The organism is Lentzea sp. NPDC102401 (genome assembly GCF_044765805.1).
GTDB lineage: Bacteria > Actinomycetota > Actinomycetes > Mycobacteriales > Pseudonocardiaceae > Lentzea > Lentzea sokolovensis.
In genome coordinates, this window is the sequence record NZ_JBIWKS010000014.1 from 215,527 (window position 1) to 272,259 (window position 56,733).

Consider the following 56,733-nt stretch of genomic DNA (forward strand, 5'->3'; position numbering starts at 1 on the left):
GAGGTCGCGCAGAGGCTCGTGGTGGAACTGACGAACACGACGCAGGCCACCCCCGGTGATGCCACGTGAGCACCCCCGCCGAGCTGCCCGCCGCGCCGGAGTTCACCGAGCCGCTGCAGGAATGGCACCGCCTGCACGTGCGGATGCTGGTCGTGCGGCCGCTCAACGAGGGCATCGCGATGCTGGTGCCGATCCTCGTGCTGCTGTTCACCGGCAACGGCGAGAAGTGGCGGCTCATCGCCAGCGGCGCGACGGTCGCGGCGATCCTCGCGTTCAGCTATCTCCTCTGGCGCACCACGAAGTACCGCATCACCGGCGACCAGGTCGAGCTGCACACGGGTCTGCTGACCCGCAAGCAGCTCGCGGTGCCGCGTGATCGCATCAGGACGGTCGACCTCACCTCCAAGCCGGGGCACCGGATCTTCGGGCTGTCGGCGGTGCGGATCGGCACGGGACAGCAGGACGTCCCCGGCACGGACGGCCTCACCCTCGACGCCGTGACGCAGCAGGAGGCCGAACGGCTGCGGTTGTTGTTGCTGCGGAAGGGAGTCGCGCCCAGGGCGACTCCGGAGGGCGAGGACGCGGAACCGGTTCCGCTGCCCGAGTCCGAGGTCATCTCGCAGCTCGACCTGAAGTGGCTGAAGTTCGCGCCGCTGTCGTTGTCGGGTCTCGTCGCGATCGGCGCCGTGTTCGGCGTGCTGTCCAACTACGCGGACGACCTCGGCCTGCACCCCGTGCAGGACCTGTGGGAGTGGCTGTTCGAGAACCCCAGCCTCGCGCTCTTCGCCGGGTTCCTGATCGTGCTGGCCGTGCTCGGGCTGGTGCTGTCGATCCCGCTGTACATCCTCCAGTTCTGGAACTACCGCCTGACCCGTGAGCCGGACGGAACCCTGCGCGTGCAACGGGGTCTGCTCACCACCCGCTCGGTTTCGGTGGAGGAGCAACGGCTTCGCGGCGTCGACATCCAGGAACCGCTGCTGGTGCGCGCCGGCAAGGGCGCGAAGCTCGCCGCCGTGACGACGGGTCTGGGCTCGAAGGGCGAGAGCAACCTGCTGCTGCCGCCCGCGCCGCTGTCCGTGGCGCACCAGGTGTCGCGGGACGTGCTGAAGGTCGGCAACGACCCGACGACCTTGCGGCTGCGCAAGCACCCGTTCGCCGCGTTGCGTCGCAGCATGATCCGGCACGTGATGCCGTGGATCGTGATCGCGGTGGGCCTCGCGATCTTCGCGCCGTCGTGGGCGTGGCCGATCCCGGTGGCGATCATCCCGTTCGCCGCGCTGGTCGGCTGGGACAACTACCGCTCGCTCGGCAACGCCCTGGACGAGCGCTATCTGGTGACGCGCAACAACTCTCTCGTGCGCAGCACCGTCGCGTTGCAGCGCACCGGCATCATCGGATGGCGCATCCACCGGTCGTTCTTCCAGCGCCGCAGCGGTCTGGTGACGATCGGCGCGACGACCGCGGCGGGTGCGGGCGTCTACCACGTCACGGACGTCGGCGAGTCCGACGGACTGGCGCTGGCCGATGAGGCCGTGCCCGATCTGCTGCGCCCGTTCCTGATCGACGAGTAGGTCCTTTGTGGACTGGGGTCACGCCGAGCGGAACGTCTGACGGTAGGCGCTCGGCGAGACCCCGACCGACGCCGCCAGCTGCTGACGCAACGCCGCGCCGGTTCCGAAGCCCGCGTGATTCGCGACCTGGTCGATCGGCAGGTCGGTGGACTCCAGCAGGTGCCGGGCGCGGTCGACGCGCTGCTGCGTCAGCCACTGGCCCGGCGACATCCCCGTCTCGGCGCGGAACCGGCGGGTGAACGTGCGCACGCTCATCCGCACCTGCGCGGCCATCGCGGCGAGGTCGAGCGGTTCTTGGAGGCGCTCCAAGGCCCACTCGCGGGCGAGCGCGGTGGACGTGTCCGGGTAGCTCGGCACCGGCCGGTCGACGAACTGGGACTGACCGCCCTGCCGCCACGCGGGGACGACGCAGTAGCGGGCGATCCAGTTCGCGACCTCGCTGCCGTGGTCGGACCTGATGACGTGCAGGCACAGGTCGATGCCCGCGGCGACGCCCGCCGACGTGAGGATGTCGCCGTCGTCGATGAACAGCACGTCCGGGTTGAGGCGCACCTTCGGGTAGAGCGCGCGGAACTCGTCGGTGGTGCCCCAGTGCGTGGTGGCGGGCCTGCCGTCGAGCAGCCCGGCCGCCGCGAGCACGAACGCGCCCGTGCAGATCGACATGATCCGGCGCGCGTTCGTCGTCGTGAGCGCCTCCAGCACGGCCGGTTCGAGCCAGCCCTCACGTGCCGGCTTGTAGTGGGTGCCTGGCACGAGCACCGTGTCCGCGTCTTGGAGCGCCTCCAAGCCGTGCTCGGGCGCGATGGTGAAGCCGCCGGTGGTGGGGATGGGGCGGCGGTCCGGCGAGCAGACGACCACCTCGTAGCGGTCCGCGAGCCGGGCGAACATGTGCGTCGAGCTGCCGATGTCGAACGCCACCGACTGCTCGAGCGCGAGAACGGCGATCCGGTGCATGGCCTGATTCTTTCACATGTTGGCCATCGGGCCACTGGTCGCCGCGTCGGTCATCGCTGAACCTTGTCGGCGTGAGACTCCATTGGGCCTGGGTTGTCGCGGGCGTGTCCTTCATCGCCCTGGTCGGTGCCGCGTCGTTCCGCGCGGCGCCGGGTGCGTTGATCGAGCCGTTGCAAGCGGAGTTCGGCTGGACGACCGGCACGATCTCCCTCGCCATCTCGATCAACCTGTTGCTGTTCGGGCTGACCGCGCCGTTCGCGGCCGCGCTGATGGACAAGTTCGGCGTGCGGGTCGTGGTGACCTGCGCGTTGACGCTGGTCGCGATCGGCAGCGGGCTGACGGTGTTCATGACCGCGTCGTGGCAGCTGGTCCTGCTGTGGGGTGTCGTGGTCGGGCTCGGCACCGGCTCGATGGCGCTGGCGTTCGTCGCCACGATCACCGGACGCTGGTTCGTGAAGCACCGCGGCCTGGTCACGGGCGTGCTGACGGCGGGTGGTGCGGCCGGTCAGCTCGTGTTCCTGCCGACCGTGGCCTGGCTGTCCGAGTCCTACGGCTGGCGGTACGCGTCGCTGGTGATCTGCATCGCCGCGCTGGCCGTGGTGCCGCTGGCGGCGTTCTTCCTGCGCGAGTACCCGCGTGACGTCGGGCTGTTGCCGCTCGGCGCGACCGAGGACACTCCCCCGCCGCCGTCCGGTGGCGCGGCCAAGCGTGCTCTGGGCGCGCTGGCCACCGCTGCCAGGACCCGGCCGTTCTGGTTGCTGGCCGGGGGGTTCGCGATCTGCGGAGCGTCCACGAACGGCCTGGTGGGCACGCACTTCATCCCCGCCGCGCACGACCACGGCATGCCGACGACGACCGCCGCCGGGCTGCTGGCGCTGGTGGGCGTGTTCGACATCGTGGGCACGATCGCGTCCGGCTGGCTGACCGACCTGGCCAATTCAGCGTTACTGCTCGCGTCCTATTACGCGTTGCGCGGCCTCTCGCTGATGCTGCTGCCGCAGCTGTTCGGCGAGTCGGCGCACCCGTCGATGCTGGTGTTCATCATCTTCTACGGCCTGGACTGGGTCGCGACCGTGCCGCCGACCGTGGCGTTGTGCCGCCAGTACTTCGGCATGTCCGGGCCGGTCGTGTTCGGCTGGGTGTTCGCGTCGCACCAGCTCGGCGCGGCCGTCGCGGCGTCCGCGGCCGGGCTCACCCGCGACCACCTGGGCAGCTACGACCTGGCCTGGTACGTCGCGGGCGCCCTCTGCATCGGCGCGGCGGTGCTGTCAGCGTCGCTTGCGCGAAGTCCCGAACAGACCTCGCGTGATCTCGCGCGCCAGGGCACTGCCGGCTGACCGCAGGAACGACTTCACGGCGCTGTTGCCCAGCACCTTCTCGACCATCCCCGGTTCCTCCTTCTCCCGGCGAGGAGGTTCCGGGGATCGTTCCTGCTGTTCTTCCTGTGGCGGCGCGACCTTCTGCATGAGCTGCTCGTAGGCCGACTCGCGGTCGATCGTCTCCGAGTACTTGCCGTGCAGGTCCGACGCCTGGGAAGCCTGTTTGATCGCGTCGTTGCCGATGGTGTCCATCAACGACCGCGGCGCCCGCAGGCGAGTCCACGCGACCGGCGTCGGCGCGCCCTTCTCACTGAGCACGGTGATGATCGCCTCGCCGATGCCGAGCGACGTGAGCGCCTTCTCCAGGTCGTAGTGCGGCGTCGTCGGATATGTCTTCACCGTGCGCGCCAACGCCTTCTGGTCGTCCGGCGTGAACGCGCGCAATGCGTGCTGGACGCGCGCGCCGAGCTGCGACAGCACGTCGTTCGGGATGTCGGTCGGCAGCTGCGTGCAGAAGAAGACGCCGATCCCCTTGGACCGGATGAGCTTCACGGTCTGGGTGATCTGGTCGAGGAACGCCTTGGAGGCGTTGGAGAACAGCAGGTGCGCCTCGTCGAAGAAGAAGACGAGCTTGGGCTTCTCGACGTCGCCTTCCTCGGGCAGCGTCTCGAACAACTCCGCCAGCAGCCACATCAGGAACGTGGAGAACAGCGCCGGATTGCCTTGCAGTTCCGCGAGTTCGAGCAGGCTCACGACGCCCTTGCCGTCGTGCTGCCGCATCAGGTCGGCCGGGTCGAGCTCCGGTTCACCGAAGAACTTGTCGCCGCCCTGTGCCTCCAGGTTGACCACCGCCCGCAGGATCACGCCCGCCGTGGAAGTGGAGACGCCGCCGATGCCCTTGAGGTCGGCCTTGCCCTCGTCGCTGGTGAGGTGCTGGATGACGCTGCGCAGGTCCTTGGTGTCGAGCAGCGGGAGGCCTTTCGAGTCCGCCCAGTGGAAGATCAGGCCGAGCGTCGACTCCTGGGTGTCGTTCAGGCCCAGCACCTTCGACAACAGGATCGGGCCGAAGCTCGTGATCGTCGCCCGCAGCGGCACCCCGAGACCGCCGGTGCCGATCGACAGGAACTGCGTCGGGTACGACTGCGGCTGCCAGTCGTCGCCGGTGTCCTTGGCGCGGGCCGTGGTCCGATCACTGACGCCGCCCTGCTGCGACAGACCGGACAAGTCGCCCTTCACGTCCGCCATCAGCACGGGAACGCCGTTGTTGGACAGCTGTTCGGCGAGCAACTGGAGGGTCTTCGTCTTGCCGGTTCCCGTTGCGCCCGCGACGAGTCCGTGGCGGTTGACCATGGCCAACGGGATGCGGACGTGGGCGGTCGGCTCCACGGTGCCGTCGACCAGCACGGCGCCGAGTTCGATGGCCGCGCCCTCGGACGCGTATCCAGCAGCGATCTCAGCTTGGGCCGTCATGCAGGAGGAGCGTAATCAGGTTGCCGCACGCCGCCACTCGAAGTTGACGCCTCGCGCAGTAATGTTTCCGGCGTGATGGATCGTCTGGTGTGGATCGACTGCGAGATGACCGGACTCGACCTGGGCAAGGACGCTCTGATCGAGATCGCGGCACTGGTCACGGACGCCGAGCTCAACGTGCTCGGCGACGGCGTGGACATCGTGATCCACGCGGATGACGACGTGCTCGCCTCGATGCCGGACGTCGTCATGGAGATGCATGCCAAGTCGGGCCTGACCGAGGAGGTGCGCGCGTCCGCCGTCTCCATGGAGGAGGCAGAGGCCGCCGTGCTGGCCTACATCAAGGAGTGGGTCCCCGACCCGCGGACCGCTCCCCTGGCCGGCAACTCCATCGCCACCGACCGCGGCTTCATCGCCCGCGACATGCCGGCGCTGGACGCCCACCTGCACTACCGCATGGTCGACGTGTCGTCGATCAAGGAGCTGTGCCGGCGCTGGTACCCGCGCATCTACTACGCGCAGCCGGGCAAGGGTCTCGCGCACCGGGCGCTCGCCGACATCGTCGAGTCGATCCGGGAGCTCGCGTACTACCGGCGGACGGCGTTCGTGCCGCAGCCGGGCCCGTCGTCGGAGCAGGCCCAGGCCGTGGCCGCTGACCTGCTGAAGAACGCCGACTGACCCCCGATTTCAATATCGGTAGCTCTCGTTGCTATGCTTTCCTCGCCGGTCAACGACTGGCAATGGTGGGTGTAGCTCAGCCGGTAGAGCACTGGGTTGTGATCCCAGGTGTCGCGGGTTCAAGTCCCGTCACTCACCCTTTGTCGAAAGGCCTCCGCACTCGCGGGGGCCTTTCTTCACGTTCAGGGAGTCTTCATGACCACGCTCGTCGCCAAGGATCTCGCCGCGGGTCACGGTGACCGCGTCCTGTTCTCCGACCTGGACCTGGTGGTCGCCCCCGGCGACGTCATCGGGCTCGTCGGCGTGAACGGCGCGGGCAAGTCGACGCTGCTGAAGACCCTGGCCGGGTTGATCCCCGCCGAGTCGGGTCGCGTCTCGCTCAGCCCGCCGTCCGCCAACGTCGGCCACCTCGCTCAGGAGCCCGAACGTCTCGAAGGCGAGACCGTGCGCGACTTCCTGGCCCGCCGCACCGGAGTCGCTGCCGCTCAGGCCGCTCTGGACGTGGCCACCGAGGCGTTGACCGCCGGCAACGACGAGGGCTACTCGGACGCGCTCGACCAGTGGCTCGTACTGGGCGGCGCGGATCTGGAGGAACGGTCCCTGGAGGTCGTGTCGGACCTCGGGCTGACCGTGGGCCTCGACGCGTTGATGACCTCGCTGTCCGGTGGCCAGGCCGCCCGCGCGGGCATGGCGTCGTTGCTGCTGAGCCGCTACGACATCTTCCTGCTCGACGAGCCGACCAACGACCTGGACCTCGACGGCCTGGAACGGCTGGAGAAGTTCGTCACGGGCCTGCGCGCCGGAACCGTGGTGGTCTCACACGACCGCGAGTTCCTGGCGCGCACGGTCACCAGCGTGCTGGAGCTCGACCTGCACCAGAACTCCGTGCGCCTGTACGGCGGCGGCTACGAGTCGTACCTCGAAGAACGCGCGCGGGCCCGTCAGCACGCCCGTGACGACTACGAGGAGTTCGCGGACACCAAGGCCTCGCTGGAGGCCCGCGGACGCATGCAGCGCGCGTGGATGGACAAGGGCGTGAAGAACGCCCGGCGCAAGGCGACGGACAACGACAAGAACGCCCGCAAGTTCCGTGCCGACGCCACCGAGAAGCAGGCGTCGAAGGCCCGCCAGACCGACCGCATGATCGAACGCCTGGAGGTCGTCGAGGAGCCCCGCAAGGAGTGGGAGCTGCGGATGGAGATCGCCGCGGCCCCGCGTTCCGGTGCCATCGTGGCGTCCCTGCGGGCAGCGGTGGTCGAACGCGGCGGCTTCCGGCTCGGCCCGGTGGACCTGCAGATCGACTGGGCGGACCGGGTCGCGATCACCGGCGCGAACGGCGCGGGCAAGTCGACGCTGCTGGGCGCGCTGCTCGGCCGGGTCGAGCTGACCTCGGGCTACGCGACGCTGGGTTCCGGCGTCGTGGTCGGCGAGGTGGACCAGGCGCGGGGGCTGTTCCTGGGCGACCTGCCGCTGGTGGACGCGTTCGAGGAAGCGGTGCCGGAGATGAACCCGGCCGACGTGCGCACGTTGCTGGCGAAGTTCGGGCTGAAGGCGGTGCACGTGAAGCGTCCGGCGGCGTCGCTGTCACCGGGTGAGCGGACGCGGGCGGCGCTGGCGTTGCTGCAGGGCCGCGGGGTGAACCTGCTGGTGCTGGACGAACCGACGAACCACCTCGACCTGGCCGCGATCGAGCAGCTGGAGTCGGCGCTGGAGAACTACCCCGGCACGTTGCTGCTGGTGACGCACGACCGGCGGATGCTGGAAGCGGTGCAGGTGAACCGTCACCTGGCCGTGTCGGGCGGCCAGGTGACGGTCTCCTAGAGCGTCAGCGGTTGCCCTGGACCCACTGGGCCCACGGCACCTGCCAGTCGCCGAAGCCGTCCCACGACTCCAGGGGCGGGCCGCCGGAGTTGGTGACGATGACGACGTCGCCCTGCTTGCTGTTGTCGATGACCCACTTGGCGTTCTCCGGCGACAGGTTGAGGCAGCCGTGACTCACGTTCCGGTTGCCCTGGTCGCCGATGGACCACGGCGCGCTGTGGAAGAAGATGCCGCTGTTGGACATGCGGTAGGCCCAGTCGACCGGCGTCTTGTAGCCGCCGTTCTCCAGTGCGAGGCCGTACGTGGTCGAGTCCATGATCATGTGGTCGTGCTTCTCCATCAGCACGTACGTGCCGTGGGGGGTGGTGTTGGCCGCGTTGCCCATCGAGGTCGGCATGGTGCGCACGACGTTGCCGTTGACCTTGACGTTGACCTGGTGCGTCTGGCCGTCGGCCTCGTAGATGACCTCGTCGCCCACGGTCGTGGTGATCGTGCGGTCTTCCTGGCCGTAGATGCCGTCACCGATGTGCTTGCCGTAGACCTTGATGTTCATCGTGATCTTGGTGCCCGACTTCCAGAACTTCTCCGGACGCCAGTGCACCTCCTTCTTGTTGAACCAGTAGAAGGCGCCCTCGACCTTGGGCTCGGTGGTGATCTCCAGCATCTTCTCGGCCGCGACCTTGTCGGCCACCGGCTCGTCGAAGTAGAAGGCCAGCGGCTGGCCGACACCGATGGTGGTGCCGTCCTGCGGGTTCGTCGACACGTACGTGAGCGTGCGCGGCTTCACCGTGGTGAAGGACGACTCCTTGGTCTGCGGCTTGCCGTCCTCGCCCGTCGCCGTGGCGGACAGCTTGTACGTCTTCGAGTACCCGAGCGGCTCGGTGTTCGTCCACTGCGTCGACTCGGGGTTCATCTTGCCCTCGACGACCTTGCCGTCGGGGTTCGTCAGCTTGACGTCGGTCAGCTTCCCGTCCGCCGCGGTCGCGATGACCGGCAGACCGGGCGACACGTCCGCCGCACCGTCGTTCAGCGCCAGTGTCAGCGTGACGGGCTTCGGCGGAGGAGGAGCAGCGCTCGACTCCCCGCCGGCGCCGCCTGTCCCGCTGTCACCGCCCCCTGAACAGCCTGCGATCAGCATCACAGCGACACCCGCTGCGACGACCCCACGACCGCGCCTGCCCCACATCCCCATCGACGTACTTCCGATCTGCTTGTCGCCACTCCCGAGACTGCCTGCACGAAGTCGCTTTGGCGTCCCCCGATTAGGTGACGACAGGGAGTGCACCGAAGTTGCGCAAGTGGCCGGATCGTTACGTGGCAGATGCACCCCAAACCCGCGCTGACCAGCCGATTGGGAGCGCGTGGAGGCGCTGTGCTAACGTTCTTCCCGTCGGAACGAGCAAGCCTCCGGCACACAAACAAGCGCCGCTAGCTCAGTTGGTTAGAGCAGCTGACTCTTAATCAGCGGGTCCGGGGTTCGAGTCCCTGGCGGCGTACTCCAGAGAAGCAGGTCACAGTTTCTGTGACCTGCTTCTCTGCTTTTCCCGGTTCTTCTGTGGCGACCGGATTCGATCATGCCCCGAGCAGGCTCAACAGACTTCTGCAAACGGTGCCATTTTCCTAATTCACATATCTGATTTTTCACATGCTCGAACATTTCGCGAATTGAGCGCGAATCATTGACGAGACCTCAGGAACTATTCACAATTCGACTCCACGATGTGAGCCGCCCCACATACGTGGTCGAACTGTTCCTTGGAGGCATGCGTGTCCCGAAGTCATGGCCTACGACGAGCCGCCACGCTCGCAATCGTGAGCACTCTCGCCGCGGCGGGCGTCGCCGTGCTGGTCAACGCCGCGGGCGCGGCTCCCGGCGCGGGCGCGCTCACCGGGCTGGACACCTCGGCCGGCAATCGCCGGGCGCCCGTGAGCGGGCTGTACGACTGGAGCAAAGCCGGTTATCGGGGTGGCCAGAACCTCCCCGGCGCGAGTGAGATCAACTCCGCTGCGGAGTGCCAGATCACCGCTGCCGAATTGGCGAGCCAGTTCAACGTGAAGCCGAATGACGGCCTGGACGATTCCGCGGGTCTGCAATCAGCCATCGATTCGATCAAGACGTCCTGTTCGCCGTCCGCGAGCTACACGAAGCTGAGTCTGATCACGCTGCCGGCCGGTGGGCTGGCCGTGTCGCGCGAACTGCACGTGGACGCGGACTACCTGATTCTTCGAGGGGCGGGCAAGGACGCCACGAAGATCACCTACCGGCCGGACGCGAACACCCTCTACGACGCCCTCACCCCGGACGGCTCCGACTGGGACGAGGACGGCATGACGTCCGGCGCGGGCAAGGGCGGCTGGCTGTGGCCGGGCCGCGGCCTGTTCCGGGTCCAGTCGCGCGGTGTCGACCCGAGCTACGCGAGCGACTACGCCGCGGCTCCCGCCAACCGCAAGGACATCTTCGAGGGCACGGTGAACGTGCACTGGAAGGTCGGCGCGAAGGTGGCCACTGCCGCCAGGACCGGTGACCGCACGATCACCGTGCAGTCGGCCACCAGGATCAAGGCCGGCATGTTCGTGAACGTCCGTGCCGCCAACTCGGTCAAGTTCTACGAGCAGCAGCAGGCGACCGGCGCCGGGTTCCCGATGCTGAACATGCACATGCGGCAGCAGATCTTCACCGTCACCTCGGTCTCCGGCAACACCGTGACGCTGGACCGGCCGCTCGAGTACGACGTCCCGGTCAACTCCACTTCGGACGGTTCGGCGCCGATCGACGGGACGACGTACGACTCGAAGGTGTCCCCGCTCGTCGACCCGGTCGAGGGCGTCGGCTTCGAGGACTTCGGCTTCACGCAGGCGATGCCCGGTCTCGACCAGGCCGACGCGATCAACAACTACGGCAACATGGCGCCCGCCGCCGAGATGCACGGCATCGTCTTCAAGTGGGCGGCCAACTCCTGGGTGCGCGGCATCAGGGCGGAGATGACGGGCTCGCACCCGATCGTCACCGAGGAGGCCAAGAACCTCCAGATCATGAACAACGAGCTCGACGGCTCGTGGAACAAGGGCAAGGGCGGCAACGGTTACTTCCGCGGCTCGCGCGTGTGGGACTCGCTGTACACCGGCAACACCTCCCGCAACCTGCGCCACTTCACGTTCCAGTGGTCCGCCTCGGGCAACGTCGTGATCGGCAACGACTTCGACTCCGACCTGAACCTGCACGGCGGCTGGGAGCGCAACAACCTGTTCGAGCTGAACACGGTCCGGGTGCCCTACGCGCACCGCTCGGCCAACTGCCGCGCCAACTGCGGTGAGGAGGGCGGCGGCGGTCCCGACAACTCCAACTGGTTCCCGATCTGGTGGGGCGCGGGCAAGAAAGCCGTGAAGTGGTCCGGCGCGTCCGGTCCCCGCAACGTCTTCTTCAACAACACGATGACCAAGCAGACCGCGACCGGCGGGCCGTTCAACGACTACTACGCCGACCACTCGCGGATCTACCAGTTCGGCTGGAACGGCACGGCCTACCAGCACCTGGACATCGGCGGCACGCCCATCACCGACTGGGCCACCAACGAGCAGCGCGACTTCACCGGCGGCCACGGCGTGGACGCCACGAAGACGGACTCGGCGGCGTCGCTGTTCCTGACCTCGGTCAACGGCACTCCGCCGACCAGCGCCACCACCACGTCCACGACCACTACGACCACCACAACCACGACAACGCCGCCTGCGGGTTCGTGCGTCTCCGCCAAGGTCACCCAGACCTCGGTGTGGAACGGCGGCTACGGCGCCGACGTGACGATCACCAACGGCTGCACCACCGCGACGACGTCGTGGACGGTCGAGTTCGACCTGCCGCCGGGCACCACGGTCAGCAGCTCCTGGAGCTCCGTGCGGACGTCGACGGGCCAGCACCACAAGTTCACCAACGCGAGCTTCAACGGCGCCGTCAAACCCGGCGCCAGCACCAAGTTCGGCTTCAACGCCTCGGGTGCCGGTCTTCCCACCGGCTGCACCGTCAACGGCAAGTCCTGCGGAGGCAACTGATGGGCACACGAGCACTCGCGCTCGCCGCGGTGACGGCAACGGTCGCGGCGTTGCTGAGCAGCGGGTCCGCGCAGGCCGCGGCACCCGCGCTGAAGGCGGCGGTCACCCAGACGTCGGTGTGGAACGGCGGCTACGGCGCGGACGTGACGATCACCAACTCCGGTGACGCCGCCAGCACGTCGTGGACGATCGAGTTCGACCTGCCGTCCGGCACCACGATCACGAGTTCCTGGAGCTCCGTCCGCACGTCCACGGGCCAGCACCACAAGTTCACCAACGCGAGCTTCAACGGCGCCGTCAAACCCGGCGCCAGCACGAAGTTCGGCTTCAACGCCTCCGGCGGCAGCCTGCCCACGAACTGCACGATCAACGGCGTCGCATGTGGCGGCGGTACTCCTCCCGCAGACACGCAGGCGCCCTCTGTGCCGGCGGGTCTGCGGTCCACGGGCGTGACGTCCGGCTCGGTGTCGCTGGCGTGGACGGCGTCCACGGACAACGTCGGCGTCACCGGTTACGAGGTGCTGCTCGGCAACACGGTCAACGCGACCGTCACCGGCACGTCGGCCACGGTCACCGGCCTGTCCGCCGCCACCGCGTACTCGTTCTCGGTGCGTGCCAAGGACGCGGCGGGCAACACGTCGGCGACGAGCACGGCGGTCAGCGCCACGACCAGTCCGGGCACCGGCGGCGGCACCACGGTCGACGTCTCCACGGCGGCGCAGCTCCAGGCTGCACTGGCCGCGGCCACCGCGGGCCAGACGATCAAGCTCGCGCCGGGCACCTACCGCGGCTCGTTCGTCGTCAACGGCCGCGCGGGCACCGCGTCCCAGCCGATCACCCTGAGCGGCCCGCGGGACGCCGTCCTCATCAACGACGGCCCCACCGGCGAGGCCCCGTCCTGCCCCGCGCCCACCGCGGGCTGGGACTCCGGCTACGGCCTGTGGGTCTTCGGCTCCCCGTACTGGAACCTCACCGGGTTCACCGTCCAGGAGTCGAAGAAGGGCATCGTCCTCGACAACTCGCACCACACCACGATCGACTCGGTCTCGGTGCACCACGTCGACGAGGAAGCCGTCCACTTCCGCCGTTCCTCGGCCGACGGCATCATCCGCGACTCCACGATCACGGACACCGGCCTGGTCCAGCCCGGCTACGGCGAAGGCGTGTACCTCGGTTCGGCCAACTCCAACTGGGCCTGCCACGGCAACACCGGCGGCATCGACCGCAGCGACCGCGTCCAGGTGCTGAACAACAGGATCGGCCCGAACATCGCGGCCGAGCCGATCGACGTCAAGGAAGGCACCTACGAGGGGATCATCCGCGGCAACACCTTCGACGGTCAGGGCATCAGCGGCCAGAACTCAGCCGACTCCTGGATCGACGTCAAGGGCATCGGGTACCTCATCGAGGGCAACACCGGCACGTTCCGCAGCCCTGGCACCTTCGCCAACGGCTACGAGACGCACAACACCAGCACCACCCCCAGCCTGCCCAACGGCTGCGGCAACGTCTGGCGCGACAACCGTTCCGACCTCGGCGGCGTGGGCCAGTACGCCATCAACATCACCTCGGTGTCGAAGTGCACGGCGATGCCCAACGTCGTCTACGCCTCCAACACCGTGACGGGGGCGGTGAAGGGCCTGACCAACGCACCGGTCACCCCGTAACGCCGCCTTGAGTGGCCCGGCGTCAGCCGGGCCACTTTCGTTACTCTCGAAAGCCGGGGGGACGTATGGGCGGAACGGATCTGTACGACGAGATCGGCACCGGGTACTCGTGGGGACGGCGCACCGATCCGCGCTGGATGGCCAAGATTCTCGCCGCGCTCGGCACGGCCGGTTCCATCGCCGACGTCGGCGCGGGCACCGGCTCCTACGAACCGCGCGACCGCACGGTGCTCGCCCTCGAACCGTCCGTCGAGATGATCCGGCAACGACCACCCGGCGCGAGCCCCGCCGTGCGCGCCGTCGCCGAAGCCCTGCCGCTCCGCGACCACGCCGTCGACGCCGCGCTGGCCGTGCTCACCGTCCACCACTGGACCGACTGGCGCGCCGGTCTCGCCGAACTCCGCCGCACAGCGCCACTTCAGGTCGTCCTCGCCTACGACACACGCCGGCACGCCGACTTCTGGTTCGTCCGCGAGTACGTGCCGGAGATCGCTGATCTGGAACTCACCAGGCCTTCAGCGGACGACATCGCGCACGAACTCGGTGCCCACAGCGTCACCGTTCTGCCGCTGCCGTGGGACTTCACCGACGGCGTGTTCCCGGCCTACTGGCGACGCCCGGCCGCCTACCTCGCTCCCCGCGTCCGCCGCGCCTGTTCCGCCCTCGCCCAAACGGATCCCGGTGCGGTCGATCGGGGTGTCCGACGGCTGCGCACCGACCTGGACAGTGGCCGATGGCACGAACGCCATCAGGACCTGATCGACCTCGCCGAGTGGGACGCGGGCTTCCGCCTCATCGTGTCGCACAGCTGAAGGCCTCACCACTTCGGCGAACGCCCCAAGGCGGTGAGGACGCGGTTCAACGGATCGTCGTCGTCCGCGACCAGCGCGGGCCCGAAAGGCGCGCCAGGCTTCAGCCTGGCTTCACCGTCCGGCACCGCCAGCGCGATCCGCAGCGCGGGCTCGGCCAGTTCCGGGGCCAGGTGGTAGTCGAGTCCGAGCGAACGCGCGACGTCCCAGCCGTGTACGACGTAGTCGATCAGGTGGAAGCCGATCGCCTGCATCGCGGGGAACCGCGCCCCGAACTCCGGCAGCTCGAACTCCCGTTGCGGCACTTCGGGTTCCGCGAAGGCCGCGAGCACGTCCTCTGCGGCTTCGGCGTAGTCGACGACGGGCCGCGAGCTGACGGAGACCTCCCAGGCCGCGAGATCCCCGCCCTTACCTCTGGCAGCGGCGGCGAACCCGTGATGCTGGGCGGTCATGTGAGCGAGGAGCTCGGCGAGTGTCCACTCGGAACACGGCGTGGGCTTTCCCAAGTCGTCGGCGGACACCTTGGACACGATCTCAACGCTGGTCCCTACCGCTGTGTGATGCAGAGTCAGCAGGTCATTGATAAGCATATGCCTACGATAGGCAGATGCTTACTATCAGTGCAAGGTAGCTATCATCCTGTTCGTGAATGGTCGGCGACGTGACCTGGCGGCGATGATCGCGCCGCTGCAACGAGCGCTGGTCGCCGCCGAGCAGCCGGTGCTGCGCGCGCACGGTCTGAGCATGTGGGGCTACGTCGTGCTCGACACCGTCGAAGGCCAGCCGGTGCGCACCCAGGCCGCCCTCGCGGAGTTCATCGGCGCGGACAAGAGCCGGATCATCGGCGTCCTCGACGAACTGGAGAACGACGGCCTGCTGGAACGCACCCGCGACCCGGCGGACCGGCGCGCCCGGCTCGTCACGATCACCGAAGAGGGCCGCCGCCGGCACAGCGCGGCGCAGGCCGAGATCCAGCGGGGCGAGGAACGCTTGCTCGCGCAGTTGCCCACCGCGGACCGCGAGGCGTTGCTGCGCTCGCTGGCCGTGCTGATCGACCAACTGCCGAAACTCGGCCAGGACTGAGGAAGTCCGCACACGTGCGGCAACAAGAGCGCGGAACTCCGCGCACCTCCTCCATCGCTCTCCGTGTCGCGGATGTTTCACATAGCGCACAAATAGGTTGTGACCTGCGCTAACTACCGCCACGATGGGCGGCGTCAAACAACGACTGATTGTCATGGGGGCAGTCGAACAATGCGATTCAAGCGTGTAATGGCAGCTGTGCTCGGCATCGCGGCGATGGTCACCGTCGTCGCGGCCACCCCGAGCGTGGCGCAGGGGGACAAGAACTCGATCTCGGGCAAGGGCCTCCCGCGTGACCGTGGCGCGACCACGCTCACGACCAACGGGCAGACCTTCCTCGAGATCAACGCCGCCAACGAGCTCGTCCACTGGTCGCGCTCCGGCGAGAGCTACGCCAAGCAGCTCCGCGGCTGGGGCTGGGGTGGCACGCGCACCATCACGACCCTCGACGAGCAGAACTTCCTCGAGATCAAGAACGACGGTCGCCTGTCCAAGTGGTCGTGGAACGGTTCCTGGTACACCGAGGCCGTCATCGGCACGGGCTGGAACAACGCTCGCCTGATCACGGGCACCAGCCTGGGTCAGTTCATCGAGATCAACAACCAGGGCGAGCTCGTCTACTGGACGATCGACGGCTCCAACGGCATGAGCAGGGTCGTTCGCGGCTCGGGCTGGGGCGCGACGCGCAGCATCACGGGTCTCGACCCCTACCTCTTCCTTGAGGTCAAGGGCGACGAGAACCACTCGGTCTCCTACTGGGTCAACGAGGCGGGCGGCGTCACGGAGTACCCCGCCACGGGCAGCAGCTTCACCGGGGTCCGCCTGATCGCGGGTGGCGACATCGATCACTTCACGGTCGTCGCGACCGACGGCAACCTGGTGGAGTTCGCCTGGGTCGATGCCGGCGAGGAGAGCGGCTACCGCGGCACCGTTCGCGGCTGGGGCTGGGGCGGCACGCGCATGATCGGCTGATCAACCTGCTGTGATGAAGGGCCCCGACCGGTTCGTCGGGGCCCTTTTTGCATTGTCCGCCCGCAGTGGTCAGGATCTGGTGATGACCGACCTGCACGAGCTCTACCGCGATCTGCACAGTCACCCCGAACTGTCGCTGCACGAGTTCCGCACCGCGGGCGTGCTCGCCGACGCCTTGCAGCCGCTGGGTTTCGACGTCACGACGGAGGTCGGCGGCACCGGCGTGGTGGGCGTGCTGCGCAACGGCGACGGCCCGATCGTGATGCTCAGGGCGGACATCGACGCGTTGCCCGTCAAGGAGACGACCGGACTTCTCTACGCGTCAACGGCTCGTGCAACGAACACCGACGGCGAAGACGTACCGGTGGCTCACGCGTGCGGGCACGACATGCACGCCACGTGTTTGATCGGGGCGGCCGAGCGGTTGACGCAGACCCGTGAGGAGTGGTCGGGAACGCTGCTCGTGGTGTTCCAGCCCGCCGAGGAACTGGGTCGCGGCGCACGGGACATGGTCGCCGACGGACTGTTCGAACGGTTCGGCAAGCCGGAAGTCGTGCTGGCGCAACACGTCAGCCCGCTACCCGCCGGGATGATCGCGTACGGCAGCGGGCCGCTGATGGCGGCGTCCGACTCGGTGCGGGTCACGTTGTTCGGCCGGGGCGGGCACGGTTCGGCGCCGGAGACCGCGGTGGATCCGGTGCTGATGGCCGCGCATGTCGTGGTGCGGCTTCAAGGAATCGTCGCGCGCGAGATCGCACCGTCCGAACGCGCCGTCGTCACGGTCGGGCGGTTGCAGGCCGGCACCAAGGAGAACGTCATCCCGGAGACCGCCGAGATCGGCGTCAACATCCGGACGTTCAACGAGCACGTCCGCGGCATCGTCCGTGCCGCCGTCGAACGGATCGCCCGCGCCGAGGCCGCCGCGTCCGGAGCACCGCGCGAGCCCGAGTTCGACTGGTACGACGGCACTCCCGTGCTCGTGTCCGATCCGGACGCGACCACGACGACCATGACCGCGTTCGCCGAGCACTTCGGCAAGCAGAACCTGATCCCCGGCGCGGTGGTCAACGCCAGCGAGGACGTCGGCGTTTTCGGCACGGCCGCAGGGGTTCCGACGGTGTTCTGGTTCCTCGGTGGCACGGACTTCAGCACCCGCGAACCCGGTCAGCCGGTCGCGATGAACCACTCCCCCGAGTACGCGCCGGACATCGAGCCGACGCTGACCACCGGAGTCGACGCGCTGGTCGTCGCCGCACGGACGTGGCTCGGCTAGCCTCTTGCCGCGATGCCGTCGTACATCACGCGCCGCAGTGCTTCGCTTTGCGCCGCTTGCGCTTCCGGCGTGCGCAGCGACGAGATCGCGGTGCCGAGGATCATGCCGTTGATCGCCCTGGCCGTGTTCTCGACGTCGAGGTCGGCGCGCAGGTAGCCCAGTTCGACGCCGTGTGAGAGGTACGCGGACGTGAGCGCGGCGGCCAGGTCGAACAGGTCGAGGATCCGTTCGGCCATGGCGCGGTCGATGCCGGGCGCCTCGAACAGCAGCAGGCGCGGCACTCGGGGGTCCTCGCCGAAGATGCGGGCCAGCGACTCGCCGATGCGCGCGGACTGCTCGCGGTACTCGGCGAGCGTCGACACCGCGTCCGGCGCGTTCTCGGCCGTCAGGGCGCCGGTGATGCGGCCGACGAGGTCGTCGACGACGTGGTCGACGATGTCCCGCTTGTTCTGGAAGTAGCGGTAGAACGTGCCGTGCCCGATGCCCAGGCGCGTGGCCACGTCGGCGATTCCGGTGGCGTGGTAGCCGCGTTCGGCGAAGCAGTCGAAGGCCGCGTCGATGATCTCGCGGCGCAGCTCCTGCTTCTTGCGCTCGGCGCGGCTGACGGGCTCGGCACTGGACGTCATGCGCCTGAGTCTATGACCTGCGGAGTCTTGCGATCACCTCGGAACTGACATACGGTTCCGAAACTGACATGCGATTCCGTTTCAGCAGGAGGTCGGGATGGCCCCGCAGTACGACGCGATCGTGGTCGGCGCCGGATTCGGCGGCATGGGCGCGGCGATCGAACTCAAACGGCTCGGGCTGCACGGCCTGCTGATCCTGGAGCGGGAGGACGACCTCGGCGGCACCTGGCACGTGAACAGGTATCCGGGGCTGGCCGTCGACATCCCGTCCCCGACCTACTCGTACTCGTTCGAGCCGAATCCGCACTGGTCACGGTTGTTCGCGCCAGGTTCCGAACTCAAGCGTTACTCCGAGCATGTGGCCGTGAAGTACGGGTTGCGGCCGTTGATGCGCTTCGGCGTGACGGTGACCGGCGCACGCTGGCGGGACGATCGCTGGGAGGTCGTCGCGGGTGAGGAGACCTTCACCGCGCGGTACCTCGTGACCGCCACGGGGTTCCTGTCGATGCCGAAGACGCCGGACATCGCGGGCGTCGAGTCGTTCCAGGGCAAGGTGCTCCACACCGCCGCGTGGCAGCCCGCCGACCTGACCGGCGAGCGGGTGGCGGTGATCGGCACCGGGGCCACCGCTGTGCAACTGATCCCCGAACTGGCGAAGCAGGCGTCCGCGCTGACCATCTTCCAGCGCACGCCGATCTGGGTCAGCCCGAAGCCCGACCACCCGATCCCGTCGCCGGTCAGGAAGTTGTTCGCGCGGCTGCCGTTCGCGCAACGGACCGTGCGGTGGATCGGCAGTTCGGTCCTCGAACTGATGATGATCTCGGGAGTGGTGCGCTACAGGCAGTTGCGGGTCGTGAACCGGCTGGCGGAGCGGTGGTGCCGGGCGCACCTGCACCGTCAGGTCCGCGATCCGGAGCTACGTCGCAAGCTCACGCCGGACTACTCGTTCGGCTGCAAGCGGCCCACGTTCTCCAACGACTACTTCCGCACGTTCGCGCGACCGCACGTGCGGCTGGAGACGTCGCCGATCGAACGAATCGACGCCACCGGTGTCGAGACGGCGCAGGGCCGCACCGAGATCGATGTCCTCGTGCTGGCAACGGGATTCAACCTGTGGGACACCAACTTCCCGGCGTTCGAGGTGATCGGGCGCGACGGCAGGGATCTCGGCGCGTGGTGGCGGCAGAACCGGTTCCAGGCCTACGAAGGCGTGACGGTGCCGGGGTTCCCGAACTACCTGTCACTCAACAGTCCCTACTCCTACAGCGGACTCTCGTACTTCACGACGATCGAGTGCCAGATGGCGCACGTTCGACGGCTGTTCACGGCGATGCGCTCCCGTGGTTCGTCGGTCTTCGAGATCACGCAACGGGCCAACGACGAGTTCCTCGAACGCATGCGCGCCAAGGTCACGCAGAACTCGGTGTTCTCCCTCGGCCAGTGCTCCACCGCGCACAGCTACTACTTCAACCAGCACGGTGAAGCCACCCTGCTACGGCCGACCTCCACGGTCAGCGCACATCGTGCGGCGAGCCGCTTTCCGTTGTCGCACTACGACTTCTCGAACGTCCGCTTGACGACCTCGAGTCCGCGCGACATCGAGTCGGCCATGGGCGCGGCCAGCCGGTCGGGCAGCACGTCACGCGTCCACACCAGTCGGCAACGCCGTTCGCCGTAGGGGAAAACCTGCATGGACGCGTTGTCGTGGATCGGTTCCACGGAGCCGCCGACGATCGAGTACGCGATCCGGCGCGCTTGGTCGTCGACGCCGATCCGCCGTTCCGTGACCACGGTGCCGTCGGCGAACGTGACGGTGCGGAAGTCGGCTTCGGACCGGGTGTCCACCACGAACCCCGGGGCCATCCGGGACGGGCCGGTGGCGAACTCGCCGATGACCTTCCACACGTCGTCGGCGCTGGACTCGATCATGATTTCCAGGCTGATGGAGGCCATGACGCGTCACGCCGCCAGACAGAACAGGTGGCCCTGCGGGTCGGCCAGCACGGTCCACTGGCCCTCACCGGGCTGGAAATCCGGTTTGGTGGCACCGAGTTCGAGCAGTTGCTCGACCGCGAGCGCGACGTCCTCGACGTGGAAGTCCAGGTGCGCCTGCTTGTCCGAGCCCGGCCACGACGGAGGCCGGTGGTCCGGCACGCGGACGAACGCGAGCTGGACGCCGTTCTCGCCCAGATAGACGGAATCGTCGTCGCTGGAGGTGATCTTCCACCCGGTGACGGCGCGGTAGAACTCGGCCAGCGGGCCGGGGTCGGCGCAGTCGAGGACGATCGTGGTGAGCTGGGCGGGCATGTTCTTCTCCTTCTGGATCGACGGGCACCAGCCTGCTCCGCGACCGCCTCTCCGGTCTTGAACATCCTTGCGCGCGAAAAATGTCAGACCCCGTCCCTAGCCTGAAGGGGTGCTCTCCTTCATCGCTCTCGCGGCCCGCCCGGAGTTCACCGTGTCCGCGGTGGACTGCCGCGACGACCACCGCGGCTGGTCGGCCGAGAGGCCGCGCGCGGACGTGCGGCTCGTGCTCGTGCGCAGTGGCGGTTTCCGGCGCCGGGTCCGGGGCGTGTGCACCGATCTGGATCGCACGGTCGGCTATCTCGGTTTACCCGGTGAGGAGGAGCACTTCTCCCATCCCGCGGGCGGGGACGTGTGCACGTCGATCAGTCTGCGGCCCGACCTGTGGCGTTCGCTGGCAGGCGAGGCGCCGCTGCTCGCCGGATCGTCGCTGTACGTGGACGGCAGGCTCGATCTCGCCCATAGACGACTGCTGCTGGCCGCGCGTGACGACGGGGCCGAGGAACTGGTGGGGCTGGTGGCGCGCGCCGTCCAGCAGGTCGTCTCCACTCCCACCCCGGGCGGCAGCGGCGACAGCGCGTTGGTGGCGAAGGCTCGTGGCGTGATCGGCGACGACCACCCGGCAGCGTCCGGACTGATTCCGCTGGCTGATCTTCTCACCGTCTCGCCGTACCGCCTGAGCCGCGCTTTCACCCGTGAGCTCGGGGTGTCGCTGACCCGCTACCGCAACGGGATGCGCGTCTCCCGCGCGCTGGATCGCCTGGCGGAAGGGGAACCCAGCCTCGCCGCGCTCGCCGCCGACCTCGGGTTCGCCGACCAGGCGCACCTGTGCCGCACAGTGCGCGAACACCTCGGACACACGCCAACCGCCCTGCGCAGACTTCTCGGGGCAAATCGAACATCGAGCCAGACAAAGGAATGCGCGGACGCAAGTCCTACAAATGCGCACGAATTGTTGGTGTGAATAAGTTAGTACTTGTTAACGGTCGCCGCGCAACTCATCCTTTCCCTGCTCCGCCACCACATTCACCTCGACGAACGCACCGGCTCCCCCTGCAACCGAGGGCCGGTCCGTTCGCCCTGCAACGAGGAGAAAAATGCAAGCCAGACGCACACTCGTGCTGGCCGCGGCAGGTTCACTGGTCGCAGCCGTTCTCACCCAGACCGGCGCGCAGACCGCCGCCGCCCAACCGACTCAGACCGCTGAGGCATTGGCCGTGGACGCGGCCGCGAGCCTCGTCGAGAGCCGCCCTGCCCAGCTGCACGCCGGCTCGAACGACGCGTTCGTCCGCCACGGCGTGATCTCGTCGACGAACGGCCTCAAGTACGTCCCGTACGACCGGACGTACAAGGGAATTCCGGTCGTGGGCGGCGATTTCGTCGTCGTCACGAACTCGACCGGCCAGGTCCTGCAGACCTCCGTCAGCCAGAACGCGACGATCGACCTCGCCAGCACCACGCCTTCCGTCACCAAGGCGCAGGCCGAGACCACCGCGAAGACCGCGATGTCCACTGTGGATGGCGTCGGTGCCGCGGAACAGGTCGTCTACGCGCTCGACTCCGCTCCGACGCTTGCCTGGAAGGTCACCGTCACCGGCCGTGACTCCGAGGGCCCGAGCAAGCTCGACGTGGTCGTGGACGCCGCCACCGGCAAGGTGCTGCGCAAGCAGGAACGCGTCATGCACGGCACCGGCACCAGCGGCTGGAACGGTCCGAACCCCGTCACCATCGCCACCACGCACTCCGGTTCGAACTACTCGCTCAAGGACCCCACGCTGACCAACGTCAGCTGCCAGGACGCGGCGAACAACACGACGTTCACCAAGACCACCGACACGTGGGGCAACGGCACCCAGACCAACCGCGAGACCGGCTGCGTCGACGTTCTGTTCGCGGCGCAGACCGAGTCGAAGATGCTCTCGCAGTGGCTCGGCCGCAACGGTTTCGACGGCAACGGCGGCGGCTGGCCGATGCGCGTCGGCCTGAACGACCAGAACGCCTACTACGACGGCAGCCAGGTCCAGATCGGCAAGAACACCGCGGGTCAGTGGATCGGCTCGATCGACGTCGTCGCACATGAGCTCGGCCACGGCATCGACGACCACACGCCGGGCGGCATCTCCGGGTCCGGCACGCAGGAGTTCGTCGCGGACGTCTTCGGCGCCACCACCGAGTGGTTCGCCAACGAGCCGTCGCCCTACGACACGCCTGACTTCCTCGTCGGCGAGACGATCAACCTCGTCGGCAACGGCCCGATCCGCAACATGTACAACCCGTCCGCGCTGAACCACGCGAACTGCTACTCCAGCTCGATCCCGAACGCCGAGGTCCACGCGGCCGCGGGTCCCGGCAACCACTGGTTCTACCTGCTTTCACAGGGCACGAACCCGACCAACGGCCAGCCGACGAGCACCACGTGCAACAACACGTCGATCACCGGTCTCGGCGTCGAGAAGGCCATCAAGATCTTCTACAACGCCATGCTGCTCAAGACCTCCAGCAGCTCGTACCTCAAGTACCGCACGTGGACGCTGACCGCCGCGAAGAACCTCTACCCCGGTAGCTGCGCGGAGTTCAACACGGTCAAGGCGGCCTGGGACGCGATCAGCGTGCCCGCGCAGTCGGCCGACCCGACGTGCAGCGCGACCGGCACGGTGACGATCGGCAACCCCGGCAACCAGTCCAGCACCGTCGGCACCGCGGTGAGCCTGCCGCTGTCCGCGAGCGGCGGCACCGCGCCGTACAGCTGGTCCGCCACCGGCCTGCCCGCCGGCCTCTCCATCAACTCCGGCAATGGCACCATCTCCGGCACCCCGACCACCGCCGCCACCTCGAACGTCACGGTGACCGCGCAGGACAGCGCCGGCAAGAGCGGCACGGCGTCGTTCAGCTGGACCGTCGGCACCGGCGGCGGCAACTGCTCCGGCCAGAAGCTCGCCAACCCTGGCTTCGAGTCCGGCGCCACGTCGTGGACGGCGTCCTCGGGCGTCATCGGCCAGCACAGCGCGGACGGCGAACCCGCCCGTTCGGGCACGTGGTCGTCCTGGCTGAACGGCTACGGCTCCTCGCACACCGACACGCTGTCCCAGTCGGTGACGATCCCCGCCGGATGCAAGGCGTCGCTGACGTTCTACGTCCACATCGACACCAAGGAGACCGGCAGCACCGTCTACGACAAGCTGACGGTCACCGCGGGCACCACCACCCTCGCCACGCTCTCGAACACGAACGCGGCAGCGGGTTACGTGCTCAAGACGTTCGACGTGTCCTCGTTCGCTGGCCAGACGGTGACCGTCAAGTTCACCGGTGTGGAGGACGCCTCGCTCCAGACGTCGTTCGTGATCGACGACACGGCGGTGACCCTGAGCTGAGGCTTTTAGTCTGAGCTCATGAAGAAGCAGGCGTACGCGGTTGCCGCGATCGTGGACTCGATCGCGGCAGCCGTGCGCGGCGCCAAGCCCGCGCGCACTGTGACGAAGACCGCCCTGATGCCCGTACTGGCCGTCGCCAGCCCACCTCACGACCCCGGCATGGCGGTCGGTCTGGCCGGCTCGTGGCTCGGCGACGTGGCACTGCTCGGCGACTCGGACAAGGCGTTCCGAACAGGACTCTTCAGCTTCCTGGTCGCCCACGTCGGCTACACCGCCGCACTGGCCCGCCGCTCGTCACCCGGCTCACGCAAGGCCGTCGTCCCCATTGTCGTGGCCTCGGCCGCGGGAGCCGTGGTGTTCGCGCGAGCGGCAGGCCCGATGGGAAAGCCGGTAGGCCTCTACGCCCTGACACTCGGCACGATGGTCGCCGCCGCCTCCACGGCCCGAGGCGCCGGCGCACGACGGGTTTTCGGTGGTGCGGCGCTGTTCGCGGTCTCGGACGCCCTGCTCGGCGCGAGCCGGTTCGTCCTCAGGGGACGCGCGGCGCGAGTGGCGTCGACCGGCGTCATGCCGACCTACGCGGCGGCCCAGTGGCTCCTGCACACGGGGTTCAAAACGTCGAACGGGTGACCCGCGTGAAAACCCGTTGGAACCCCTGTGCTAACGTTCTTCACGTCGGAACGAGCAAGCCTCCGGCACACAAACAAGCGCCGCTAGCTCAGTTGGTTAGAGCAGCTGACTCTTAATCAGCGGGTCCGGGGTTCGAGTCCCTGGCGGCGTACTCCAGAGAAGCAGGTAGAGATTCGTCTCTACCTGCTTCTTGGCATTTCGGGGGTTCATCTTCATTCTCCGTTTCTGCGTTGTGGATCATGGTTTGCGAGCCCGAGACGAGCCCGAGACGCGGATGATCTTCGATCGCCGGACGGTCCGGCATGATCCGGTATGAGGTGACCTTGCGCGGTACCAAACGGGCGATGCCCTCAGCTGTGGCTTGTGCGACCTGGGGCAGTACGCCGGTGTAGGTGTCCGCGGTGATGGTGATCGAGGAGTGCCGGAGCATGCTGGACACGATCTTCATGTCCGCCCCGGATGCGAGTGCGAAGGTCGCAGCTCCGTGGCGCAGATCGTGCAGGCGGATCGGCGGCAGTCCCGCTTCCTCAACGAGCGCGTTGAAGAGGTCGGTGACGTCGGCTGGGTGCAGCGGTGAGCCGTCGGGCTCGGTGAACATCAGCCCGAGGTTGGCCCAGGCGTCTCCTGCCTCGTCACGCTCACGCTGTTGCCGGGATCGGTGAGCGCACAGCTCCAGAACCGTCCCGCGGTCGACCGTGATGATGGCGACGCTGCTGTCGGTCTTCGGAGTCCCGAACTCGGTCTCCCAGCCGACCTGCAACAGCTGGAACCGAATCGCGAGGGTCCCCGTGTCCTCGTCGAAGTCGACCCAGTACTGCCCAAGGCCTTCGCCGCGACGCAGCCCCGCATGAGCAAGCAGGTGAAAGTACGCGTACAGGCGGTGGTGCGCGATGAAGTCGAGGAAGGTGCCTGTCTGCTCTGGCGTCCAGACCATCACCTTGCCGGGGATCTCCCCCGTCTCCACCCAGCGCGCCACGCGGGCGTCAGTCCACACAAGCGGTTTGGGCCGTACCTCGGGCGGTAGCTCGACCTTGACGGCCGGATTGAAAGTGATCAGCCGCGCCTCGCCGTACATCGCGTCGTTGAGCGCCTTACGTGCTGTGGCCATGATCCGGTGCATCGACGCGATACCTACCGGACGGCGATACCTCACCAACGCCCGCTTGTCAGGGTCGGTGCTCTTGCGCAGGTCCTCAATCTGGTCGTTGAACTCCTCGATGCGCTCGATCATGAAGGTGAAGTCGCCACCCTCCAGTTCGTCGAGCCAGATCTCTCCAAGGACCGGCACCAGGTAGAGCCGGATGTGCGACTCGTAGCTGCGGTGGGTGTTCTTCGACAGCCCCTTGCGCTTCGGCAACCAGTCCAGGAGGTATGGGCCGAACTTGACCCTGTCACGCAGTCCGCCCTTGGGCCGAACCCGAGCGCGGACGGTGTCCGCGTCGGGGATCGGTTCCTTGTTCTTGATCGCCTCCGCGATGAGGTCGCCGATCCGCGTGAGCGACTTGGCGTCGCCCTGTTTGGGGATCGCGAGCAAGCTTCGAACGAGGTCGAGTTCTTTCTGCGCCGCGACCTCGTTGTCGAACGAGATGCGGCGGCGCGGCCTGCGTAGTCCGTCCTCGTCTTCGGGAAGCTCGATGCGGTAGGCCCACGAACCGTGCTCGCTTCTGGCCAGCTTCGGGCACGACTTGCCAAGCTCCCGCCTCGTCAGGGGGTCGCGACAGGAGCAGCGTTTGTAGGTGGAGCCGAGCGGCACACCCTTCGCCGCTTCAGTCCTCTTCGATCGCATGTCCACGATCCTCGCGCCGCGATGCGAGCCCGGGCGAGCCCGAGAAATGGGTGAACTTGGCCCGAGACATAGGAATCCGTTCGTGTCGAGTGTGGACTGTCAGTGACGAGTCCGACGCTTGTCCTGCACCTTGGCCACGATCGACTGCGGTCGCGAACTCGGAACCGGCTGCGGAGGAAGCGGCTCAAGTCCGAGTTCCCGACGCAAGTCCGCGGTCGGAACCCGATAGGCAGAGCCGACTCTCACGACACGGCATGGGAACTCACCTCTGCGCGCCAGCATGTACGCGGTCGTGCGTCCGAGTCCGAAAGCGCGGCCTGCGACCACGATGTCGACGACGGCGGGCAGCACCATGACTTCTGCGACGGTCAGCGGCTTGGCTGCCATGGCGTCACCTCTTCCTGTTCGGCGAGCCGGGCGATCGCAAGGTCGTGGAACGCGGGGTTGAGATCGATACCGATGTAGCGGTGGCCGAGTGTTCGCGCTGCGATACCGGTCGTCGCGGTACCGCTGAAGGGATCGAGTACGACGCCTCCACGAGGGCAGCCGAGTGCGATCGCTTTCGCTGCAATCTCTACCGGTCCCACTGCTGTGTGTGCGCCGCGGTAGGCCCGGACCGGAACACTCCACAGGTCTGTCTCGCTGGTCGAGCTCAGGTAGTGGCGGTCGGATGCTGTGAACAGGAAGACCGTTTCGTAGGAGGTGCTGAACCTGTCCCGGACCGATTCCGGTGCCGCGTTCGGCTTGTGCCAGATGACGGCATTGCGCAGCAACCATCCGTCCTGGCACATCGCGAACGCCACTCGCCATGGAACTCCGACCAAGGACTTGCGTGGCATGCGCGACTGCGGCGGCCGGTGAGCGCCATGGCGCCTCTCACGCACGCGGTCTTGTGCGGTGCGAGACGACGAGCCAGCCGCGACGTAGTTCCCCCACGAGCCGCCGTAGGAGTCGCCAAGATTCACCCAGCACGTTCCAGTAGGTGCCAGGACGCGTTTGACCTCCGCGAAGACTCTGCGCAACGACGCCGCGTAGTCCTCGACGGTCAGTTCCATACCGTACTGACCGTCGACCCCGTAGTCGCGCAAGCCCCAGTAAGGCGGGGAGGTCACCACGCAGTCCACGCTGGCGGCACCCAAGGTGCTGAGTACACGCAGGGCATCTCCCTTGAGGAGGGTGACGCCAGACCCCTCGTGGTGCACGAGCCCGCTCCAGCTGTTCATGCCGCCCACCTCTGCCTCTCGTCGCTTCGCTCGGAGTTGGCGCGGGTGAATCGGCGCCCTGACTGCACAGCGGCGAACTCCACCGACGCGGCATCGTGAAACGGGTCGACGACTACGCCTTCACGAGGGCATCCCGCTGTGATGCAGCGCGATGCGACGTCGAATGGCAGTTCCGGCCGCGGAGATGCGGCTCCCGCGCTGAACCACACATCGCCCGGATTGCGGCGTTGCGCTTGGCCCTCTTGCGCTGCGAGACGGACAGCATCAAGGTCGAAGCTGTACCTACGTTGCTTGGCAAACAGCAGCATCGTTTCGTAGGTATTGCTGAGCGCTAAGGTCCGCCGGCTCATCTCCCCTGCGGTGGACCAGACGATCGCGTTACGCAGGATCCAGCCGTCGCCCTGCAGTGCCAACGCGATGCGCCACGGAACGCTCACCAGCGAGGAACCGCGGCTTCCGCGCGCGCCCGTCACGACGTCCCCGACGCTCAACCAGGCAGTTCCGTCATCTGCCAGCACTCGCTTGACGCCGTCGAAGATGCCGCGAACGTAAGCAACGACCCGACGCATCGCCAGCTGCTCATCGGACAAGCGCGAGACGGCACAGTTCACCGACTGTTCCTTGAGGTCAGCCATCCCCTGCAAAACAGCATCGAGCCCGTTCACCGAGACAAGCTCGGACTGAGCACCGAGGCGCACGGCGAAGTGGTCACGCAGCGCTGGCATGAGCGCCACCTCCCTCTGACGCGCGCTTGGGCTGTGCTCGGTGGAAGGTGCGTTCGTCGACCAGTGGTTCGTGCACCATCGGCGCTGACGTGACCCACTGCTCCACAGGTACGGGGCGACCGGCTGCCGTGCGGGCCCAGACCTGGCGCCCGGTGTACTTGACGTTGGTCACGACCCGCGTAACTGCCTTGGCGGTCCACTGACCGTTGGGCGTAAGAGGCGGGTACCGGCGTGGGTCGCTGTTGAGTCGTTCAGCGATGACTGCGAACGTCAGGCCGTCGTCGGCTCGCCAGGCAAAGATCTGCCGGACGACCGCGGCTGTCTGCCATTCCGGTACGAGGACCGCACGCAGATTGCTGTGCCCAGCCAGCTCAACGACGCGGATCCTCAGTGCGCGATAGCCGTAGGGCGGTGGCCCGATCTGGTAACCGGAGCGCACGAGGTCGACCATCGCCGCACGGGCTCGCCGGGTGGTTTCTGCATGGTGCGACCTAAGCGCCGCCCATTGGATGCGGTCGGCTCGGCCAGCTGGGCTGATAGAACCGCTCACGGCGCTTGCGACCGGTTGCCTTGTGAGGCTTGTCCACAGAGTTGTCCACAATCGGGACCACCACGGTGGACAGGTCTCGGCCATAGGCGTGTTGACGCACTGGTGACGGGCGGCAGCGCGTCGTGCGGTGCGCTCACGTCGGAACTGGGGGTGCCAGCCGCACTCGCGGCAATGCAGGCGCGTTGTCATGCCGCTCGCCTCCCGTGCGATCGGTCGGCCCCGTTGGCGGGAGCGCGGAGGGGGTCGTCCTCAGCTCGCGGTGGCACGCTGGCTGCGGCGGCGAGTTCGGCATCGTGAGCGAGCTGGAAAACGAGCACCTCGAGGTGCGCAGTGAGTGCGGTCGGCGCGCGCTCTGCTCGGGCTCGTCTCGCGGCGCGGCGTTCGGCAAGAGAAGCGCGGGTGATCAGTCGAGAGCCTCGGATCTCTGCGGTCAGCGCAACGCACCGTTCCACCGGTGCCAGCCTGGCGGCGGTCGCCGCGGCGATCAGCGGTGTGGTGAGGTCGGCCAGAGACCCGTCCGGATTCCGACTCGGCCGGGCGACCACGACGAGATGTCCTCCGGAGCGGAGCAACGGCTCGCAGTACTGCATCGTGGTGGCGAGATCATCGGTTGCGACGTCAGTGCCGCGGACCCGGATCTGCTGGTGCTCAGGTGTGGCACGCAAGGAGGCCAAGACCAGTCCGACTTGCCCGACCAGCCCGGCAGCGAGGGCACTCGTCAGGAGCTTGGGCCGTGCATCGAGAACCCAGCCGCCATGCCACGCGCCGGCTGCTTTGGCGGCGGTGACGTTGGCGCGGGCAAGCGCCCACCACCGAGCGCTTGTGGTCAGTCCGACTGTGTGACGGCCGTTGCGAAGCGCCTCGACCATGACGGTCCCAGAGCCGCAATCTGGGTCTAGAACGAGATCACCGGGACGCGTGTAAGCCTCGATCGCGTGGGCTGCGACGGTCGGCGGGATCAGGTCGGTGTCGGCCTCGGTACCGGCAACGCAGCCGCTGTCGCGGAGCTGGGTGAGTGGAGCGCGCTGGCCGGTTGGCCAGATGGACAACGGCGAGGTTCGCCACCGCAGGGCACCGTCAGTCATCGGAGGCCTCCGCAACGTCGAGAAGTTGGGCCACGGCGCGATGACCGGTGAACACCAAGAGATCAGCATGCGCACGCTCGTGCCGAACGAAGGCAGTCGACCGTCCCCACGAGGCCGGGGAACGGTCGCGTTCGGCCGACGACACCACCCTGAGCGATCCGCCGTGAACGGGCTCGCGCAGTAACACGATTCGGTCGAGGTAGCGCAGTTGGGCCTGGCGCGCGGCGGGTACGAGGACCGCCGCTGGGTCGATAAACCGACCGCTGGAGTTGTCACCATGAGTGACGACAGCGAGTGTGCCTGCCGAGGTGAGCATGTCCGCCCAGTCCGTGGGTCGAAACCAACTCAGCGTGTGTGGCGCGGCTGCAGTGATGATCAGGTCGTAGAGATCTGGACCATCGCCAGTCGCGCCGGAGTTGGGTTCGTCCAGTCGGTCTGCAGACTGTCCGACCGCGCGTTCGGCAGGCGGACTTGTCGCGTCGCGTTCAGGTCCGGATCTCCGCTCGCCGACCTGGCCGGCGGTGGACTCGGCTGTGGGGCCAGGGTCTGCAACCGCAGTCGAGATCTGGATGCCGCGGCCAAGTCGGACTACGGTCCAGCCCGCTTCGTGAAGGCCGACGTACGGGTTGTCCTGAGCGTGGTTGCGTCGCGACGGCGAGCGCCGTGGTGCAGGCGGTGCGAGGTACGCAGCGGGAGCTAGAAGCAGCACTCGTTGACCGGGCGTGGTGTAGGTAGTGACGATCTTGACGACGGCTGCTAGTAGCCAGCTGGCGAGCAAACCTGTGCCCTCTTGGAAGGCGTCCTGGGCACACGGCCACACGGTGTTCGGCCGCGCCGTGGGCACAGAGAACGCCGTGCCGTAGCGGATGCGCGAACGCCGTGTTCGCCGAGCTGGCGGTTGCGAGATCGAGGCTGGCGAGAACTCGGGGGCACCGTGCCGGGAGTCGCCTCCCGAGGGGTCGTTGCGGTGTACGGGGGTCATCGTTAGCGCCCTTCGACGGATGGGATGCCGCGTGTTCTGACACCCTTAACTCCGTTTTTTGGCCTCGTTTTGGACAAGCCAGCACAGATTTTCTTGGCGCTGACTCCCGCGGGCAAGCGAGCAACACCAAATCGGTCGTCTTGACTTAAGCCCCACAGCCGAGCCCTGCCAGCAACATCAGATGAGCGGGAAGGGCATCGAATCGCCCTGCGCAGCAGCTAAATCTCTTCAAGATTTTTCTTGAGCGCTCGTCCGCCAACCTCACAGCTCCTGACGCCACGCGCCGAGAGACACTGGCTCACTACTAGTGAACTACTAGAGAAGCAGCTCAAAACACCTACAGGCCTCACTGAGGCGCGACTCTCCCGCAACAGCAGGTACGCCGACTCCTGATAGCTGGCGGCTTAAATAGTAGCTCGCTAGTAGCACGTGCAGACCGATTTGGTCAGCCACTAGTAGCGCCGTGGTATTTCACTGGTACCTGCCATGGCTTCCTGGATTCGTTGTTGTTCGCCACGACGAACTGGGAGTCATGAGATGACAAGGAACTCAGCACTTAGCCGCAGCCGGGACGACGGTTCCTCGAACTCGTTGGATGTCGCACGAGACGCTTTCAACTGGCTCGTGACCGGGCCCCACCCGGTATCGCTCAACGGCCGGCTCTTCACGGGTCTGCCTGACCGCGACATCCCACTGGACGAGGTCCGCGACCGGCTGCTGGCTCGTGAGTGTTCGCAGGCAACGCGCGACGCAGTGTGGGCGCATCTGGTGTTGCGCTCCCGTACTGAAGGAGCGACCTGGACTGTTGCGGCGGTTGGCGTCGCGTTGCCCGCGCTGCTCTCTGTTGCGGCGACCTTGACCGACCGTTTGGCCAGCGATCCAGCAGACGTGCACGCCGAGGTGCTGCGAGGATTTCTGGCTGCCTTGGCGACCGTGGATCTGCGGTCACCGCGGATCATGCTGCGGCTCCGCTGGGACGCTTACAGGTCTGGTTACGACGAGCTCACCAAGGCGCTGTCGGGTCCGACTCCGGTCGCGCCGGGGTTTTGTTCCACGCCTCCGCAGGCGCCGTGGGGGCACCCCGATTTGGTGCTCGCCCGCGCGGTCGCAGACGGAGTCCTGACTCAGACCGAGGCCGCGCTGATTGGCGCAACACGCTTGGAAGAAGTGCCTCTCGCAGAGTGGTCCGCCCAGCACCAGATCGGCGAGTGGGCGGCCTACAAGATGCGCAAGCGCGCTGAGCTCCGACTCGTTGCATACCTCCGTGACAGCGCCGCCGAGTCCGATCCTGCCGACGAGCTCACCGACCAAGTCGCTACGGCGATCGCCCTGTCACGCCCGGTCGGATCCACTCGCGCCTTGCCGAGGCCGTCACTTTCCGTGTCCACAGAAGACGGCGAATCAGGACAGAAACTTCAAGGTCGTGTGTCCAAAACGGACGCGAAATCCGGAGTTAAGGGATGCGGGACCAACCCGCGCTCCACCCGATCTTCGGAGGTGCCGCCATGTGCCTGACCAGTCACGCACCCGCCGCGTTCAAGCGAACCCCATCAGACCTGACAGGCCAGTGCGCAGCTCCCTCAGAGTCGGTCTTGGCCCACCTGACGCTCACAGACTCAACTCCCGGCGACGGCATCAGCACTCCGATGTCTGGGTGGCGGCGGCGATTGATGGCCACGGCGCTCGTAGCTCTCGCTGTGTTCGTATCCGCGAGGTCTGCCGCTGCTGCTGACACCGTGCACGTGGTCGCGCTGGCAGCGTCGGTCGACCAGGTTCTGAACAACATCCGCAATTGGATCATGGGGATTCTGGCGGGCTTGGCGACGGTGTTCCTGTCGATCGCGTTCGTACGCCGGATCGCTGGCGCCGGTGATCCCGGCGAGATGGAGAAGTCGAAGACCGCCTTCAAGTCCGCGTGCATGGGCTATGGCGGCGCGGCGTTGGCGCCGCTGGTCGTGGAGATCCTCAAAGGGATCGTGGGGGCTTAGCCATGACCGGCACCCACTCCCCCAAGCGCCGTCACCGGAAGCCGGCACCGGTGAGGCAGAGTGCCTCAGCGACCGGTCGCTCCATGGCTGCGACTCGGTCGGTACCTGTGCGGCGGTGGGCGGTGTGGATGCTGCTCGCCAGCCTGCTCACAGTGCTCGGCGGCCTGTTCACACTCTCGGCGTCCGCTCAGCCTGCGACACCCAACACCGCACCCTCAAGCCCCGTTCCCACCACTACCCCCGTCACGTCACCATCTTGTCCGGCGAATCAGCCAGGACAGCCCCTTCCGCCAGGGTGTTTGCCGCAGCCGACCGCACCTTCGCCAACATCTCCGTCGATCCCACAGGTGAGCCCAGCACCGGCGTTGCCCGGTGACGAGTGCGGCTTCACCAACCCCAGCGCGTGTGTCAGCGAGGGCATCTCGGCGTTCGTGAACAGGCTGGTCGGCGAGGCCCTGAACATGCTGCTGAGGTGGATCGGCAGCACGTTGTTGTCCACTCCAACGCTGGACCAGTTGCCACGTATCGGCGAGATCTGGGAGCAGTCCCGGTTGTTCGTCGTTGCCGTCTACTCACTACTGGTTCTCGTGGCGGGGATCGTGTTAATGGGACACGAGAGTGTGCAGTCCCGCTACTCGGTTCGCGAGATCGCCCCGCGAGTCGTGACTGGCTTCCTCGCCGCCAACCTCAGTCTGTTCCTCGGTGATCAGGCGATCCATTTCGCCAACGCCGCCTCAGTCGCAGTACTGGGCGACACCCTCGATCCGCGGGCGACCGGTCAGGCGGTGACCGAGTTGTTCGTCGCGTTGGTCGCGAACTCGTTGCTCACTGGCGGGCTGTTCGCCGGGTTGCTCTCCCTGGTGTTGACCATTCTGTTGGTCGCGCTCGGGATCGGCTACATAGAACGAGTCGCGCTCACGGTGATCCTGCTCGCCGGTGCGCCCCTGGCGTTGATGTGCCACGGCCTGCCGCAGACGGAGGGTGTAGCGCGCTGGTTCTGGCGCACCGGAGCCGGCGTGCTCGGCATCCAACTCGGACAGAGCTTGGCACTGATTTGCGCTCTCAAGGTGTTCTTGCAGCCCGGCGGTTTCACCGTCTTCGGCACCCCCACATCTGACGGGATCGTCAACCTCATCGTCCTGATCGCCCTGATGTGGATCCTCGTGAAGATCCCCGGCTGGGTGCTGCGTCAGTCCCAGCTCTCCAGCGGACAACGCTCGTTCGTCGGCGGGCTGGCACGTGCATTCGTGTTCGGCAAAGCGATGGGTCTGCTTGGTGGACACGCCGTGGGACGACAGGCAGCCACAGCTGCCTCCTCTGGCAGGGCACGTCCCGCACCCGCACCATCCGGCCCTCCATGGCCCGCCCAGCCACATCTCACTCCTACTCCGGCGATGGTCGCCAAACGTCTGCAGGCTGCCCATGCCGCACAACGTCTGCGTGCCGCACGGCATCCGCGTGTGCCATCCCAGATTCCACAGTTCCTGCAACCACAGCCGCAGCACACTGTCCACAATCCAGCTGTCGTACCTGAGGCACTGGGCCCGGCTATTCCGGTGTTCAGCTCAGCACCAACCCCCGCGGTTACTGGGACACGGCGAGGAACCCAACCAGGCTCGGCTCCGCAGTTCCAGATCGCTGGTGGGCCTCGGCGAGAAGGCTCGACAGCGCCATCGGCCCGCCCAATCCGAATTGCGTCGGTGCCACCACAGCTGCGGTTTCAACCGGCCACGCCGACACCGCCGCAGCCCGCGGCCTCTGCCAGGCCAGTGCCCGCGCCCGCTGCGCCGGTGTTCCGGCAGGCGCAACCAGAGCCGCGCATCGGCGATGCCTACCGACGCGTGCACTCCGTTCCGCCGCCCATCTTCCGCGCGCCTAAGTCCGTTCCAGGAGGTGAAGAGAAATGAGCGTGCCGGTAAGGATTCCCGCCGATGTCGATCGCGAGGATCGCGTACTCGGTTCCCTGACTGCACGGCAGCTGCTCATCCTCGCCGTCACGGGGATCGTGCTGTACGGCACGTTCACGATGACCCGTGGGCTCGTTCCGCTGGCGTTGTTTCTAGTCGTCGCCGTACCGATCGGCGTGATAGCCACGTTCCTTGCGCTCGGCCAACGTGACGGCATCAGCATGGACCGACTGGCTTTGGCCGCGCTGAGGCAGCGGATGAGTCCTCAGCACCGAGTCACCGCGCCCGAGGGCATCCGCTCGGCTCCGGAATGGCTCGTAGACCGCGCCACTATCGGCAGCCAGGGCAGCGCTAAGCAGCCGGGTGCAGCGGTGTCGCCGGCCGCGCTACGGCTTCCTGCGGAAGCGGTGACCGACACCGGAGTCATCGATCTCGGCAAGGACGGTGTAGCCGCGGTCGCGGTCTGTTCCACGATCAACTTCGGTCTCCGCACCCCTGCCGAGCAGGAGTCCCTGGTAGCAAGTTTCGGACGGTATCTGCACTCGCTTACCGCCCCGGTGCAAGTGCTCATCCGTGCGGAACGGCTGGATCTGTCGGCACAGATCGCGGAGCTTCACGACCAGGCTGGCGGCTTGCCGCACCCAGCACTGGAGCAGGCCGCCCGCGAGCACGCCGCGTATCTCGATCAACTCGGTCGCGCTACCGAGTTGCTGCGCCGTCAGGTTCTGCTTGTTCTGCGCGAGCCGGTGCTCGCTACCGGCCCGACGGACGGGCTGGGTGGTGCCTCACCACTGGCGGGATTGGCTGCGCGACGTCGCACCGCTAAGCACGCTGACAAGGTCGACGACACCAGCCGCCGAGCCGCTGAAGCCCGGCTGGCCCGCCGGCTCGGAGAGGCGGTCGAGTTGCTCTCTCCTACGGGGATCACGGTCACGCCTCTGGATGCTGGCCAAGCGACCGCAGTCCTGGCCGCGGCGTGCAACCCCGACAGCCTGATTCCGGCGAACGCTGGGCTCGCCGCGTCGGACGAGGTCATCACGACGGTTCCCGACGAGGGCTGGGACGAGACCGCGTTCGGGCCGTCTGCGCTCATTGCTCAGGACCAGCCTCCCGTTGCAGAGAACGACTGGAGCGATGGCTTCGACGACGCTGCCGAGGAGCCCGACGACTACGACACCGCAGCAAGGAGGTTCCGACGATGAGGGCTAAGGGAAAACTCCGATCGAAGAACCGACCGCTACACGGTCGGGCCAGTGCGTTCACCCCGGACGCCATCTCTGTCCGGCCCCGTGCGTTGGAGGTTGGTGGCGAGTGGGTCTCCTCGTTCGCCGTGACCGGCTATCCGCGCGAAGTGCACAACGGATGGCTTCAGCCGCTGCTGACCTATCCAGGCCGCGTGGACGTGTCGTTGCACATCGAGCCGATCGACCCCGTTACCGCAGCTGATCGCTTGAAGAAGCAGCTGTCCAAACTGGAGTCCGGCCGGCGTCACACCAGCGAGAAAGGGCGTCTGCTCGACCCCCAGGTTGAAGCGGCAACCGAAGACGCTTACGACCTGGCAGCACGGGTCGCGCGTGGTGAGGGCAAGTTGTATCGGATGGGCCTGTACCTCACGGTGCACGCACCCACCGAGGAAGCGCTCGGCGACGAGGTTGCCGCAGTGCGGGCGCTGGCGGCATCGCTGCTGTTGGACTGCAAGCCGACCACCTATCGCAGTCTGCAAGGGTGGGTTACCAGCCTGCCTATGGGCCTGGACCTGGTTGGCATGCGCCGGACCTTTGACACCAGCGCACTGGCCGCAGCGTTCCCGTTCACATCACCGGACCTGCCTCCACCAGACCCGACCTCGGTCGGTGCACCGACCGGGGTTCTCTACGGCTTCAACGTTGGCAGCCAAGGCCTCGTGCACCACGACCGCTTCGCCCTGGACAACCACAACTCCGTGATCCTCGGCCGCTCGGGTGCAGGCAAGTCGTACTTGGTCAAGCTGGAACTGCTGCGGTCGCTGTACCGCGGCGTCGAGATCCACGTCATCGATCCGGAAGACGAGTACGCCCGGCTCGCTGCAGCTGTCGGCGGGACGTATGTCCACTTGGGTGCCGAGCAGGTTCGCCTCAACCCGATGGATCTGCCGATCCACACGCGCCCGGATGGGCGACGCACCGCACCGCGCGATGCGCTTATCCGCCGATCGTTGTTCCTGCACACCGTGATCTCAGTCTTGCTCGGTAGCGAACTCGCCGCGACCGAGCGAGCAGCGCTGGACCGAGCGATCACCGTGACTTACCAACGCGCAGGAATCACCTCGGATCCGCGGACTTGGACCCGCCCGGCACCCTTGCTGGCGGATCTAGCGGAAGTGCTCGCTGAGGGCGGCGACGCAGCTGGCGCCGAGCTTTCGGCGCGGCTGCAGCCGTTCGTCACGGGTGCGTTCTCCGGGCTGTTTTCCGGCCCCACGTCGACTCGCCCGGAGGGACACCTGGTGGTGTTCTCGTTGCGGGACCTGGCCGACGAGCTCAAGCCCATCGGCACGCTGCTCACACTCGACGCGGTGTGGCGGCAGGTATCCAATCCCACCATCCGCAAACCGCGCCTGGTCGTGGTCGACGAAGCATGGTTGCTCATGAAGGAGCCCGCAGGCGCCGAGTTCCTGTTCAGAATGGCCAAGGCCTCACGTAAGCATTGGGCTGGCCTCACGGTGGCCACTCAGGACACCGCGGATGTGCTGGGCTCGGATCTGGGCAAGGCGGTTGTCGCGAACGCGGCCACGCAGATCCTTTTGCGGCAAGCCTCTCAGGCCATCGACGAGATCTGCCGCACCTTCGATTTGTCCATGGGTGAACGGCAGTTCCTGCTCTCCGCAGATCGCGGGCAAGGGCTTCTGTCGACTGGGACGCAGAGGGTGGCGTTCCAGTCCATCGCTTCTCCGGTCGAGCACGAGTTGGTCACATCCAACCCCGCAGAACTCGCCGGATACTCCGACAACTCTTCAGGAATCGCGAGTTCCTTCGTCGAACTCGGCGCCGACGATGCCCTGGGCGCGATGGGCGAGATGTCGCAGATCGAGCTCGACGCCGCCTAAGCGGACTGCCTGCGTCGCGAGTGCGCGACGTCCACCAGCTCACATCGAGGGGACTCCCATACCTGCTTCACAGCCCATCTCCCGAAAATCTGATCGTCCTACGCGGCTGCTCACACAGAACAGCGAAATGCGCCAGATCGGCGCATGGAATTGGTCGCTGCCCGCGTGGGCTGGGCGGCTGGCTGACGGCCGGACCTTCAACACCTGCCCAAGCGCAGGTGTCTGTGCTCAAGCCTGCTACGCCCGCCACGGCACCTACACCTGGCCGGTCGTGCGCGCCAAGCACCACGCAAACCTCGCCTTCGTCCTCGACGACCTCTCCGCCTGGGAGACCGCCATGGTCACCGAGTTGAGCGCGGCCAAGTTCCATGGTGCCTGGATCCGGATTCACGACAGCGGCGACTTCTTCTCCGACGCCTACCTTCAGGCCTGGCTGCGGATCTGCCTCGCACGACCGGGCACCAACTTTTACGCCTATAGCAAGGAAGTCGAACGGTTCCGTCGCCTCGTCGAGGCCAGCCCGCCGCCGAACTTCCTGTGGGTCTTCTCGTACGGCGGCACCCAGGACTCCTCGCTGAACCCGGACACCGACCGAGTCGCCGACGTGTTCCCGGACGAGGCCGCTATTGCGAAAGCAGGCTGGGCCTCCCAAGAGGCGAGCGACCTGCTGGCCGTACTCGGGCCACACCTGGTGGGCATTCCTGCCAACCGGATTCCCGCCTACCTCAAGCGGCTCGCTGGGCGCCGATTCTCCGAGTGGCAGGCCGAGGTGGACGCCGAGCGCGCCGCACGAGGCCGTCGTCACCAGCTGCGACTGGTAGTCGACAACACCCAACACGCCGACGCTGCGTGACTTCTCCTGCCCGACCACTCCACGGGAGGTATTTGTGCACTCCTTGTCCCCCACTCACTTCTCACCTGTGAGCGAGTACCTGCGCAACCCACTCGGAGCATTCCACGGCGTGCTCATGCACCTGCGCGACCTCGCCGTGGTGTGGGGCCCGATCGTTGGTCCGGCGGCTGCAGCCGCGGCCACCGCGGTGATCATCGCGCGACTCCGCTGGCGCCACCGGTACCACCAGCGGCTGATGAGCGACGCCCGCGTGATCACCGTGCTCGCGCCGCCCACGGTCGACCCGTCCGGCGCACTCACCCTGTGGTCCAACCTGGTCGGCCTGCTCCGGCCGGGATGGTTGCGCCGCTTCGCCGGCCAACCCCACCTGACCTTCGAACTCACGTTCACCGCCGACGGCGTCGACGTCCAGTTCTGGGTACCAGGCCTGGTACCTCCCGGTATGGTCGAGCGCGCGATCGAGGCCGCCTGGCCCGGAGCCCACACCCGGACAACGCCCGCCAGGCCACCGATCGCTGCCCAGGCAGAAAACCGGAAGGTCGAGGCCGTCGGCGGCGAGCTGCGGCTCGCACGATCGGAAGCGCTGCCGATCCGCACCGAGCACCCTGTCGATCCGATCCGAGCCCTGCTCGGCGCGCCAGTCGGGCTCGGTCCACACGAGCGAGCCTGCGTCCAGCTCCTCGCCCGCCCGGTCGCCGGTCATCGCGTCACCAAGGCACGGCGGGCGGCTCGGCGCGAAGGTATGGGCGGATCGCCGCACCTGATCGGCAGACTGCTCGACCTGGTCACACCTGGCACGATGCCGCAGCGGTCAACGAGGCCCCACCTCCCAGGCGTAGACCGGCAGAGCAGCCTGGAGCACGCGGCTCAAGACCGAGCGGTGGTGGAGAAGCTGCGCGCGAACCAGTTCGAGACCCGCATCAGGTACGCGGTGACCAGCACCGTTCCCACGGGCTCCACCGCCGGCGAACTCCGGGCTGCGCAGGAGGTTCTGCGTGGCCGCGGGCACGCGATCGCGTCGGCGTTCGCCGCCTACTCCGAGCACAACTACTACCGCCGGATCCGTCTCCGCAAGCCCGTTGCCGCGCTGGCGGACCGCCGACTGGGCCGGGGCGACCTGCTCTCGATCCGAGAGCTGGGCGCGATCGCACACCTGCCGATCGACGAAGCCACGCCCGGCCTGCGAAGGGCCGGAGCCAAAGCCGTGCCGCCTCCACCTGGAGTTCCCGGCGTCGGCGAGCACATCAAACCGATCGGGCTCTCGGACTCGGGTCACGCTCGGCCAGTCGGGCTGTACGTGGCGGATGCACGGCATCACGTTCACATCCTGGGCGCCACGGGCTCTGGCAAGTCCGAGCTCATGGCCAGGATGATCCTCGCCGACGCCGAAGCCGGCCGCGGAGTCGTGGTGATCGACCCGAAGGGAGACCTGGTCTCCGACATACTCATGCGTCTACCGGAGGAGCTCGGCGAGAAGGTCGTGCTTTTCGACGCCGACTCGAAGGCGCGCCCGCCGGTCCTCAATCCTTTGGACGACAAAGACAACGTGCGTGCGGTCGACAACCTGGTCAGCATCTTCTCAAGGATCTATGCCTCCTCCTGGGGGCCACGTACCGAGGACATCCTGCGTGCCAGCCTGCTGACGCTCACCTCGATGCCCGGCACGCCCTCGCTCGCAGATCTGCCGAAACTGCTGACCGTGCAAGCGTTCCGGCAGCGAGCACGCGAGCACATCACCGATGACGTCCTCAAGGGCTTCTGGTCCTGGTACGAGGATCTGTCCGAGGCCAACCGCGCGCAGGTGATCGCTCCGCTTATGAACAAGGTGCGCGGCTTCCTGCTCCGGCCCTTCGTCCGCGCGGCAATCGCCGACGGCGAGTCCACCGTGAGTATGGAAGACGTGATCAACAACGGCGGGATCTGCCTCGTCCGGATCCCACGCGGCTCACTGGGCATGGAAACCGCGCAGCTGGTCGGCTCCATCATCGTCGCCAGCACTTGGCAGGCCACCACACGTAGGGCCTCGATCCCCAAACGGAAACGGCGCGATTGCGGCCTCTACGTCGACGAATGCCACAACTTCCTCAACCTGCCGTACCCACCCGAGGACATCCTCGCCGAAGCCCGCTCTCACGGTCTGTCAGCAACGCTGGCCCATCAGTACGAAGGTCAACTGCCCAAGGAACTCTCCGAGGGCATCAGTGCGAACGCGCGGACGAAGTACGTCTTCAACGTATCTCCGGAAGACGCGAAGCGTATGGCAAGGCATATGTCGCCGTGGCTGTCCGAGCACGACCTATCGCACCTCGGCGTGTTCCACATCGCGGTCCGCCTCGTGGTGGGTGGCGAAGAGGTGCCGGCGTTCACCGCAGTGACCGAGAAGCTCCCACCCGCCATACCGGGACGCGCCAAGGTCATTCGCATGGCGGCCAAGGTGAACACCCGCCGCCGTCCAACACCCGCCACCGCTACCGCGCCACAACCATCCATTGTGGATCCGCGCCGCGCGGCTTGACCTCTCCGCACTTGGGAGGTGCACCCCCATGATCTCGAATCCCACTCCCCAGAGGGCGCTGCGAGGGCACATGCCGCAACGCCCAACGCCGCGAACGGCCACCACGGCCGAACACCACACCCAGCTCTCCGGGCGGCTCACAGAACGAGACCGCTGGCTGGCCAGGATGCTCTACGAACACAAGGTCCTCACCGTGCACCAGATCGTCGAACTCTGCTTCCCGGGCAAGCGCGCGGCCAACCACCGGCTGCTCAACCTGTTCAAGTGGCGAGTCGTCGACCGCTTCCAGCCGTTCGTGAGCAAAGGCACGGCGCCGATGCATTACGTGCTCGACCACGCCGGCGCGATGGCTCTCGCCTACGAGGACGGCCTTGACCCGAGGAAGATCGGCTACCGCCACGAAGACGCCATGGGAATCGCCCACTCCCTGCGCCTCGCCCACACCGTCGGGACCAACGGCTTCTTCACCAGCCTGATCGCGCTCAGCCAACGGCCCGGCTCAGACGGACAGCTCACCGCCTGGTGGTCCGAACTGCGCTGCATGCGCCTGTTCGGCGACATGGTCCGCCCAGACGCGTACGGACGGTGGCGTGAGGACGACCACGAGATCGAGTTCTTCCTTGAGTTCGACTTCGGCACGGAAGACCTCGGCACCCTCAGCAGCAAGCTCCACGGCTACGAGAAGCTCGCAACCGCAACAGGAATCAGCACCCCGGTACTCCTGTGGCTGCCCACCGAACGCCGCGAAGCCAACGCCCGCAGCGCGCTCTCCACCAGGCTGGCGCAGCTCGATGACCCGCTGCTAGTACCCGTCGCCACCAGCGCCGCGGAGGGCCACAACCCGGCAGGCTCGAAGTGGTTGCCTGTCACCACGTCAAGTCCGCGATGGCCAGGTCGACTGCGGCTCGCCGAACTCGCCGGACTCTGGCCGCAGGCCGCCCTTCCGGCAGCCCAAGTCTCGAACGCGGCCACCTCCGGAGAGCCAAGCACAGCCCTCGCACCGCCGGAGCCGGTTCCGCCGCCACGACCAACCAGCCCCTTCGGAGGTGGCGCGTGAAGATCGCCATCGGCGCCATCACCGCCGTGATCGTTCTATCCCTGGTCATCGGCGGCATCGCGCAAGTGATCGTCAAAGGGCTCTTCGGCAACAGCAGCACCCAGCCGAGCACGGAAGCGCTCGCTGACATCCCCGGCGACTACCTCGCGCTCTACCAGGCAGCAGCGCCGGCCTGTCCCGGTCTGGACTGGTCGATCCTCGCCGCCATCGGCAAGATCGAGAGCGATCACGGCCGCAGCCCACTGGCTGGCGTCGCGAACGGCACCGAGAACTACGCGGGCGCACGAGGGCCGATGCAGTTCCTCCAGCCCACGTTCGACGGCGTCGTCGTGCGCCATCCGCTTCCGCCCGGCGGCCGGAAGCCGCCGTCCCCCTGGAACAAGCATGACGCCATCTACGCGGCAGCTCACTACCTGTGCGATTCCGGCGCCCAGAGGGACATCCGCAAGGCGATCTGGGCCTACAACCACGCGGACTGGTATGTCAACGACGTACTCGCCCAGGCGAAGAAGTACGGCGACGCCATGACCGGCACCGGCGACTGCAACAACATCCAGGCGCCCAACCCCGTTGTAGCCAAGGCAATCGCGTTCGCCTGCGACCAACTCGGCGAGCCCTACGTCTGGGGCGGCAACGGCGAGACCGGTTGGGACTGCTCAGGTCTCGTCACGGCGGCCTACAAGGCCGCAGGCGCTGTCATCCCTCGAACCACGCAGCCGGAGTACGAAGCCGGTCCGCTAGTGCCTGCTGGCCAGCCGCTCATGCCGGGAGACCTGGTCTTCTACGGCACACCCAGCGACGTCCACCACGTCGGCCTGTATCTCGGGGCCGGGAAGATGGTTCACGCTCCGACCTTCGGCCAACCCGTGCAGGTCAGCCCCTACCGCTGGAGCGGCGACGACTACCTAGCGGCATCGCGGCCAACTACAGCTCCGGTTTAGGCTTCTCTTGTGACCCTTTCCACAAATGTGACCATTGCGTCCCACGAACTCCTCGCGCTCCAAGCGTCCATGCGCGACGCTCAGATGGCCGCCGCTGACTACTACGGGCGGACCGCCCGAAATGACAGCATCGACGAGCTCGGCACTCCCGTACGCAGCTTCCTATCCGCCATTCAAACAGTCAACGATCTGCTGACAAACAGCGTGGGTGACTCTGAGACGTACCGCAGCATCACGAGCTCAGGTATCCACCCCAACACGAGCGTCATCCTAGGCGTGAAGTATGTTCGAAACGTTGCTCAGCACCTGCCCCATGTGATTCGCCCCAGGGACGATCACGCGCTTATCGGGGGCCCTCTCGGTATGCGAATCTATACGTTCTGGGATGAGATTCCTGCCATAGTGCATGACCGACTTCGTCAGGGTACACAACGACTCAAATCGGATTACGAGACACGACTACTGGGCACGAACGTCACCGATACGATGCTCGATGCTTTGAATTTCTTCTCAGACGTCGCCCCCGATATCCCTCACCGAGACCAGCGGGGCGAGTGGACCGGGTTTCCTCTGATGAGCCAACCCGGCGTGAGAGATCGTCTTCACCCAGAAGAACCCTCTGACGAGAAAGCAGCACGCGTATGGCTGGACGAGCGCCGACCCAACGGCGACATACGAGTGATATGTGCCCAGCTCACTGTAGACGGGACTCAATACACCCTTGGCTTTACTTTTACAGGAAGACTCTCCTACGCGCCGTTCGTTGAGACTCCAGAGCAGCTTTTTCGAGATGCAGCAGCTGGCTACCCGTACGTCGTAGGTGATGCCCTGGCGAACACCGTGGACCGCAGCAAGGACATTCCACATGTGGTTCAGGGTCCAGTGCTCGAAAGCCGTGGTGACATCGCAACGTGGACAACGCCTGTTCCGAGCGGCGGCTGGAAGGAGGACTGGAGCGACGGGAGAATGACAGACTTCGTCCACAGACTGACAAGGACAGAGCAGGGAGGAGGCCTCCTCGGGAGTACGTCATATCTCGTGCGCCGCGCACGACGCTTGAATGCCCTCGTTCCATACTCGCCCTAAAGCGGTATTTCAGGATGTGCGCGAGGGTACTTTGGCGGCGGCCGACGCTGCCTAGCGCCCCGCTCGCCCGAGTCCAGACAAGGCCCAGCTGCGACTAGGGCCCGACTACTGCTTCGAGAACTCGTTCAACCTCCTCAGGCCAAGCCAAGGTGATTCCGTGCGCCGCGCAGGAAACGCCCGCAACCGGGCCTGCGAAATTGGACGATCGAAGAAGAGGTCGGTGAATTTGATGCTGACATATGACCTCATCCAGAGTGGCTCACCTCCTGAGTGGTCGATCGTTACGTAGCCGTAAGCGATGACACCGCCACCACGACCATGGCGAAACAGGGCAACCTCGTCGCCTTCACACAACGACTTAAGATCACTGAACGGCTTGAAGACCCGCTCTTCACGCGTCAGGCGCAGCATCCCTGAACCTGGCCAGATCTGAGCCGTCAGGTACTCAGCTGAGGGCGGGGGAACAAACTCGACGTGGTCAGCCGGCCAGCATGGATTAGCCACTTACGCATGTCCCGCACCGTAGCGGTGATCCCTGACAATTCAGGCTGGTGTGCTGGCTCGCGCTCGCCATAGGCATCTGACGTGGGCACTACGGTCTACGAAAGCCGCTGGTCAGGTTCCACAAGACCAGCGGCTTCCTATGACACTTTGATCCCTTGGTACAACTCATCCCCAGTTGCTGTGCTCGCGCTTCCACCTGGCCTCGACCTTAGGCGCCAGCTCCTCACGCAGGTCATCCTCGGTGCGGTCGTGCTTCGCCGCGAGAGCCGTCAGGATGAGACTCGCGTCCTCGTGGTGTTCCGCGATGGCCTCGCGGTTGTGCGCCACGTTCCGCTTGGCCAGGTACCGGGCATAGCTCAGCAGCTCGCAGTACTCGCGCCTCGCGCTGAACTCGGTCGTGATCACCCCGCTGTGCGTGGTGCGCAGCGGAAGCCCGCCAGGCGCCGTGATCGCCTTTGCCGCCTTCGCTTTCGCCCGTTCGGCTTTTTGCTCGTCTCGCGCGAGCTGTTCCGGGGTCTTGATCCTGCTGGGACGGTTTCGGACCTCGACCGGGGCACTCGGGTAGCACTCTGTGCACGCGGCCTTGCCTGCGAGGTCGACGACCTCGGCTTCGTCGTGGCCAGAGAGCTGGGTCAGCCAAGCAAACTTCGTGCTCTCGAAGCAGGTCCGGCACAGCATCGAGCGGTGGACGTGGCCACCGGTGTTCAGGACGAGCCAGGCGCGTGTCCATCCGCCCCGGTGGTCGAACTCCTCGTCGAGTGGCTGCATCGCCGCCTCGCAGTCGGAGGCACGCTGGCGAGCTTGCTCGATCCGAGGTTCCAGCGCTGTCGCGAGATCAGCTGCACTTTCCCGCAACCACCTCGTGTGGCGTTTCGTCAGAGTTTCGACGGTCGCCTCGGCCTTGGCTCGCTCGGCGTGCAGGCGGGCGAGTTCGGCGTCAATCTCGCTGGGCGTCGCGGTTGTCGGGTTGTCTGCAGGCATTGGTGGTCACCTCAGCTTTACCGGGGTCACGCGAAACACTGGAGGTGCGCGACCATGCGAACGGTTGTTGTGGATCAACTACGGGCGCAGCTCGGCGGTGGGCTCGTTCTGCGGCTGTGTCAGTCGTCCGCGTGCTGATGGGCGTTCCGGAGCAGAAGTTCAAGGCGGGTAACGGAATGGACCGTGGCCGCGAGTCCGAGAGTTTCCCTGCGTTCGCCGAGCGCGCGGGGAATCCACTCATCGGTCAGTCCATTGCCAACGCCGAGCACGACCTTGTTTCCTAGGCCCCACAAGACCGCGTTGACTGTCAGGCAGGCGATCGCGAGCTCATCCACGTCCACCGCCCACCACTCCACTGTGGATGGATCACGACCTAGCTCCCGCATCGCTTCGGCCGCTGCGCGGAAGAGACCGCCAGTTCCCGCAGTCGGCTCAAGTACGCGCTCCCCCTCGCCCGGCACGCCGACCAAGCGCGCCATCACGTCTGCGACGCACTGCGGTGTGTAGAACTGCCCCCGAGCGCTCTTCGCGCTCCGTGAGCGGAGCACCTCGAGCAGGACGCCGAACAAGTCCGTCTCTCGGCGTCGCTCCGTGCCGGTCAGCTGCAGCTGACCCGCTCGTAGCGCAGCGTCCGCAACACACTTCGCCGCCGAGACATCTCCCTCGGCGAGGCGACGCTCCCCGAGCCACATCGAGATCAGGGGCCACGCGCGGTTCACAAGATCAGGACGCGCGCGAATGAAGATCCTCCACTGCACGCAGCTGAAGTCCGCGAACTCATCAGCGGTAAGCGATACCAGCTGGTCAACGGTCCGCGCATGGTCCGGCTCCGGTGGAGCCATGAAGGCAAGCGCACCGATGACCGAGACGGGCAATTCGAGGTTTCCTGAGCCGTGTTCGCGATGCCAGGTCTCATCGACGGCCTCCGCGATCTTCATCGCGTGCTGGTGCGGATCGTCGGGCACAGGTCGGCGAGGCTGCTTTTGTGAACACATGAGGGCGCTCCGCGGCCATTGATGGCCGTTAGATCGAGTTGCTCATCTAAGGAGCGGCACGCCGGAGAACACCGGGGTGCGGGCCGACGGGGCACCTCACGGTGGAGGTGTCGCACCCCCGCCGGCTACCACACAAACCCGCCTTCATCAGGAGGGCAGGATCAGCGTAGCCCCGTTCGAACTCCCGCGTGCGCGCCGCGTTGTTGGCGGCCAGGCGCCGCCGGCGAGCGAGCGGCAGCACGGGCCACCGCTCGCCGCCCCAGGTCATCCGACGACGAACGCGCCCGGATGCAAGGCGGTCAACTGCCGATGCGGGCACGGCTCACCGGGATACGGCACGTGCAGCACCAGGCGACCACCAAGGTCGCCGACCGCATCGTCGGGAACGCGGCGCAGCGTGAAGGTGAAGGCGCCGCGCGGGTCCCCGACGCTGATCGACACGGTGACCGAGTCCTCGGCCTCGTCCGCATCGATCGTCGCGGAGTTCACCCACGACAACGGGACCTGCCCCGCCTCATGCGGCAGAGCCTCGCCGGAGTCCTCGTCACACACGGAACTCCCGGAGTCGTCTTCGTAGCCGTTCGATGTCTCTACAAGGTCTTCACCACAACGTGTGCAGTGGCGGTCCGGTCCGTTCTCCCAAGGGAATTCGAGGGAGACGGTCACAGAGTCGTCTTCAACGAACCGCAGGTGATCACTATCGACAGAGAGCATGGCGGACATGGCAAACCTCGCAGTGAGGGAAGTTCGAAAGTGCGGAGGAGGGTCGGCAGCTCAGGCAGTGAAGCGGAGCGACTTGCGGCACTCCGGGCACGCGACGTAGGCGCGCTGGTGATCACCGAACGGCACTCGCGCCTGACCGCTGATCGTCGGCGATGCGTCGGAGAGGCCGCCGTCATACCGCTGCAAGCGGTGGCCGTCGTAGGTCTCCCACTCGTGATCGTTCACGCAGCGACCGAACGCGTGCGCATAGTCGCCCCAGTACACCGTGTCGGTGGTGGTGTCGCGATACACCTCAGGCTGGCTGTAGAGGCCACCGTCACCGCTCATCGTGACCATCAGGTCGCCCAGCTCGCCGCCGGCCGAGAACACGACGAAGCCAAGATCATCGGAGAGGATGTTCTCGATGTTGCACGTGTTGTGAGCCCAGAACAGCCCATCGCCATAGAGGCCAACAGGGTCCTCGCCGGTCCTGTCCTTCACCCAAAGGACGAGTACGTCCGTCGTGGGGTGCTTGAAATCCCGGTTCTCCATCCACTCACGAAGGTCGTCCGTGAGCTTCTCGCAGTGTTCCGCGCGCTCGGCGATCCACTCAGCGGTGTCAACGCTGAGCCATCCGTCGCCGTTGCTCCACGCGGTGACCATGACATCAGCCATGATGACCACTCCTGGAATCTATTCGGTTTGTGTGGTTGCGAGACACGCGGGGTGCGAACCCGTCTCGCTATACATAAACGATAGCACCAAACCAATCGGTGAGCAATGGATTCGGTGGGTCATTTTCAAGATTCTTTAGCGCCATCACGGGACATCCTTTCCAAGTGCAGGAGTTCAATTCCGCAAAGCTCAGCGCGACCATCATATAGCCAACAATGACACAAAACAGAAATAGCTCAAGAAGCAGAATGCGATGCACAGAGTAGCTGGACATCACAATCAAAATGGAGCAAAGGAAGTCTATACAACAAGGCGGCCCGCGGGCATCAAGGGACCCAGCAGCCCGACTGTTCCACTTCCTGCGGTCAGGCGAGTGAGGTGTCACACAGGAAGCCTCCTCACAGGCACTGAGCAGCGGCTTTGACCACCACTGGGGTTTCCTGCCTAGCGGGAAGCTAGACGGGACAGTACATAGGAAGGTCGACGGGAACACGAACAGGCGCGGCGCCTTCGCGACCGGCTGATCAGGGGGTTCTGTGACTTTGAGAGCTTCCGCTATAACAGGCATCTACACGGGACCGTGGCCTGGAATCTCGCCAAAACACTCTCAGCCTTCGCGTCCCTGCTCGTCCGGAGGCCAAATGTGCACTTCTGGCCAGAAGTAGCTCCGGTCACAGCGTCACTCAGCAGAGTCCGACCGAGGGAGTGAACCGAAGACAAGACCATCATGACGCCTGCAAAGCGGCGAACCTTGTGGCGACGACCTGGCAGTTTTCCCCACTAACCGAGGTCAAGCCGCAGATCCAGCAACGATTTCCGGCGACACGTACACGTTCGTCTCCTGCCACCGTACCTGCCCGATGAACTCTGCTACACGACACGATCATGGCTGAGGCCGGGTGATCCTGCATGCCCAACGACGAGTCGACCCGTCCCAGCAGAACACTTACGCGCAAAGAGTTCGTCGGCGTGCCAACGGCGGCAAAACTGCGGCACATTTGCCGTCAGTATGTCCCAAACAGCATGCTCACGTAACAGGACGTTCAGCGAAGACGGGAGGAGCGCCGAATGCCAAGTTCTCGCTCCGCCTGCCACTTGCGAGCTGCTTCCCGTGCCCGGTCGTACTCCTCCTGGCGGACGGCTTCCGCGGCCTTCTCCCGGTGAAACCACAGGACCGCGTTGACGATCACCGAGGAACCGTCGTACGGCCACGCCACCCCTTGGGCTCGTTCTCTGTTGTGCCCACTTCGCCACAGTGCTGCGATCCGCCGCACGTTCTCCGTGTGAACGTCTTGAGCCCTGAGCTCGTCGACCGCAAGCTCGTCCGCGTGCCGCCACCCAGGGCGTACCGCCTCGGCCTCCCTTGTGTTCCGATAGTTGCCGCGCCCGTACAACACGCTGGGGTCACCCTCCACGATGAACTGATTGCTCAGACAGCACCGCAGTTCGGGAGCGTTCCTGTTGTCCGCGAAGGTGATCGGTCCGTCGATGCCCCGCAAGATGCACACCCCTGCACCACCCCTCGCACCGGATCACATGCGCGCTCGACCATACGGCGCCAGATCAATGATCAGTAGGCGTCGCACGCCGTCAAGTCCACACAGGCCAGACGCCCCTCGATCTCGACGCGATACCGCAGCGCCGCACAGTTGCGGTCGGTCGGGAGACTTCGTCAGCACGGGACGCAGCGTTCGAAAGCCACTGCAGGGCCTCAGGTTGAGTCCGTGAACGCTCTCGGACCAAGGCATTCACCGCGCGGCTTGGTAGCGGCCGACCGCTAGCCAGGCAACGCCGTCTCGGGAGAGGCGTGATTGGGACGTCGTGCCTTCTCCCGAGCCAGCAACGGTAACGTCGGGCGTCCGCAGCTAGGCGTTGCGGTCTGACGCACCAGGAGGCGTCGACTTGCGCCTGGGGAGCACACGGTTAGTTGGTGGCGGAGAGGGCGAACGGTGACTGACATTCACGCGTTGATCGGCGACATCTACACCGCGATCGTCCTGACTGAACAAGCAGCAGAAGCAGCGACACCGATCACCTGGCGCGCGATCGATCATCACCTGGTCACGGATCACGGTGTCCAGATCGGCGAATTCGCAACCGTGGGGTACGCGCGATTTGCCGCGTTGAACGCGCCGATCTACGTGGTGAGGCGGTGCACGACTGACCGCATGACTCTGAGCGAGTGTCGCAAGGTGTTCGGCGATCGCGATCTGAGCAACTACGAACCAGGCCAGCTCCACGGGGACCCAGACGAGGCAGCCTTGACACTGGCGATTACGACGGTGATCAACATGGCAGCCAGCTACGACCGCGGTTCTGCGTCCAGGTGGTGACGTGCCGACCTCGTCGAGGTCGGCTAGCTGGCCGCAGCGTTGCCCGGCAGGCGGCCTTGCGCACCGCTGCGACGCTGGACGAAGTCAGCGAGGTTGAGGGTGTCGAAGCAGGGTTGTTGGTCGATCTCGTCGAGTGTGGTGGCCAGGAGCGCGAGAGTCCGTGGGATGGCGGCGTACTCGCCGAGCCGGGCCTGGGTGCGGATGATGTCCTGGTAGACGCCCTCGTTGTACGGGTCGAGCTTTCGGGTGCGTTCCAGCAATGACAGCGTCATTTCCTGATCGGAATCTCCATGTGCGCGGATCAGGGTGCTGAGCGCGTCCAGAACGTCTCGCCGTGTCGCCTCACGGAGCGGTTCGATCCACGTTACGAGCAGGTCCTCCGCAAGATCACCGCTGTAGAGCTCAACCGCGTCGTAAAGGCGCCTCTGAGCGGAGGCTTCGTCAGGCCGAGTCTTCTGCAGGGTGCGGTGAAGCTGCCAGTAGTCAACGCTCACGAGCGTCTCGTCGAGGTGGTACCGGCCGTCGTCGTTGAGGATGGCGTTGCTGATGAGACCGTCGGTGGCGTCGCTTAGCGAGCGGCGCAGCATCGACAGCGTGTTGTGGAACGAGTTGTACGGCCGCGGAGGTTGGCTGTCGGGCCACACGGCCTCGTTGAGTACCTCGCGGCGAACGCCTTGGGGATGAAGTGCGAGGTAGACGAGTAGCTCTCGCTGCTTCGCTGTGAGAGCGCCGTTGACTTCGCGGTGCCCTGCGCTATCGCTCAGATGAAGCAGGACACGTCCCATCACGCGCACCTGCAACATGGGCTCCGTAAATACTTCGTCGCAGTACGCCGGTGGCTGATGCGGCTGCGAGTGCCGGTCGTCGAGGTGCTCTACCCCCGCAGCCATCTGAAGCCGCGCATCAGTGCCGTCAACGTCCGCCGAGGTCACATCAACGTCGTTGAGGCGGGATTCGGAGAGTTGTGGGCTTAGGGCTGGTTCGGCCAGCGAAGGTGCTTCCGGTGTGTTCCGGCTCGCCGATTCGAGTCGGGTCGGCTCGCCGGCTGAACGTTGGCCAGCAGACGTGACGTCGTTCTGATGGCCACTAGCTAGGGACGCCTGGTGGGGTCCGTCTGAGTCGGAGCGCTTGCTCGCGGCCGCGCTGGGCGGGCTCCCGGCGGAGTGGAGCACGGCAAGCAGCTCGGCGGTGTCGGTGGCGGGTAGGTGGTACAGGCGTGTGCCAGCGAGAGTGCTGCCGGTGCCGGGGCTGGTCGCGCTGATAGTGCCGTCGTGACGGACCAGCACGGTGGCGCCTGGACGCCACTGGCCGAGAAGCACGCCTGCTAGGCCGAGGGCAGAGCCATTGTCGAGGACAGCTTGCAGGCGACGATCTGCATGCTGCGTGGCGCTTGCGAGCAGGACAAGCGGCGCCGCGGTCTTCTGGGGTTCAGCTGCTTCGACGACATGGCGGGTCCGGGTGAGCAACGCTGCTTCCATCTCGCCGAGGGCAGCATCGAGCGAGGCAACGACGCGAATCGTGGCTGGCAGGTTCTCCAGGTCCTCGCTCTCGAGGATGAGGCACAGGTCTTGACGAGGTGCGAGAACACAGGTCTTACCACCTGACTGCCGTTCGGTCAGCAGATGCAGCAGAAGCGCACGAGCAGCTGCGGTGGCGCCGATGCCCGCCAGGCCGAGGCCCTGGGTGCTGGCAAGGTTCAGGGCAAGGTCACGTCCTGCCCTCATGCCGATCGTCGTCGGCACCGAGACGTCTCGCCGTTCGGACGCAGGCACATCGGCAACGTGACTGGGCCTGGGGGTATGTGCGAGATCGAGGAGCACAGGGTCTTGGGTCGGCTGTTCGGCTCCTTGCTCGTGTTCATGTGCGGCACGCAGAGCGCGGACTACGGGAGCGATCGGACGTGAGAGGTCGGCGCGGTTTCGGCTGCCTATGCGATAGCGGCGCCGCTGCCACATCCGAGCAGTCACCACGGCCGCAGTGACTGCCGCGGCGAGGCCGATGCTGACGAATACGCCAGGCAAGAACTCAGTCTCCGAACCTGTTTGCTCGTCTGTGTCGCTGCCTCGGTCGGCGCCCTGTTCTGGCGTTGCGGAGTTCGACGGGGTCTGAGCAGTCGGTGGAGTGTTCGTCGGGGGTTCAGGTTCCTGAGGTGGAAGTTGCGCAGACGGCTCGCTGTGCGCGCTTTCGTCAGGAGGTGCGGTGACGTGGGCGATGATCTTCCAGCCGGGCCTTACGAGGTTGGGGTTCGTGAGGGTGTGCCCGTCTGGTTGATCGACGCCCCTGTTGAGTTGGAAGAGTTCTGGCCAGCGGGTGCCGCCACCTGGGCCATAGATGCGTTCGGCGAGGCGCCACAAGCTGTCGTAGATCCCGTGTTGAGGAGGACGAACTTCCTCGATGACGCGGACGGTACCTGGCGGTGAAGGAGCTGATCGATCGATGACCAACGTCTCCGCAGCGTGTGCGATAGCGATTGGCTGTGAGGGCGTGGACGTCGTCGGTCCTGGGTTCAGTGACGCCACGACAGCAACAGGAGCGGGGTTATCCGTCAGCACAGCTGCGCTGCTAGCTGTTGCAGCGTATGAGGTTCTACTGCCGAGCAGGGTCAGCACAACGCTACCGATTAGTGCCGTGACAACGGCCTGGAGTGGTCCAGGCGGCCGGATCTGTGTCCAGGCGACCCCTCGCACTGCATCGACACCGCAGCGGACGACGTCGAGGGCAAAAAAGAACCAGGCGATCCAGGACAGCACTGCCAAGGTGTTGAGCAGGAAGTGGGCACTCATAGGGCTAAGGAGCGTCGCCTCGATCTCCTCCCAGTCCGGCACATGACTCGGCAGAGGCCATCCCACGAAGTGTGCCAAGGCCCATGGAAGACCAGCGGTCAGTGCGAGCAGGACGGTGAGTGCGAACAGCCCACGCACAAGTCGCACCGCGGACGAGACTACCGATCGGACAGGATGGCCCTTGTGCTGTTCTACCGGCTTTCGACGGGGTAGGTCTGCGTGTGCGGTCACGGCGTGCTCGATTCCTTTGAGCGGCAAGGCAGTGGCTCAGCGCTCGCCGTCTGAGCCAGTGGAGGGTGGTTGAGGTGTCTGGTTCATGTCACCGGCGCAGGGGCGCGCACGGGCATCTCCGCCGATGTACGAGGCATCGCGACGCCGGGCTGCTGCTGACCTGGCGTGCCGGCCGAGGGTGCTTTTGCCGTTGTTGAGGATGTTCGGCTCGCATCACCCCTCTCCGTGACCGGGGCCACTCGCTTTCGCCTGGTGCGGAACGTCTTGCGGCTGTTGAGCCATAGCTGAAGATCCGTGGTCGGCAGTTCGGTGAACTCCGCGAGCTCTTCGACGCTTATCACGTCACTGGATTCGGCGAGCACGTCTCCGAGTTCGCGTTCGATGTCAGCGAGTTTCGCGGCTGCGTCCGACCGCAAGGCCGCGAGTTCGCTGATGCACCTCGCGGCGGCCGATCGCCTTCTGCTGCGGGCGGCGTCAGCCTCCTCAACGCGACGTTCGATCTCGTCGAGGGACGTCATCTTTGCCTCCTCCGGTTGAGTTATGCGTTGCGCTGTCATGGAAGTACTACTGAGATGCCACGTTGTGGTTGGGCCGTACCAGTTCCTGTCACGGTGATCGAGCCGATGCCGGCCAGGCCGAGCAGTTGGGTGGGATGAGTGACCCTGACAGTCACGGTGACCGTGTTGCCAGCAAGCGAAACGCTGCCGCTGTGGCCTGCAGCAGCAAGGTAGTCATGAGCCGCGGCATTGGCTCTTTGCGGAACCAAGCGCAGAGTGCCATTGACGCGGTAGGCAGCCAGGTCGATTTCCTGTGCACCAGCTCTCGCAGCTTCCTGTGCTTCGCCTATCGCGCGGACCTTCGCGGCCAAGGCGAGGCCTCCATCGAGCACGAGGCCGGCGAACAACAACGCGGCAAGGGCGATGATGACGACGAAGGCAGTTACTCGCCCGTCTTCGTCTGTTCGCAGCTTCTGCGCGCTGCGTCGGAGGTGGGTGACGACGTTCATTCGGCACCACCGGATCGGGAGGAGGTGGAGGTACCGCGCCAGGCATCAACCGGCGAGGAGAAGCTGGATTCGAATGTTCGGCTGCCAGGCACTCCGAGCAAGGTCAGGTCTTGCAGGCCGATGGTGCACGAGATGGTGACCGTTAGCGTTGAGCCTGGTCGAAGGCCTTGCGTACTAGTCGATACCGACATGGACTGGCATGTGATCCCTGCGGAGGCCAGGGCTGCATTGGCGGTGGCTTGTGCATTGGTGACGGCTTGCTGCGGCGTTCTGGCCAGTGTGGCTGACCGGGCGGCTTGGTGCGCGGCGTCGTTGATCCGTAGCTTCGTGTCAGCCAGTCGTCCGCAGAACACGACGAGCAGCAAGAGCCCGATCAGCAATGGGGTCAGCAGAGTGAGCTCTGCCGCGGCGGAGCCTCGTTCGTCCTGGAGCAGCGAGCGCACCCCATCACGCGTGTGCCGTGCGAGGAGGTGATGTCGGCGGGCTGTCATGATGCCGCCGTCCTTGTGCTGGTCGGCGGTGTGAACTTCTCGACCGGCCCAACGGCTTCGGCGCGCACCGCCAGGTTCGTGAAGGGAAGCACGTTGATCACGCTTCCAGTGATCAGCGCTGATGCTTGGCTCGGTCCTCGCTGGACGCTTACCGAGGTTCCCTGCAGGGGCCCACTCCCCAGTTGCGCGAGGACTCGTTCCCCTTCCGCGACGCCTGCAGAGGTGCCGCCAGACACTCGCACGGCCGACAGCGCCTGGGCTGCGGCGGCTTGGGCGATGTGGGTTGCGTGCATGTAGAGCGCGAACTGGGCAATCAGCAAGATCAGTAGCAGGAGCAGCGGCGTCGCGATGACGAGCTCCACTGTGCCTGCGCCCCGATCATCGGACCGTATCCGACGCAGCAGAGCTGGCAACCGAGTCTGATGTGGATGATCACGCGTGCTAGGTGCGTGGCGTCGATTGGGGTAACAGAACATCTCGAATTCACCGGCCTACAAGGTGATGCTGTTGGCTTTCTGGATGGCCTTCGCCACAAGTACGGCCACTGCGGCGAGCGCGAGCGCGACCAGCAGGGCGGTGACCACGATCGTCTCGGTGGCGTAGCCGCGCTCGTCGTTGTGCAAGCGCTCCACCTCGGCGCGCAAGCGCACCAGAAGTATCTGAACATCTGTGAACATCTGTTTTCCCTTCTGCTTAGGCGTTCTAGGACTGGCCAGGTGTGCTCACATCGCTCCCAGCACGCTCGCGAGCGCCGGAAACCCCACGAAGATCAAGAATCCAGCAAAGAGCATCACTACCGGCAAGCTCATCCGCTCGGTAGCTGCTTGTGCTTCTCCCTCAGCGTCGGTGAGTTCGCGTGTGCGCAGTGCAGCGGCCTTAGCCACAAGGCTGGCGCGCACGCGGGCGCCTTCAGTACCTGCGAGGCTGACGGAGGCAGCGAGCTCGGTCAGTTGGCGCACATCGAGTTCGGTTCCTAGCTGGCTAAGCGCGGACCACGGCGTAGTGCGCGTGAGCTTGGCGGTGACGAGTGCGCGTCGGAGCTGCTGGAACGCCCAGCCCTTGCCGATGCTGACGGCGTCGGAAAGGGCTCCGTCGACTCCTGCTCCGCCGGCCAGCAGGACCCTGATGAGGTTGAGGTAGGAAGACAGTGCGTGTCGGAAGAGCGATCGGCGTCGTGCAGCCTCCTGCCGGACGCTGATGTCCGGCAGGAGGAATCCGCCGAGGGCTACAAGGAAGCTGGTGACCGTGGTCAGTGCCCAGCCGGGGGCAATGTCGGCCACAATCAGCACGAGGTTCATCAGGACCGGCAGCACGAGCCCAGTGAGCGCCAGCGTGGCCTTGTCGGCTAGATGGCGCTCAATGCTCTTGCCTGTGACTGCAAGGTCGCTTCGCAACCTGGCGCTCGGCAACCCGAGCGAGGCGAGTGGTTTGACGAACGGGCCGCCCAGGCGGAGCACCCACCCTTCCGGGGCCGTGGCGAGGATCGGCTGCGGTGCAGGCGTCGCGTGCAAGCGGTCGATCAGCGTCCGCAGAGGGGGACGTGGCGGGAACGCATAGACAGCAAGGGCCCACAGTCCAACTCCTAGGCCAGCTCCCCACAACAACGTGCCGATCATGACGGCGCCCCCTTGCTTGTGAGCAGGTTGTCGACGTCTGT

52 protein-coding genes, 3 tRNA genes and 1 pseudogene (2 of these 56 cut by a window edge) are annotated in these 56,733 nt (G+C 66.3%); 30 read left to right on the top strand and 26 right to left on the bottom strand.

Annotated features, from left to right (window positions below; all coding sequences use genetic code 11):
- Positions 1-69 carry the 3' end of a PH domain-containing protein gene (locus ACIRG5_RS38530; RefSeq protein WP_402914580.1) on the top strand. Its footprint begins 414 nt before the window's first position, so the window shows 69 of its 483 coding nt (coding positions 415-483); its start codon lies beyond the left edge, outside the window; its stop codon occupies positions 67-69.
- A complete protein-coding gene (locus ACIRG5_RS38535) occupies positions 66-1,571 on the top strand; it encodes a PH domain-containing protein (protein WP_402914406.1) in 1,506 nt (501 codons plus the stop codon). Before ACIRG5_RS38530 ends, ACIRG5_RS38535 begins: the two co-directional genes overlap by 4 nt.
- 18 nt (positions 1,572-1,589) lie before the next feature.
- Here ACIRG5_RS38535 and ACIRG5_RS38540 read toward each other — a convergent pair whose 3' ends face one another.
- Entirely contained in the window at positions 1,590-2,525 is a 936-nt protein-coding gene (locus ACIRG5_RS38540) for a GlxA family transcriptional regulator (RefSeq protein ID WP_402914409.1), read from the bottom strand.
- Positions 2,526-2,596: 71 nt separating this feature from the next.
- Between ACIRG5_RS38540 and ACIRG5_RS38545 the strand changes: the two genes are divergently transcribed.
- Positions 2,597-3,862, top strand: a complete 1,266-nt coding sequence (locus tag ACIRG5_RS38545) for an MFS transporter (protein ID WP_402914411.1) — start codon at positions 2,597-2,599, stop codon at positions 3,860-3,862.
- On the opposite strand, the gene ACIRG5_RS38550 is transcribed toward ACIRG5_RS38545, so the two are convergent.
- A complete protein-coding gene (locus tag ACIRG5_RS38550) occupies positions 3,794-5,314 on the bottom strand; it encodes a helicase HerA-like domain-containing protein (protein WP_402914414.1) in 1,521 nt (506 codons plus the stop codon). The genes ACIRG5_RS38545 and ACIRG5_RS38550 overlap by 69 nt on opposite strands.
- Positions 5,315-5,386: 72 nt before the next feature.
- On the opposite strand from ACIRG5_RS38550, the gene orn reads away from it, so the two are divergent.
- From orn to ACIRG5_RS38565, 3 genes are all read left to right on the top strand, one after another.
- Complete coding sequence (orn, locus tag ACIRG5_RS38555) at positions 5,387-5,992, top strand: oligoribonuclease (RefSeq protein ID WP_093599053.1); 606 nt, start codon at positions 5,387-5,389, stop codon at positions 5,990-5,992.
- Positions 5,993-6,057: 65 nt separating this feature from the next.
- Positions 6,058-6,130 (top strand) — tRNA-His (locus tag ACIRG5_RS38560).
- Positions 6,131-6,187: 57 nt separating this feature from the next.
- Positions 6,188-7,813 carry an ABC-F family ATP-binding cassette domain-containing protein gene (locus ACIRG5_RS38565; RefSeq protein ID WP_402914418.1) on the top strand — a complete coding sequence of 542 codons (1,626 nt, stop codon included), beginning with the start codon at positions 6,188-6,190 and terminating at the stop codon, positions 7,811-7,813.
- 4 nt (positions 7,814-7,817) lie between these two features.
- Here ACIRG5_RS38565 and ACIRG5_RS38570 read toward each other — a convergent pair whose 3' ends face one another.
- Positions 7,818-8,951, bottom strand: a complete 1,134-nt coding sequence (locus ACIRG5_RS38570) for an Ig-like domain-containing protein (protein ID WP_402914582.1) — start codon at positions 8,949-8,951, stop codon at positions 7,818-7,820.
- 284 nt (positions 8,952-9,235) lie between these two features.
- Here ACIRG5_RS38570 and ACIRG5_RS38575 point away from each other — a divergent pair.
- The 4 genes from ACIRG5_RS38575 to ACIRG5_RS38590 all read left to right on the top strand — a co-directional run bounded on the left by ACIRG5_RS38575 (position 9,236) and on the right by ACIRG5_RS38590 (position 14,339).
- Positions 9,236-9,309: transfer RNA gene (locus ACIRG5_RS38575), tRNA-Lys, on the top strand.
- 316 nt (positions 9,310-9,625) lie between these two features.
- Positions 9,626-11,860 (top strand): cellulose binding domain-containing protein, encoded by a 2,235-nt coding sequence (locus ACIRG5_RS38580; RefSeq protein ID WP_402914420.1) that lies wholly within the window; start codon positions 9,626-9,628, stop codon positions 11,858-11,860.
- Positions 11,860-13,527, top strand: a complete 1,668-nt coding sequence (locus ACIRG5_RS38585) for a cellulose binding domain-containing protein (RefSeq protein ID WP_402914422.1) — start codon at positions 11,860-11,862, stop codon at positions 13,525-13,527. Before ACIRG5_RS38580 ends, ACIRG5_RS38585 begins: the two co-directional genes overlap by 1 nt.
- 65 nt (positions 13,528-13,592) lie before the next feature.
- Positions 13,593-14,339 (top strand): class I SAM-dependent methyltransferase, encoded by a 747-nt coding sequence (locus tag ACIRG5_RS38590; protein WP_402914424.1) that lies wholly within the window; start codon positions 13,593-13,595, stop codon positions 14,337-14,339.
- Positions 14,340-14,344: 5 nt separating this feature from the next.
- On the opposite strand, the gene ACIRG5_RS38595 is transcribed toward ACIRG5_RS38590, so the two are convergent.
- A complete protein-coding gene (locus ACIRG5_RS38595; protein WP_402914426.1) occupies positions 14,345-14,926 on the bottom strand; it encodes a TIGR03086 family metal-binding protein in 582 nt (193 codons plus the stop codon).
- A 55-nt stretch (positions 14,927-14,981) separates the two neighbouring features.
- Between ACIRG5_RS38595 and ACIRG5_RS38600 the strand changes: the two genes are divergently transcribed.
- The 3 genes from ACIRG5_RS38600 (at position 14,982) to ACIRG5_RS38610 (ending at position 17,664) form a co-directional block, all read left to right on the top strand.
- On the top strand, positions 14,982-15,419 hold the full coding sequence (locus ACIRG5_RS38600) for a MarR family winged helix-turn-helix transcriptional regulator (protein ID WP_402914428.1): 438 nt from the start codon (positions 14,982-14,984) through the stop codon (positions 15,417-15,419).
- Between the two features lie 189 nt (positions 15,420-15,608).
- On the top strand, positions 15,609-16,391 hold the full coding sequence (locus ACIRG5_RS38605) for a hypothetical protein (protein WP_402914430.1): 783 nt from the start codon (positions 15,609-15,611) through the stop codon (positions 16,389-16,391).
- An 82-nt stretch (positions 16,392-16,473) separates the two neighbouring features.
- Positions 16,474-17,664 (top strand): amidohydrolase, encoded by a 1,191-nt coding sequence (locus ACIRG5_RS38610; RefSeq protein WP_402914432.1) that lies wholly within the window; start codon positions 16,474-16,476, stop codon positions 17,662-17,664.
- Here ACIRG5_RS38610 and ACIRG5_RS38615 read toward each other — a convergent pair.
- Positions 17,661-18,290 (bottom strand): TetR/AcrR family transcriptional regulator, encoded by a 630-nt coding sequence (locus ACIRG5_RS38615; protein ID WP_402914434.1) that lies wholly within the window; start codon positions 18,288-18,290, stop codon positions 17,661-17,663. The genes ACIRG5_RS38610 and ACIRG5_RS38615 overlap by 4 nt on opposite strands.
- Positions 18,291-18,387: 97 nt before the next feature.
- Between ACIRG5_RS38615 and ACIRG5_RS38620 the strand changes: the two genes are divergently transcribed.
- Entirely contained in the window at positions 18,388-19,968 is a 1,581-nt protein-coding gene (locus ACIRG5_RS38620) for a flavin-containing monooxygenase (protein ID WP_402914437.1), read from the top strand.
- On the opposite strand, the pseudogene ACIRG5_RS38625 reads toward ACIRG5_RS38620, so the two are convergent.
- Both ACIRG5_RS38625 and ACIRG5_RS38630 read right to left on the bottom strand, forming a co-directional pair.
- Positions 19,929-20,243 (bottom strand): annotated as a pseudogene (locus tag ACIRG5_RS38625) (SRPBCC family protein); the annotation flags it as partial. The gene ACIRG5_RS38620 and the pseudogene ACIRG5_RS38625 sit on opposite strands and share 40 nt — an antisense overlap.
- A 6-nt stretch (positions 20,244-20,249) precedes the next feature.
- Positions 20,250-20,597, bottom strand: a complete 348-nt coding sequence (locus ACIRG5_RS38630; RefSeq protein ID WP_402914439.1) for a VOC family protein — start codon at positions 20,595-20,597, stop codon at positions 20,250-20,252.
- A 109-nt stretch (positions 20,598-20,706) separates the two neighbouring features.
- On the opposite strand from ACIRG5_RS38630, the gene ACIRG5_RS38635 reads away from it, so the two are divergent.
- From ACIRG5_RS38635 to ACIRG5_RS38650, 4 genes are all read left to right on the top strand, one after another.
- On the top strand, positions 20,707-21,558 hold the full coding sequence (locus ACIRG5_RS38635; RefSeq protein WP_402914441.1) for a helix-turn-helix domain-containing protein: 852 nt from the start codon (positions 20,707-20,709) through the stop codon (positions 21,556-21,558).
- A 133-nt stretch (positions 21,559-21,691) separates the two neighbouring features.
- Complete coding sequence (locus tag ACIRG5_RS38640; protein ID WP_402914444.1) at positions 21,692-23,965, top strand: M4 family metallopeptidase; 2,274 nt, start codon at positions 21,692-21,694, stop codon at positions 23,963-23,965.
- Between the two features lie 18 nt (positions 23,966-23,983).
- Positions 23,984-24,595, top strand: coding sequence for a lysoplasmalogenase (locus ACIRG5_RS38645; protein ID WP_402914446.1), 612 nt, complete (start codon positions 23,984-23,986; stop codon positions 24,593-24,595).
- Between the two features lie 77 nt (positions 24,596-24,672).
- A tRNA-Lys gene (locus tag ACIRG5_RS38650) sits at positions 24,673-24,746 on the top strand.
- Here ACIRG5_RS38650 and ACIRG5_RS38655 read toward each other — a convergent pair.
- Positions 24,708-25,826, bottom strand: coding sequence for a tyrosine-type recombinase/integrase (locus ACIRG5_RS38655; protein WP_402914584.1), 1,119 nt, complete (start codon positions 25,824-25,826; stop codon positions 24,708-24,710). The two genes, ACIRG5_RS38650 and ACIRG5_RS38655, sit on opposite strands and share 39 nt — an antisense overlap.
- Between ACIRG5_RS38655 and ACIRG5_RS38660 the strand changes: the two genes are divergently transcribed.
- Complete coding sequence (locus ACIRG5_RS38660; protein ID WP_402914449.1) at positions 25,710-26,204, top strand: hypothetical protein; 495 nt, start codon at positions 25,710-25,712, stop codon at positions 26,202-26,204. The genes ACIRG5_RS38655 and ACIRG5_RS38660 overlap by 117 nt on opposite strands.
- A gap of 545 nt (positions 26,205-26,749) precedes the next feature.
- Here the strand turns inward: ACIRG5_RS38660 and ACIRG5_RS38665 are convergent.
- The 4 genes from ACIRG5_RS38665 to ACIRG5_RS38680 all read right to left on the bottom strand — a co-directional run bounded on the left by ACIRG5_RS38665 (position 26,750) and on the right by ACIRG5_RS38680 (position 30,243).
- Positions 26,750-27,604: a DNA-methyltransferase gene (locus tag ACIRG5_RS38665; protein ID WP_402914452.1), complete on the bottom strand. Its 855-nt coding sequence runs from the start codon at positions 27,602-27,604 to the stop codon at positions 26,750-26,752.
- A complete protein-coding gene (locus tag ACIRG5_RS38670) occupies positions 27,601-28,329 on the bottom strand; it encodes a DNA methyltransferase (protein WP_402914454.1) in 729 nt (242 codons plus the stop codon). Before ACIRG5_RS38670 ends, ACIRG5_RS38665 begins: the two co-directional genes overlap by 4 nt.
- The gene (locus ACIRG5_RS38675) at positions 28,313-28,780 is read right to left on the bottom strand and encodes a recombinase family protein (protein WP_402914456.1); all 468 of its coding nucleotides are present in this window, start codon (positions 28,778-28,780) and stop codon (positions 28,313-28,315) included. Before ACIRG5_RS38675 ends, ACIRG5_RS38670 begins: the two co-directional genes overlap by 17 nt.
- A 284-nt stretch (positions 28,781-29,064) precedes the next feature.
- The gene (locus ACIRG5_RS38680) at positions 29,065-30,243 is read right to left on the bottom strand and encodes a DNA methyltransferase (RefSeq protein WP_402914458.1); all 1,179 of its coding nucleotides are present in this window, start codon (positions 30,241-30,243) and stop codon (positions 29,065-29,067) included.
- A 1,240-nt stretch (positions 30,244-31,483) separates the two neighbouring features.
- Here ACIRG5_RS38680 and ACIRG5_RS38685 point away from each other — a divergent pair.
- From ACIRG5_RS38685 to ACIRG5_RS38730, 10 genes are all read left to right on the top strand, one after another.
- The gene (locus tag ACIRG5_RS38685; RefSeq protein ID WP_402914461.1) at positions 31,484-32,461 is read left to right on the top strand and encodes a hypothetical protein; all 978 of its coding nucleotides are present in this window, start codon (positions 31,484-31,486) and stop codon (positions 32,459-32,461) included.
- Positions 32,462-32,688: 227 nt separating this feature from the next.
- On the top strand, positions 32,689-32,934 hold the full coding sequence (locus ACIRG5_RS38690) for a hypothetical protein (RefSeq protein WP_402914463.1): 246 nt from the start codon (positions 32,689-32,691) through the stop codon (positions 32,932-32,934).
- 347 nt (positions 32,935-33,281) lie between these two features.
- On the top strand, positions 33,282-34,841 hold the full coding sequence (locus ACIRG5_RS38695) for a hypothetical protein (protein ID WP_402914466.1): 1,560 nt from the start codon (positions 33,282-33,284) through the stop codon (positions 34,839-34,841).
- Positions 34,838-36,043 carry a PrgI family protein gene (locus ACIRG5_RS38700; protein ID WP_402914469.1) on the top strand — a complete coding sequence of 402 codons (1,206 nt, stop codon included), beginning with the start codon at positions 34,838-34,840 and terminating at the stop codon, positions 36,041-36,043. Before ACIRG5_RS38695 ends, ACIRG5_RS38700 begins: the two co-directional genes overlap by 4 nt.
- The gene (locus ACIRG5_RS38705; RefSeq protein ID WP_402914472.1) at positions 36,040-37,923 is read left to right on the top strand and encodes a VirB4 family type IV secretion system protein; all 1,884 of its coding nucleotides are present in this window, start codon (positions 36,040-36,042) and stop codon (positions 37,921-37,923) included. The genes ACIRG5_RS38700 and ACIRG5_RS38705 overlap by 4 nt, the downstream gene beginning before the upstream one ends.
- A gap of 106 nt (positions 37,924-38,029) precedes the next feature.
- On the top strand, positions 38,030-38,776 hold the full coding sequence (locus ACIRG5_RS38710; RefSeq protein WP_402914586.1) for a hypothetical protein: 747 nt from the start codon (positions 38,030-38,032) through the stop codon (positions 38,774-38,776).
- 115 nt (positions 38,777-38,891) lie between these two features.
- Positions 38,892-41,291 (top strand): type IV secretory system conjugative DNA transfer family protein, encoded by a 2,400-nt coding sequence (locus ACIRG5_RS38715; RefSeq protein ID WP_402914588.1) that lies wholly within the window; start codon positions 38,892-38,894, stop codon positions 41,289-41,291.
- Between the two features lie 28 nt (positions 41,292-41,319).
- Positions 41,320-42,348: a replication-relaxation family protein gene (locus ACIRG5_RS38720; RefSeq protein ID WP_402914475.1), complete on the top strand. Its 1,029-nt coding sequence runs from the start codon at positions 41,320-41,322 to the stop codon at positions 42,346-42,348.
- Entirely contained in the window at positions 42,345-43,289 is a 945-nt protein-coding gene (locus ACIRG5_RS38725; protein ID WP_402914477.1) for an NlpC/P60 family protein, read from the top strand. The genes ACIRG5_RS38720 and ACIRG5_RS38725 overlap by 4 nt, the downstream gene beginning before the upstream one ends.
- Positions 43,290-43,298: 9 nt before the next feature.
- Positions 43,299-44,375, top strand: coding sequence for a hypothetical protein (locus ACIRG5_RS38730; protein ID WP_402914480.1), 1,077 nt, complete (start codon positions 43,299-43,301; stop codon positions 44,373-44,375).
- A 105-nt stretch (positions 44,376-44,480) separates the two neighbouring features.
- Here the strand turns inward: ACIRG5_RS38730 and ACIRG5_RS38735 are convergent, their stop codons facing one another.
- The 6 genes from ACIRG5_RS38735 to ACIRG5_RS38760 form a co-directional block, all read right to left on the bottom strand.
- On the bottom strand, positions 44,481-44,786 hold the full coding sequence (locus ACIRG5_RS38735; protein ID WP_402914482.1) for a hypothetical protein: 306 nt from the start codon (positions 44,784-44,786) through the stop codon (positions 44,481-44,483).
- 258 nt (positions 44,787-45,044) lie between these two features.
- Positions 45,045-45,860: a hypothetical protein gene (locus tag ACIRG5_RS38740; protein WP_402914485.1), complete on the bottom strand. Its 816-nt coding sequence runs from the start codon at positions 45,858-45,860 to the stop codon at positions 45,045-45,047.
- 119 nt (positions 45,861-45,979) lie between these two features.
- Positions 45,980-46,798, bottom strand: coding sequence for an N-6 DNA methylase (locus ACIRG5_RS38745; protein ID WP_402914488.1), 819 nt, complete (start codon positions 46,796-46,798; stop codon positions 45,980-45,982).
- A gap of 321 nt (positions 46,799-47,119) precedes the next feature.
- A complete protein-coding gene (locus ACIRG5_RS38750; RefSeq protein ID WP_402914491.1) occupies positions 47,120-47,578 on the bottom strand; it encodes a hypothetical protein in 459 nt (152 codons plus the stop codon).
- 51 nt (positions 47,579-47,629) lie between these two features.
- A complete protein-coding gene (locus ACIRG5_RS38755) occupies positions 47,630-48,232 on the bottom strand; it encodes a hypothetical protein (protein ID WP_402914494.1) in 603 nt (200 codons plus the stop codon).
- Between the two features lie 1,043 nt (positions 48,233-49,275).
- Positions 49,276-49,740, bottom strand: coding sequence for a hypothetical protein (locus ACIRG5_RS38760; RefSeq protein WP_402914497.1), 465 nt, complete (start codon positions 49,738-49,740; stop codon positions 49,276-49,278).
- Between the two features lie 441 nt (positions 49,741-50,181).
- Between ACIRG5_RS38760 and ACIRG5_RS38765 the strand changes: the two genes are divergently transcribed.
- Entirely contained in the window at positions 50,182-50,565 is a 384-nt protein-coding gene (locus ACIRG5_RS38765; protein ID WP_402914499.1) for a hypothetical protein, read from the top strand.
- A 23-nt stretch (positions 50,566-50,588) separates the two neighbouring features.
- Here the strand turns inward: ACIRG5_RS38765 and ACIRG5_RS38770 are convergent, their stop codons facing one another.
- The 8 genes from ACIRG5_RS38770 to ACIRG5_RS38805 all read right to left on the bottom strand — a co-directional run.
- A complete protein-coding gene (locus tag ACIRG5_RS38770) occupies positions 50,589-52,307 on the bottom strand; it encodes a BTAD domain-containing putative transcriptional regulator (RefSeq protein ID WP_402914502.1) in 1,719 nt (572 codons plus the stop codon).
- 1,355 nt (positions 52,308-53,662) lie between these two features.
- Positions 53,663-54,097: a hypothetical protein gene (locus ACIRG5_RS38775; RefSeq protein WP_402914505.1), complete on the bottom strand. Its 435-nt coding sequence runs from the start codon at positions 54,095-54,097 to the stop codon at positions 53,663-53,665.
- A gap of 35 nt (positions 54,098-54,132) precedes the next feature.
- Positions 54,133-54,585 (bottom strand): pilus assembly protein TadG-related protein, encoded by a 453-nt coding sequence (locus ACIRG5_RS38780; protein ID WP_402914508.1) that lies wholly within the window; start codon positions 54,583-54,585, stop codon positions 54,133-54,135.
- Entirely contained in the window at positions 54,582-55,028 is a 447-nt protein-coding gene (locus tag ACIRG5_RS38785; RefSeq protein ID WP_402914511.1) for a TadE/TadG family type IV pilus assembly protein, read from the bottom strand. The genes ACIRG5_RS38780 and ACIRG5_RS38785 overlap by 4 nt, the downstream gene beginning before the upstream one ends.
- Positions 55,029-55,072: 44 nt before the next feature.
- Positions 55,073-55,438, bottom strand: a complete 366-nt coding sequence (locus ACIRG5_RS38790) for a TadE/TadG family type IV pilus assembly protein (RefSeq protein WP_402914514.1) — start codon at positions 55,436-55,438, stop codon at positions 55,073-55,075.
- Positions 55,439-55,567: 129 nt separating this feature from the next.
- Entirely contained in the window at positions 55,568-55,753 is a 186-nt protein-coding gene (locus ACIRG5_RS38795) for a hypothetical protein (protein WP_402914517.1), read from the bottom strand.
- A 45-nt stretch (positions 55,754-55,798) separates the two neighbouring features.
- Positions 55,799-56,692, bottom strand: a complete 894-nt coding sequence (locus ACIRG5_RS38800) for a type II secretion system F family protein (RefSeq protein WP_402914520.1) — start codon at positions 56,690-56,692, stop codon at positions 55,799-55,801.
- On the bottom strand, positions 56,689-56,733 hold the 3' portion of the coding sequence (locus ACIRG5_RS38805; RefSeq protein WP_402914523.1) for a type II secretion system F family protein. The gene runs 879 nt beyond the window's last position; only the last 45 of its 924 coding nucleotides appear in the window; the start codon falls outside the window, past its right edge; it ends in the stop codon at positions 56,689-56,691. Before ACIRG5_RS38805 ends, ACIRG5_RS38800 begins: the two co-directional genes overlap by 4 nt.

What these genes read in the sequence shown, in the direction of transcription:
- ACIRG5_RS38540 (WP_402914409.1), bottom strand. Translation starts at nt 2,525, where the DNA reads ATGCACCGGATCGCCGTTCTCGCGCTCGAGCAGTCGGTGGCGTTCGAC.
- ACIRG5_RS38550 (WP_402914414.1), bottom strand. Translation starts at nt 5,314, where the DNA reads ATGACGGCCCAAGCTGAGATCGCTGCTGGATACGCGTCCGAGGGCGCG.
- ACIRG5_RS38565 (WP_402914418.1), top strand. Translation starts at nt 6,188, where the DNA reads ATGACCACGCTCGTCGCCAAGGATCTCGCCGCGGGTCACGGTGACCGC.
- ACIRG5_RS38570 (WP_402914582.1), bottom strand. Translation starts at nt 8,951, where the DNA reads ATGCTGATCGCAGGCTGTTCAGGGGGCGGTGACAGCGGGACAGGCGGC.
- ACIRG5_RS38585 (WP_402914422.1), top strand. Translation starts at nt 11,860, where the DNA reads ATGGGCACACGAGCACTCGCGCTCGCCGCGGTGACGGCAACGGTCGCG.
- ACIRG5_RS38590 (WP_402914424.1), top strand. Translation starts at nt 13,593, where the DNA reads ATGGGCGGAACGGATCTGTACGACGAGATCGGCACCGGGTACTCGTGG.
- ACIRG5_RS38595 (WP_402914426.1), bottom strand. Translation starts at nt 14,926, where the DNA reads ATGCTTATCAATGACCTGCTGACTCTGCATCACACAGCGGTAGGGACC.
- ACIRG5_RS38605 (WP_402914430.1), top strand. Translation starts at nt 15,609, where the DNA reads ATGGCAGCTGTGCTCGGCATCGCGGCGATGGTCACCGTCGTCGCGGCC.
- ACIRG5_RS38610 (WP_402914432.1), top strand. Translation starts at nt 16,474, where the DNA reads ATGACCGACCTGCACGAGCTCTACCGCGATCTGCACAGTCACCCCGAA.
- ACIRG5_RS38615 (WP_402914434.1), bottom strand. Translation starts at nt 18,290, where the DNA reads ATGACGTCCAGTGCCGAGCCCGTCAGCCGCGCCGAGCGCAAGAAGCAG.
- ACIRG5_RS38620 (WP_402914437.1), top strand. Translation starts at nt 18,388, where the DNA reads ATGGCCCCGCAGTACGACGCGATCGTGGTCGGCGCCGGATTCGGCGGC.
- ACIRG5_RS38630 (WP_402914439.1), bottom strand. Translation starts at nt 20,597, where the DNA reads ATGCCCGCCCAGCTCACCACGATCGTCCTCGACTGCGCCGACCCCGGC.
- ACIRG5_RS38640 (WP_402914444.1), top strand. Translation starts at nt 21,692, where the DNA reads ATGCAAGCCAGACGCACACTCGTGCTGGCCGCGGCAGGTTCACTGGTC.
- ACIRG5_RS38645 (WP_402914446.1), top strand. Translation starts at nt 23,984, where the DNA reads ATGAAGAAGCAGGCGTACGCGGTTGCCGCGATCGTGGACTCGATCGCG.
- ACIRG5_RS38655 (WP_402914584.1), bottom strand. Translation starts at nt 25,826, where the DNA reads ATGATCGAGCGCATCGAGGAGTTCAACGACCAGATTGAGGACCTGCGC.
- ACIRG5_RS38665 (WP_402914452.1), bottom strand. Translation starts at nt 27,604, where the DNA reads ATGAACAGCTGGAGCGGGCTCGTGCACCACGAGGGGTCTGGCGTCACC.
- ACIRG5_RS38670 (WP_402914454.1), bottom strand. Translation starts at nt 28,329, where the DNA reads ATGCCAGCGCTGCGTGACCACTTCGCCGTGCGCCTCGGTGCTCAGTCC.
- ACIRG5_RS38675 (WP_402914456.1), bottom strand. Translation starts at nt 28,780, where the DNA reads ATGGTCGACCTCGTGCGCTCCGGTTACCAGATCGGGCCACCGCCCTAC.
- ACIRG5_RS38680 (WP_402914458.1), bottom strand. Translation starts at nt 30,243, where the DNA reads ATGGTGACAACTCCAGCGGTCGGTTTATCGACCCAGCGGCGGTCCTCG.
- ACIRG5_RS38685 (WP_402914461.1), top strand. Translation starts at nt 31,484, where the DNA reads ATGACAAGGAACTCAGCACTTAGCCGCAGCCGGGACGACGGTTCCTCG.
- ACIRG5_RS38700 (WP_402914469.1), top strand. Translation starts at nt 34,838, where the DNA reads ATGAGCGTGCCGGTAAGGATTCCCGCCGATGTCGATCGCGAGGATCGC.
- ACIRG5_RS38705 (WP_402914472.1), top strand. Translation starts at nt 36,040, where the DNA reads ATGAGGGCTAAGGGAAAACTCCGATCGAAGAACCGACCGCTACACGGT.
- ACIRG5_RS38715 (WP_402914588.1), top strand. Translation starts at nt 38,892, where the DNA reads ATGCACCTGCGCGACCTCGCCGTGGTGTGGGGCCCGATCGTTGGTCCG.
- ACIRG5_RS38720 (WP_402914475.1), top strand. Translation starts at nt 41,320, where the DNA reads ATGATCTCGAATCCCACTCCCCAGAGGGCGCTGCGAGGGCACATGCCG.
- ACIRG5_RS38735 (WP_402914482.1), bottom strand. Translation starts at nt 44,786, where the DNA reads ATGCTGCGCCTGACGCGTGAAGAGCGGGTCTTCAAGCCGTTCAGTGAT.
- ACIRG5_RS38740 (WP_402914485.1), bottom strand. Translation starts at nt 45,860, where the DNA reads ATGCCTGCAGACAACCCGACAACCGCGACGCCCAGCGAGATTGACGCC.
- ACIRG5_RS38745 (WP_402914488.1), bottom strand. Translation starts at nt 46,798, where the DNA reads ATGAAGATCGCGGAGGCCGTCGATGAGACCTGGCATCGCGAACACGGC.
- ACIRG5_RS38750 (WP_402914491.1), bottom strand. Translation starts at nt 47,578, where the DNA reads ATGTCCGCCATGCTCTCTGTCGATAGTGATCACCTGCGGTTCGTTGAA.
- ACIRG5_RS38755 (WP_402914494.1), bottom strand. Translation starts at nt 48,232, where the DNA reads ATGGCTGATGTCATGGTCACCGCGTGGAGCAACGGCGACGGATGGCTC.
- ACIRG5_RS38775 (WP_402914505.1), bottom strand. Translation starts at nt 54,097, where the DNA reads ATGACGTCCCTCGACGAGATCGAACGTCGCGTTGAGGAGGCTGACGCC.
- ACIRG5_RS38780 (WP_402914508.1), bottom strand. Translation starts at nt 54,585, where the DNA reads ATGAACGTCGTCACCCACCTCCGACGCAGCGCGCAGAAGCTGCGAACA.
- ACIRG5_RS38795 (WP_402914517.1), bottom strand. Translation starts at nt 55,753, where the DNA reads ATGTTCACAGATGTTCAGATACTTCTGGTGCGCTTGCGCGCCGAGGTG.
- ACIRG5_RS38800 (WP_402914520.1), bottom strand. Translation starts at nt 56,692, where the DNA reads ATGATCGGCACGTTGTTGTGGGGAGCTGGCCTAGGAGTTGGACTGTGG.